General features: G+C 33.2%; 40 protein-coding genes (2 of these 40 only partly in view). 15 read left to right on the top strand and 25 right to left on the bottom strand.

The genetic code is table 11. From position 1 onward, the window contains the following. From OJ995_RS04110 to OJ995_RS04075, 8 genes are all read right to left on the bottom strand, one after another. A protein-coding gene (locus OJ995_RS04110) for a tyrosine-type recombinase/integrase (RefSeq protein ID WP_264368273.1) crosses the window boundary here: on the bottom strand, nt 1-495 show its 5' portion. The gene continues 396 nt to the left of window position 1, outside the view; only the first 495 of its 891 coding nucleotides appear in the window; the start codon lies at nt 493-495; the stop codon falls past the left edge of the window. Between the two features lie 65 nt (nt 496-560). Next, nucleotides 561-755, bottom strand: a complete 195-nt coding sequence (gene rpsU, locus OJ995_RS04105) for a 30S ribosomal protein S21 (protein WP_111567655.1) — start codon at nt 753-755, stop codon at nt 561-563. A 72-nt stretch (nt 756-827) separates the two neighbouring features. Continuing rightward, nucleotides 828-1,997, bottom strand: coding sequence for an acyl-CoA dehydrogenase family protein (locus OJ995_RS04100; RefSeq protein ID WP_264368271.1), 1,170 nt, complete (start codon nt 1,995-1,997; stop codon nt 828-830). 44 nt (nt 1,998-2,041) lie between these two features. Next, a complete protein-coding gene (locus tag OJ995_RS04095) occupies nt 2,042-2,920 on the bottom strand; it encodes a ComEA family DNA-binding protein (RefSeq protein ID WP_264368270.1) in 879 nt (292 codons plus the stop codon). 11 nt (nt 2,921-2,931) lie between these two features. Beyond that, a complete protein-coding gene (locus tag OJ995_RS04090) occupies nt 2,932-3,087 on the bottom strand; it encodes a hypothetical protein (RefSeq protein WP_162845075.1) in 156 nt (51 codons plus the stop codon). A gap of 2 nt (nt 3,088-3,089) precedes the next feature. Further along, nucleotides 3,090-4,667: a sodium-dependent transporter gene (locus tag OJ995_RS04085; RefSeq protein ID WP_264368269.1), complete on the bottom strand. Its 1,578-nt coding sequence runs from the start codon at nt 4,665-4,667 to the stop codon at nt 3,090-3,092. A 78-nt stretch (nt 4,668-4,745) separates the two neighbouring features. Further along, the gene (locus OJ995_RS04080) at nt 4,746-4,967 is read right to left on the bottom strand and encodes a PspC domain-containing protein (protein WP_111567651.1); all 222 of its coding nucleotides are present in this window, start codon (nt 4,965-4,967) and stop codon (nt 4,746-4,748) included. Nucleotides 4,968-4,996: 29 nt separating this feature from the next. Next, nucleotides 4,997-6,265 (bottom strand): DUF2851 family protein, encoded by a 1,269-nt coding sequence (locus OJ995_RS04075; protein ID WP_264368268.1) that lies wholly within the window; start codon nt 6,263-6,265, stop codon nt 4,997-4,999. 66 nt (nt 6,266-6,331) lie between these two features. Here OJ995_RS04075 and OJ995_RS04070 point away from each other — a divergent pair, with 66 nt between their 5' ends. Next, entirely contained in the window at nt 6,332-8,020 is a 1,689-nt protein-coding gene (locus OJ995_RS04070) for a GLPGLI family protein (protein ID WP_264368267.1), read from the top strand. A 33-nt stretch (nt 8,021-8,053) separates the two neighbouring features. On the opposite strand, the gene OJ995_RS04065 is transcribed toward OJ995_RS04070, so the two are convergent. The 6 genes from OJ995_RS04065 to OJ995_RS04040 form a co-directional block, all read right to left on the bottom strand. Continuing rightward, the gene (locus tag OJ995_RS04065) at nt 8,054-9,415 is read right to left on the bottom strand and encodes a pyridoxal-phosphate dependent enzyme (RefSeq protein ID WP_264368266.1); all 1,362 of its coding nucleotides are present in this window, start codon (nt 9,413-9,415) and stop codon (nt 8,054-8,056) included. An 87-nt stretch (nt 9,416-9,502) separates the two neighbouring features. Continuing rightward, nucleotides 9,503-11,398: a putative porin gene (locus tag OJ995_RS04060; RefSeq protein WP_264368265.1), complete on the bottom strand. Its 1,896-nt coding sequence runs from the start codon at nt 11,396-11,398 to the stop codon at nt 9,503-9,505. A gap of 92 nt (nt 11,399-11,490) precedes the next feature. Further along, on the bottom strand, nt 11,491-12,483 hold the full coding sequence (locus OJ995_RS04055) for a hypothetical protein (RefSeq protein ID WP_264368264.1): 993 nt from the start codon (nt 12,481-12,483) through the stop codon (nt 11,491-11,493). 12 nt (nt 12,484-12,495) lie between these two features. Next, nucleotides 12,496-13,320 (bottom strand): hypothetical protein, encoded by an 825-nt coding sequence (locus OJ995_RS04050; RefSeq protein ID WP_264368263.1) that lies wholly within the window; start codon nt 13,318-13,320, stop codon nt 12,496-12,498. A 25-nt stretch (nt 13,321-13,345) separates the two neighbouring features. Next, the gene (locus tag OJ995_RS04045) at nt 13,346-14,833 is read right to left on the bottom strand and encodes a SusD/RagB family nutrient-binding outer membrane lipoprotein (RefSeq protein ID WP_264368262.1); all 1,488 of its coding nucleotides are present in this window, start codon (nt 14,831-14,833) and stop codon (nt 13,346-13,348) included. Between the two features lie 11 nt (nt 14,834-14,844). Then, on the bottom strand, nt 14,845-17,952 hold the full coding sequence (locus OJ995_RS04040) for a SusC/RagA family TonB-linked outer membrane protein (protein WP_264368261.1): 3,108 nt from the start codon (nt 17,950-17,952) through the stop codon (nt 14,845-14,847). Between the two features lie 198 nt (nt 17,953-18,150). Here OJ995_RS04040 and rnhB point away from each other — a divergent pair, with 198 nt between their 5' ends. Continuing rightward, nucleotides 18,151-18,810, top strand: coding sequence for a ribonuclease HII (gene rnhB / locus OJ995_RS04035; protein WP_264368260.1), 660 nt, complete (start codon nt 18,151-18,153; stop codon nt 18,808-18,810). Here rnhB and lipB read toward each other — a convergent pair. Next, entirely contained in the window at nt 18,807-19,502 is a 696-nt protein-coding gene (lipB, locus tag OJ995_RS04030) for a lipoyl(octanoyl) transferase LipB (RefSeq protein ID WP_264368259.1), read from the bottom strand. The two genes, rnhB and lipB, sit on opposite strands and share 4 nt — an antisense overlap. Then, a complete protein-coding gene (locus OJ995_RS04025) occupies nt 19,502-20,332 on the bottom strand; it encodes a hypothetical protein (protein WP_264368258.1) in 831 nt (276 codons plus the stop codon). The genes lipB and OJ995_RS04025 overlap by 1 nt, the downstream gene beginning before the upstream one ends. A 137-nt stretch (nt 20,333-20,469) precedes the next feature. Here OJ995_RS04025 and lysS point away from each other — a divergent pair, with 137 nt between their 5' ends. The 3 genes from lysS to OJ995_RS04010 all read left to right on the top strand — a co-directional run bounded on the left by lysS (nt 20,470) and on the right by OJ995_RS04010 (nt 23,125). After that, nucleotides 20,470-22,167 (top strand): lysine--tRNA ligase, encoded by a 1,698-nt coding sequence (gene lysS, locus OJ995_RS04020; RefSeq protein WP_264368257.1) that lies wholly within the window; start codon nt 20,470-20,472, stop codon nt 22,165-22,167. A 119-nt stretch (nt 22,168-22,286) separates the two neighbouring features. Further along, a complete protein-coding gene (locus tag OJ995_RS04015; RefSeq protein ID WP_264368256.1) occupies nt 22,287-22,718 on the top strand; it encodes a DUF4890 domain-containing protein in 432 nt (143 codons plus the stop codon). An 80-nt stretch (nt 22,719-22,798) separates the two neighbouring features. Continuing rightward, complete coding sequence (locus OJ995_RS04010; RefSeq protein WP_264368255.1) at nt 22,799-23,125, top strand: hypothetical protein; 327 nt, start codon at nt 22,799-22,801, stop codon at nt 23,123-23,125. 30 nt (nt 23,126-23,155) lie between these two features. Here OJ995_RS04010 and hemL read toward each other — a convergent pair whose 3' ends face one another. The 4 genes from hemL to OJ995_RS03990 are packed head-to-tail and all read right to left on the bottom strand — an operon-like array spanning nt 23,156 to nt 28,104. Beyond that, nucleotides 23,156-24,442 carry a glutamate-1-semialdehyde 2,1-aminomutase gene (gene hemL, locus OJ995_RS04005; RefSeq protein ID WP_264368254.1) on the bottom strand — a complete coding sequence of 429 codons (1,287 nt, stop codon included), beginning with the start codon at nt 24,440-24,442 and terminating at the stop codon, nt 23,156-23,158. Further along, entirely contained in the window at nt 24,442-25,323 is an 882-nt protein-coding gene (locus tag OJ995_RS04000; RefSeq protein WP_264368253.1) for a glucosaminidase domain-containing protein, read from the bottom strand. The genes hemL and OJ995_RS04000 overlap by 1 nt, the downstream gene beginning before the upstream one ends. Then, nucleotides 25,310-26,221, bottom strand: a complete 912-nt coding sequence (locus OJ995_RS03995; protein ID WP_264368252.1) for a 1-aminocyclopropane-1-carboxylate deaminase/D-cysteine desulfhydrase — start codon at nt 26,219-26,221, stop codon at nt 25,310-25,312. Before OJ995_RS03995 ends, OJ995_RS04000 begins: the two co-directional genes overlap by 14 nt. Before the next feature lie 53 nt (nt 26,222-26,274). Continuing rightward, nucleotides 26,275-28,104 carry a T9SS type A sorting domain-containing protein gene (locus OJ995_RS03990; protein ID WP_264368251.1) on the bottom strand — a complete coding sequence of 610 codons (1,830 nt, stop codon included), beginning with the start codon at nt 28,102-28,104 and terminating at the stop codon, nt 26,275-26,277. A gap of 441 nt (nt 28,105-28,545) precedes the next feature. On the opposite strand from OJ995_RS03990, the gene OJ995_RS03985 reads away from it, so the two are divergent. From OJ995_RS03985 to OJ995_RS03975, 3 genes are all read left to right on the top strand, one after another. Further along, complete coding sequence (locus OJ995_RS03985; protein ID WP_264368250.1) at nt 28,546-34,737, top strand: beta strand repeat-containing protein; 6,192 nt, start codon at nt 28,546-28,548, stop codon at nt 34,735-34,737. Between the two features lie 252 nt (nt 34,738-34,989). Then, nucleotides 34,990-40,506 carry a DUF8693 domain-containing protein gene (locus OJ995_RS03980; protein WP_264368249.1) on the top strand — a complete coding sequence of 1,839 codons (5,517 nt, stop codon included), beginning with the start codon at nt 34,990-34,992 and terminating at the stop codon, nt 40,504-40,506. A gap of 187 nt (nt 40,507-40,693) precedes the next feature. After that, on the top strand, nt 40,694-42,661 hold the full coding sequence (locus OJ995_RS03975; RefSeq protein WP_264368248.1) for a phage tail-like protein: 1,968 nt from the start codon (nt 40,694-40,696) through the stop codon (nt 42,659-42,661). A gap of 1 nt (nt 42,662) precedes the next feature. On the opposite strand, the gene OJ995_RS03970 is transcribed toward OJ995_RS03975, so the two are convergent. After that, a complete protein-coding gene (locus tag OJ995_RS03970; RefSeq protein ID WP_264368247.1) occupies nt 42,663-42,986 on the bottom strand; it encodes a hypothetical protein in 324 nt (107 codons plus the stop codon). Between the two features lie 28 nt (nt 42,987-43,014). On the opposite strand from OJ995_RS03970, the gene OJ995_RS03965 reads away from it, so the two are divergent. The 7 genes from OJ995_RS03965 to OJ995_RS03935 all read left to right on the top strand — a co-directional run bounded on the left by OJ995_RS03965 (nt 43,015) and on the right by OJ995_RS03935 (nt 52,161). Then, complete coding sequence (locus OJ995_RS03965; protein ID WP_111567629.1) at nt 43,015-43,194, top strand: C1orf53 family protein; 180 nt, start codon at nt 43,015-43,017, stop codon at nt 43,192-43,194. Nucleotides 43,195-43,325: 131 nt separating this feature from the next. Continuing rightward, nucleotides 43,326-45,302, top strand: a complete 1,977-nt coding sequence (gene hutU, locus OJ995_RS03960) for a urocanate hydratase (RefSeq protein WP_264368246.1) — start codon at nt 43,326-43,328, stop codon at nt 45,300-45,302. Between the two features lie 59 nt (nt 45,303-45,361). Further along, nucleotides 45,362-45,880 (top strand): DUF4136 domain-containing protein, encoded by a 519-nt coding sequence (locus OJ995_RS03955; RefSeq protein WP_264368245.1) that lies wholly within the window; start codon nt 45,362-45,364, stop codon nt 45,878-45,880. Between the two features lie 114 nt (nt 45,881-45,994). Then, nucleotides 45,995-48,832, top strand: a complete 2,838-nt coding sequence (locus OJ995_RS03950; protein WP_264368244.1) for an AsmA-like C-terminal region-containing protein — start codon at nt 45,995-45,997, stop codon at nt 48,830-48,832. A gap of 49 nt (nt 48,833-48,881) precedes the next feature. Continuing rightward, complete coding sequence (locus tag OJ995_RS03945) at nt 48,882-49,931, top strand: DUF6340 family protein (protein ID WP_264368243.1); 1,050 nt, start codon at nt 48,882-48,884, stop codon at nt 49,929-49,931. A gap of 96 nt (nt 49,932-50,027) precedes the next feature. Next, nucleotides 50,028-51,785, top strand: a complete 1,758-nt coding sequence (locus tag OJ995_RS03940) for an aromatic amino acid hydroxylase (protein WP_264368445.1) — start codon at nt 50,028-50,030, stop codon at nt 51,783-51,785. Between the two features lie 67 nt (nt 51,786-51,852). Next, on the top strand, nt 51,853-52,161 hold the full coding sequence (locus OJ995_RS03935) for a rhodanese-like domain-containing protein (RefSeq protein WP_264368242.1): 309 nt from the start codon (nt 51,853-51,855) through the stop codon (nt 52,159-52,161). 30 nt (nt 52,162-52,191) lie between these two features. Here the strand turns inward: OJ995_RS03935 and OJ995_RS03930 are convergent, their stop codons facing one another. The 4 genes from OJ995_RS03930 to OJ995_RS03915 form a co-directional block, all read right to left on the bottom strand. Further along, complete coding sequence (locus tag OJ995_RS03930) at nt 52,192-53,859, bottom strand: hypothetical protein (protein ID WP_264368241.1); 1,668 nt, start codon at nt 53,857-53,859, stop codon at nt 52,192-52,194. 6 nt (nt 53,860-53,865) lie between these two features. After that, nucleotides 53,866-54,798 carry an OmpA family protein gene (locus OJ995_RS03925; RefSeq protein ID WP_264368240.1) on the bottom strand — a complete coding sequence of 311 codons (933 nt, stop codon included), beginning with the start codon at nt 54,796-54,798 and terminating at the stop codon, nt 53,866-53,868. A gap of 2 nt (nt 54,799-54,800) precedes the next feature. Continuing rightward, nucleotides 54,801-57,200: an ELWxxDGT repeat protein gene (locus OJ995_RS03920; RefSeq protein ID WP_264368239.1), complete on the bottom strand. Its 2,400-nt coding sequence runs from the start codon at nt 57,198-57,200 to the stop codon at nt 54,801-54,803. Between the two features lie 74 nt (nt 57,201-57,274). Beyond that, a protein-coding gene (locus tag OJ995_RS03915; protein WP_284698663.1) for a response regulator crosses the window boundary here: on the bottom strand, nt 57,275-57,671 show its 3' portion. The gene runs 251 nt beyond the window's last position; the window shows 397 of its 648 coding nt (coding positions 252-648); its start codon lies off the right edge, out of view; it ends in the stop codon at nt 57,275-57,277.

Here is a 57,671-nt window from a genome sequence, read left to right as displayed (position 1 = left end):
AATGTTTTTTTGAATTTCATTTACACTACTCATCTTCAAATTTATCAATTCCGCTCTTCTTATTCCCGTTGTATAAAAAAGTTCTATAATAAACTGATTTCGAATTCCCTCAAAGTCATTTGGATAATCATTTTCAGAAAACACTTCTTGTAATTCTTTTTCTGAAAAAGGAATTTGAACTTTTTTTGCTGTTTTTAATGATTTATGTTTCAATAATGGATTAATCGAAATCTGCTTCACCTTCAACAAAAACTTGTAATACGATTTTAAAGCCGATATTTTACGATTAACCGAAGTGGTTGAAATGTTTTGTTCTACCAAAGTTACAATCCAATTTCTAACATGTGGATAAATAACTTCTTCGAGATTTACAGATTGACCAAGAAGATATTCTTGAAAAGATTTGATATCATCTAAATATGCACGAACCGTTAAAGGAGAATAGTTTTTCTCTTTAACCAAATAATCCTGATATGCTTGTAGATTTGTAGACATAAAAAAACCGCTAACAACAAAGTTACACTTTATTAATTAGCGGTTAGTATAGTTTATTCAAAAAATTAACTCTCTAATGAGTCTCTTAATCCTTGAATGTAAGATGCTTTTTGGATCTTAGCTCTGTTTACAACAGATGGTTTAATGAAAGCTTGACGTGCACGTAACTGACGAACAGTTCCTGTTTTATCAAATTTTCTTTTATAGCGCTTTAATGCTCTATCGATATTTTCTCCGTCTTTAATTGGTATAATTAACATAATATAGACACCTCCTCTCGTTAAGGGTGCAAATGTAGAAAATAATTCTGAATTAAAAATTATAAATCAAAATTATTTAACCGCTGGTTTATAATTCTGATTATCAATTATCATTTTTGATAAAATCTCCTTTAAAATTTCAGAAGTTCCTCCACCAATTGGCCCTAAACGACTATCTCTTAATAAACGCGCCAAAGGATATTCTTCCATATAACCATAACCACCTAGCATTTGTAAACAATCGTAAATTGCTAAATCTGCTACTTTAGTTGATTTTAATTTTGCCATGGTAGCTTCTTTAACTACATATTCTTTTTTATCTAAACGAGCGACAGCAGCATAATTAAACAATTTACAATGTTCCACTTCTGTTGCGTGTTCTACCATGGTATGTCTCAAGGCTTGGAATTTATTAATTGTACTTCCAAAAGCTTCTCTTTGCGACATATATTCTATAGTATACTCAAGTGCATATTCCGCTCTAGCATGTGCATTGATTGCCATAATTAAACGTTCAAAAGCAAAATGTTGCATGATGTATGGAAAACCTTTTCCTTCTTCACCCATTAAGTTTTCTAATGGAATTTCAACATTATCAAATGCAATCTCTGCAGTATCTGAAGCTCTCCAACCTAATTTATCTAATTTTGTAGCCGATATACCTTTTGTAGCCGTATCAACTAAAAATATACTAATTCCTTTATTTCCAAGTTCTGGATTTGTTTTTGCAGCCACCACATAGTAATCTGCATATACACCATTTGTAATAAAAGTTTTAGAACCATTGATAACAAATTTATCTCCTTTTCTTACAGCAGTTGTTCTCATTCCTGCAACATCACTTCCTCCAAAAGGTTCTGTAACACACAAAGCTCCAATTTTTTCACCAGCAATACTTGGTGCTAAATACTCTTGTTTTATTCTTTCATCACCTTCTGCATTTAAGTGCGTCATTGCTAAATAAGCATGTGCCCACATAGCCGCAGCAAAACCAGAAGATTTAACTTTTTGAAGTTCTTCTAAAAACACAACTGTATAAAACAAATCTAAATTCATTCCACCATACGCTTCCGGGTAGTTTAATCCGAAAAAGCCCATATCTCCAAACTTTTTCCAAATGAAGCGTTCAATTGTTCCTGTTTTTTCCCATTTTTCAATGTGAGGAACCACTTCTTTATGTAAAAAATCTCTAAAACTTTGTCTGAATAATTCGTGTTCTTCTGTAAAATATAATGAATTCATAATAAGGTATTATTGTTTTTTGGTGTGTTTTTTAGGGTATTTTTTTAGAATTCCAAATATAAGGCGATTATTTTTATTTTTTCGTTAGGCATTCCCTTAATTTTTGTTAAATCGTCAATATTTTTAATTCCACTATTCATCGTTCTGTAAATCACAATTTCCTTTGCCAAAGCATAATTGAAATAAGGAAATTTTGCTAATTCTTTTTGAGACAAATCATTAATTGCAATTTTCTTAATTCCGATTTGACTTTTTATGGTAAATCTTTTTTCTAAATCTGAAATTGCTTCTGGGCTAATTCCCCACATAAACTGAAATTGTTCCATGCTAACAAAACCGCCTAGCTTTTCTTTTTCTTGCAAAATTTTGTCCGCCAACTTTTCTCCAATTCCGTATACTGCAATTAAATCTTCTCTCGTTGCAACGTTTATGTCTTTTTGAATAATTTTTTCCTTTTCCTTTGGTAAAAACTTATGAAATTTTTCCGAAGTAGCTGTTCCTTTATTTTTTACCCAATCTGGAAATTTGAAGTATGGACTAATCTTCAATAGAAAAGCGTTTGAAACTTTAGTAACTTGTTGAAAATCTTCTACAGAATTCACAAACTTCCCTTGTTTTCGAAACGCATGTAAACGATCAATTTCTTGAATTGTCATTCCTAGCTTATAGCCTTTGTAATCGGTTATATAATTTGGATTAAATGGATAAATCGTATCTTTTTTTGTTGATTGAATACTTTTTAAACTATCAATTTCATTTTGAACCAACAACCAAGCTTTATCCTCAGTAGTATTATTCTTTGTTATAAAGTAATCGCCAAAAAAGATATAAGCTAATTGAACTAAAATAATAATTGCAAACAACAAAAAAATCCCACTTCTGTGTTCTCTAGAAAACAGGAAGTAGGATTTAATCTTATTCATTTATGTAAATATTAATCGTTTTTTCTAACTAATTCTTCATCGTTTTCCTCATAAGAATCTGGTTCTTGTTTTGGAGGTGTACTTAAAACCAAGTAGAAAAAATATCCCGTAACAGCCGTTACTGTTCCAACCGCTGTAAGCATTGTAATTAAAGCTTCTGTTTTCATGATTATATTCTCCCTTCTTTTTTACGTTTTTTATAAGCCACAAATACTAAGTATGAAATTCCTAAGAATACTAAAAGTAATAGCAATCTTGAAGCGTTTACAAATAAAATTGTTTCATTTAATAATTCTAATTCTTTAGGATCTGTAGTAGTTGCGATTTTTTGATAAATATCCTTATTGATGATTTTATCCCACACTCCAGGCAAACTTGAGAAAAAGACAACTCCTAAAAATAAAGGTGTAACATATTTAATAATAAATTTATATACACTAGGAACTTTAATATCTGCACCTGTTGTAATTTCTTTCCAACCTTTATCCATTCCAAAAATCCACGCGAAAAGTATAATTTCAAAGAAAGCAAAAACTACTAATGAGAAAGTTCCAGCCCAGTAATCGTATTCGTCAAAAACTCCGTAATTGAAAAATAATACTGTTGGAAGTCCTAGAATAAATACTAATCCTCCAAATGCCCAAGCTGCATTTTTGTGTTTCCAACCAAATTCATCTTTTAAGAATCCCATAACTGGAGTTCCCATTGCTAAAGAAGAAGTAACTCCAGCGAAAAACAACAAACCAAACCAACAAACACCACATAATATTGCTAAAACTGTTCCCCATTGTTCAAATAAGAATGGTAATGTTTTAAATCCTAACCCTAAACCTCCTGTTTGGGTCATTTCTAAAACTTTATCTACTCCTAAATAACCTACAGAAATTGGGATAATAATTGCAGCTCCTAAAACCACTTCAACAAACTCATTCATCCATCCAGCACTCATAGCATTCAAGGCAATATCGTCATTCTTTTTAACATAAGAAGCATAACACTGAATTGAACCCATACCTACCGAAAGCGTAAAGAAAATTTGACCTGCTGCAGCTAACCATACTTTTGGAGACCATATCGTAGAAAAATCAGGTGTCCACAAGAAATTAAGTCCAACAGAAGCATCATTGATTGCCCCAGCAACTCCAGCCTCAACATTAAAAGCCATAATTGCTAAGAAAACACCAAAAACAATTAATAATGGCATTCCTATTTTAGCGACTTTCTCAACACCACCACTTAACCCTTTAGATAAAATCCAAGTATTTAAAAGCAAACACACTAACCAAAAGAAAATTGTTTCAAATGGCATTTCTAAACCTACATAGCTATTGAAAAATCCAGCTACTTCATCCTGAGATTGTCCTGCAAAAGTTCTTGAGATACTATGCCAAACCCAGCTTAAAGTCCATGATTCTAAATAACAATAGTAAGCAGCAACGGCTAAGTTTGTAAAAATTCCGAAAACACCAATGTATTTCCAAAATTTTCTTTTATCCATACTATCTAATATAAATGGCGTACTGTGATGTCCGTATTTTCCACCGAATCTTCCCATACTCCATTCTACGAATAGCAACGGAATTCCCATTAATAAAAAACACACTAAATAAGGAACAATAAAAGCTCCACCTCCATTTTGAACTGCCTGAACTGGAAACCTTAAAAAGTTACCTAGTCCTACGGCGTTTCCTGCCATGGCTAAAATAAGTCCAACTCGTGATCCCCACGATTCTACTTTTGCAGTCATATAATTTTATTGGTTGTTAATTTTTCAAAGATAAGAAAACTATCTAAAATTCAAATAAAACTTACACTTAATGAAATTTTATAAGTCAAAAACTGAACTTCTTTTTGTTTTTATCATATCTTTTAGCTTTAAAAGGAATGCTAAAGTGAGATACAACCCAAACCCTAAGCCTACAGTTATGAAAGATATGTAAATAAAAAACAAACGCACATTAGTTGCTCGCATCCCCAATCGGTCGGCTAAACGAGTGGCTACGAAAAATCCGTGCTTTTCAAAAAAATGTAACAGGTTCTGAACCATTTTTTATTTTTTATTTTTCAAAAATACGATTATTTTTTAAGTATGAAATGCCCTACAGCACAATCTAAACATTTTTTTAAATCGCAATACTCTTTTTTTAATTGCAATAAAGCTTGTGATTCATATACATTTTCAGATACAATACCAAAAGTCTTAAATTTATCAATAATAACATTTTTCTCTGATGGAATTGAATTGGCTAAATCAATCAAATTTTGGGTAATTTCTTTTTGTCGACTTCTCGCATAAGCAAATTGCAATGGAATAATTGTATTTACTACCAATAAATCAACAAAAGATTTTGAAAGTTTTTTCATCTTTTTCGAACTTTCTCTATCAAAATTGTAATGGGTTTCCCAATATTCGCTAACACCAACATTAAAAACTTGATACAATTCATTTATAGAACTACAATTCATCACCAAAGAAAATAGATTCTTTCGATGAAAATACAAATTAGCCAATTGCGCCAATCGAATCGTAGGAAAATTATCGGGACGATGTTTGAAAAATTCTACAGAGCCAACAACTTTTTCACGCAGTTGATGTTTCTGAACTAAGTAATGATAGGATTTTTGTAATTCTCTAGCATAACTATCTTGAAAATCATGAGAAAGTAAATTCGCTTGACCTAGCAACAAGGATTCTAATGATTCTAGAGAAAAAGATTCTTTACGAACAACCGAAAAAGGAATAGATTTAGCGATTTTATAAAACATTTCGCCATTCGTATTCAATCCAAAATTCTTAACCAAAAGACAAAATAAAACCGCTTCCCAATCGTGATTGGATGTTTCTAGTAATTCAAAAATCAAATTAGCTTTTCTTTCCAAACGTTCGAAAAACAAACGTTCTTGCCAATTCTTGAAAACAAATTGATCTACATTCTGCAGTTCATTTTCACAATAAATCCAAGATTTCTGACTGACTAACGATTGATATTTATGTAAATCAGACAATGCTACATATTCCTTAAGCTCTAATGTTGGAATTTCTGAATTATCTTTTCTGAAAATCGGCACATCGTGTTCCCAAACGACATGCAAAATTACCGAGTCGTAATTGGAATCTTTCTCGTGATTATGCACATACCAATCTGATGACTTGAGATGTATTTCTACATTTCCAGCCCATTTTTGATTTTCGATAATAATTTGCGAATTGAAAAAATCAGGCCCCGCAAGTTGTAAATATTGACCTGAATTGAGAATCTGAATCGATTCACCTTTTGTAGTTTTTAAATTGGCAATATCAAATTTCTTGAATTGCCACAAGTGGTGCAAAAAATCTTCTTTCATTCTGTATGGCGTATATAATTGAAAAACAAAGATAAAAAATTATATTTGCTGAACAACTCCACTTTTATGAAAAAATTTATAACCATCACATTACTAAGTCTTTTTACGTTTGCGCAATCTCAAACTGGCGTAAAACCACCAAAAGGATTTAAAATTAAGTATACCAGAAGTTCAAACGGAAAGCTAATTGAAAATCAAGATGCAATATTTGTTTTCACGAATCCAACAGAGACTTTAGTAACTACTGAAAAAATGAATTCTGGAAAAGCGGAATTTCCTTTCGAACAAACGTTAATCAATCGTTCCGAAAATAAAATTGTTCAAGTTACCCAACTTAAAAAAGACAAATCGGTAACTACTGTTGATAGTCTTTCTTTAGCTAAACAAAACTTCGAGTTTTTATCGGATACCAAAACTATTTTGGGCTACAAATGCCAAAAAGCGAAAACAATCATCAATTCAAACACAATTGAACTTTGGTACACCAACGAATTACAAGTGAAAGGAGCGCCAACTACTTTAGGACAAAACATTGGCTTGGTTTTGGAAATGGTTCGCAATGGAAATTTTGTGATTTCGGCTACTAAAATTGAGAAAATGAAATCGGTTAGTCCGAATATGATTTTACAAAATAACACAACAAATAGTCCAGTTATAGATGGATTGACTTATAAAGATTTGGTTTGGAAAAGCCGCTTTACTACGATTAAAGTGTTTGAAAATGAAATCATTAATTTTTCGGACGCATCAAAATCAAATGATAGCATTTTACGATTTGCAAACGGAACTATTATCTTGAAAAAAATCACTTTTCCGGAAATTAAAAAAGGAGATTTAGTCTTTTTAGATTTAGCAGAACAATCCAATGGTGATGCTTATGACAGAACGGGTTCGGTTTTTATGATTCCGCAAGTTAAAAAGCAATCATTTTTAGATGGTTTGCAAAATGGCGCTAAAACACTACCTATTTATGAAAACGGAAATGGAAAGCAATATCAGGGTGTTGTGGCAACTCCAGAATTTTCTCCAATAATTGAATTGATGCGATTTTTTACGCCTTTTGGAATTAAGCAATACAACTACATTCAATTGAAAGACAAAACTTGGCATGAAATTGTTCCGTACAGAATGGACATTACCGATTTAAAACATAATTTATCAGGAAAAACCGTTTACGTAGGAACTTTTATTGGTAATTACGATAAAGGTGGACACAAAATTTCGATGAATATTACGATAAATCCAAGCGAAAGTTCTTTGGACAAAACTAATGTTTCTATTCCGTTATTTAATACGACAAACGTAATGGAAATGGCGGGACAAGAATATGCTACGATGTTCAATCATGAAAAAGGATTACAAGTTACTTTTACTTTAGACAAAGAAATTAAAAAAGCTCAATTGCGATATATTACGACTGGGCATGGTGGTTGGGAAAACGGAGACGAATTTGTACCAAAAAGAAACACTATATTTTTAAACGGAAAAGAAGTATTTTCGTTTATTCCATGGCGACAAGATTGTGGTGGTTACCGATTGTTTAACCCAGCATCAGGAAATTTTAATGATGGATTGTCTTCATCAGATTTGAGTCGTTCGAATTGGTGTCCTGGAACAGCAACGAATCCGATCTATATTGAATTAGGAAATTTAAAAGCAGGAACATATACGCTACAAGTAAAAATTCCACAAGGCCCAAACGAAGGTGGAAGTTTTAGCTCTTGGAATGTATCAGGAGTTTTACTAGGAGAATAAAAAAAGGACGTTCAATTGAACGTCCTTTTTTTATTATTTTATTGAACCAATAATATCATATTTAGTAATTATGTGATGTTTTCCATTTCCTAAATCGACTAAAACCGCTTGGTTATCTTTAGTGATTAGTTTAGAAACATCTTCTACTGGAGTTCCAATTTTTACGATTGGAAATGGTTTTCCCATAACTTCACGAATTGGTCTTTCTGCTGTGTTTTTATCTGAAATGAAACTTTGGAATAAATCCGATTCATCTACAGAACCTACAAATCCATTTACATCAACTACTGGAATTTGAGAGATTTTATATTTTCTCATTCTTTCGATGGCGTGTGAAACTAATTCTTCTGTACGAACAATTACTAATGGTTTGTCGATATGTTCTTTAATTAAATCTTCTGCTTTTGTGATTTCTTCTTCTAAGAAACCTCTTTCGCGCATCCAATCATCATTAAACATTTTTCCAACATAACGGCTTCCAGAATCGTGAAATAAGACCACAACTACATCTTCTGGACCAAAGTGTTCTTTTAACTGCAATAAGCCCTTTACAGCGGCTCCAGCGGAGTTTCCAACAAAAATTCCTTCTTCTAAAGCTATTTTTCTTGTATAAACGGCTGCATCTTTATCGGTAACTTTTGTAAAACCATCGATTAATGAAAAGTCAACGTTTTTAGGTAAAATATCTTCTCCAATTCCTTCTGTGATGTATGAATAGATTTCGTTCTCATCAAAAATTCCAGTTTCGTGGTATTTTTTGAAAACCGAACCGTAAGTATCGATTCCCCAAATTTTAATGTTTGGATTTTTTTCTTTTAAATATTTAGCTACTCCAGAAATCGTTCCACCAGTTCCAACACCCACTACAAAGTGTGTAATTTTTCCTTCGGTTTGTTCCCAAATTTCTGGACCCGTTTGTTCGTAATGCGCAATAGCATTACTTGGATTATCGTATTGATTTACGTACCAAGAATTTGGAATTTCATCTCCTAATTTTTTCGAAACTGAATAATACGAACGTGGATCTGTCGGTTCAACATCTGTTGGGCAAACGATTACTTTTGCTCCTACCGCACGAAGAATATCTGATTTTTCTTTAGACTGCTTATCTGAAATTACAAAAATACATTTATAACCTTTAACAATTGCAGCTAATGCTAAACCCATACCTGTGTTTCCTGAAGTACCTTCAATGATGGTTCCTCCTGGTTTTAAACGACCGTCTGCTTCTGCATCTTCAATCATTTTTACAGCCATTCTATCTTTTACAGAATTTCCTGGATTGAAAGTTTCAACTTTAGCTAAAACCAAAGCATCAACTTCAGCAGTAACTTTGTTTAATTGTACTAAAGGTGTATTACCAATAGTTTCTAATATATTTTTTGCGTATTTCATTTGTGATATTTCTAATATTTTGCAAAGATAGTGTGAAATTTATAAATAAAAAACCATCATTATTTAAGAAGGTCAATATGCATTTTTCTATTTAAAGAAATTCCATTCTAATCCAAAACGAACCATAAAATCACGATAAGGATAATTTGGAGCAGAATAAAAATTATATCCTGTTATTGAAGAGTTAAAATGCTCCGCTTTTAAATAAATTCGAGTTTGTTTGATTCTTGCATTAACGAAGAAATCGAACATTGGAAAGTTACCAATCTTGGTTTCATTTTGTACATAAAACTCTCCAATTAATGGATTGTAGTCATTTCCGTAATATTTAGTAAAATATTGGAATGTAACTCCTGTTTGTAATAACATTGCTTTTTTGAAAACATGATCAGAAAAATACAACGTACTGCGAGTAGTAAGTTCGGGAACATTTACAATATCAGAAGCTTGATCTACTTTTTGGTACAAAACCGTAACATCTAAACCTAATTTCCAAAACTTAATCTCTTTATTAGCATTTATTGACAAATAATTAATGGTCTTGTCATATTGCATTGGCTTAACGTTTAGTATAGTAATATCATTAGTTGTGTTATCAAAATACAAATGATCATTTAAAACTTTATACTGAACTGAAGCATTTAACCATTTTGTCAAAGCAGAAAAAGAAAACTGATTTAGTTTTTCATTTTTAAAATTGTTAGCCCAATTATAATCAATATATCTGCTTTGATTCAATGTATAATTCAAATTAGGCAAACTATTTAATTTTTGATACTGAAATTCAAACTGATAATCTGAATTAATTGAATATTTTGCTGAAGCTTCTATATTTGATATTGACTGATTTGTTATAGCTTGTGCAACTTGTAATTTCGCAATTAATTTGTTTGCAAAATAAGTATAATTTCCTCCAGCCATATTAATTCTATCCGAAACAGAATTAGGCACAATAATATTTCCTGAATTTCCATAAACTACACTGTTATAATAGTAATTATAATTAGTGTCATCTATAAAGAAATCTAAACTACCTAAATTTTTAGTTTTATAACCTACACTAAATTTGTTATATAAGGTATTAAAACGTGTTTTATTATTTATTGTAGAGGAAAATGAATCACCAAAACGCGCACTTGGAGTAGTCTGCCTAAACTCAAAAAACTTATATTCAGAACTAAATTGATGCGTAAATACTAAACAATTTGGATTGCTTTTATTTAATTTAAAAGAATGATCAATAAAAACACGATTACCCTTTAATAGAGAAGTTGCATCTCTAAAATAAACATCTAAGCGATCACGTTCATTATAAGGATCTTCACTAGACTCAAAAAGTGAAACATCAATAATACCTCCATTCTCTTGATTAGAAATATCTTGAGCAGTAAAATGACTATTTAAGAAATAACGTTTATCTTTAGTAAAATAACTACTAGTAAACCTGAAATTTCCCGTACTTGAAATATTGTTTATGTATTTACCATTAGAACGAAGTCCTTTATAAGCAATTGAAAAATTGAGATTAGGTTTTGTATTAATAGTTAGAAAAGCATCAAGAGATTGCCCTTGCTCCATAACGGTTTTATAATATAACTCAGTAAATGGTGTTGGAACAGAATAATACTTAATATCTCGAGATTCTAGATAATTAAAATGCTTAGCCGTAAAACCAAAAGAAGGGCTTACGCTTTTACGAATTAAACCAAAATTTAAAATATTATAAGTATGCCCTTCATTAGCAAAAGGTAATAACCCAAAAATATCCTTTCTTAAATAGTTGTATTTGTATTCATTCTTTAACGACATCGAAGTATCTGCATAAGTAGTGTCTTTCTCTAAAGAATAAATTTTATATAAGTCAATGGAAGGTTTGACTTCTTTACCCTTAACAAGATCTTTAGACAAATCGTCAGCATCTTGTACTTGAGCAAAAAGAAAGCCAGAAAAAATAAATAAGAAAATTGATAGATAATTCTTCATTACATAAAAATATGAACAAATGTAATGAGAAATTAGGGAATAAAAAAAGGACTACATAAATGTAGTCCTTTTAAAAATATATTAAAAACTAATTATTTAGTTCTTACAGCACCAGCTGGCATAGTTTTCTTTGCCATTTTACCAGTAGCTAATTGGTCATTCATTTCATTATATAATGTAAATGTAGTACCAGCTTTTTCAACATAACCTACGTAAACATCAGAAGCTGTACCTGAAGCAGAACCTTCATCTTCAGAATTCCAAATATTACTTAAGTCAAATGAATAAACCCATACACCTGGCTTACTTACAGTAAATACAGGGCTATAAGCTAACAATCTAGCAGGAGCTGAAGCTGAAGTACTATCGTATAAATCAATATACATATCGTAGTAACCATCAGGACGAGTTCCAGCAATTGTAGCATACTCAGGGTGATCACCAGTTGCACCAGTGAAGATATTTGCAGGTCCAAAAATTAATACGTCAAAATCAACATCAGCTAATGAATGAGCTGCATCATCTGCACCTAAATATTCAATATCTACAATGTTACCATGAGCATTAGTAGTAGAAGCCCAAGTTAAATCAGTTTGAACTTCATCTAAAATTGTATTACCAACAGTAATAGTGATAATATCAGAACCTTCAGCAACCAAACCATTAGAATTACCCATTGGAGTTAATTTTAAAACTAAAGTCTCAGTAGACTCAGCATAATAATCAACAAGTGGAGTAATATCAATAGTTGCAGTACTAGTGAATGCAGGGAAAACAAACTTATGTCCAATCATTCCCATACCATCATCAACAACAGTTTCAGTACCATTGTCAACATTATAGTCTCTGAAAGAACCTGTACCACCAACTAACTCAACTTTATACTCCATAGTTCTAAAATAAGGAGTGTCAGAAGTTAGCTCAAGCGAAACAGTTTCACCCTCAACAACTGAAAAAGAAGTTTGAGATGCAGTAACGATAGGCTTAACTGATCTTTCTTTTGTTGCATCTTCATCTTCGCTACAAGAAGCTAAGAATCCAAAACAAGCAACAGCTAATAAAAATTTAAAATTATTTCTTTTCATCTTCTTATAAAATTAGTTATTACGAGTATAAATGTAATTTTGAGTTTGGTCTCCGGCAGCAAATGTAATATTGTGTTTAACTTCAAACTGAGTAGCAGAAGTTACAATACCATCAACACCATCACCATACGCATCAATACCGTAAATTTGGTTAGAATATTGTCCTAAATTTTGATCTGGAACAGCAATTTCACCACAAATATCAACAAATGTATACCCAGGAGGAGTGAATTGTGTCAATGAATATCTACCAATGTAACGAGTTTTAAATGTATTAATTCCAGTAACTGAAATTACTTCATCAGTTCTGGTTCTAGTACCAGCAGTTGTAGTACAAACCATTGTATAACTACCTTGTAATTGAGACTGACAACCAACAAAAGTAATTTTCAATTGGTCATACTGAGATCCAATAACAGAACCATCAGATGAAGAAGTCAAGTTTAAAATTAACTGAGTTTTTTCAGTTGGATTTAATTGACCTGTATTTACATTAATTGGAAAATTACCAAAAGTACCACCAGCTGGAATTACAATTTTACCTGAAGCATCAGCAAAATCAAACTCTACACCTTCAGTTGCAGTAGAGGCTGGATCAACCTCATAAGTAACTTCAATATCAGTTGTAGGTAATTGACCATTTCCATTTCCGATTAAAGACATAGGAAATTCTCTTAATACAACACCTTCATCAGTAAAATACTCAACTGTTGCTAAAGAAGTTGCAAAACCAACAACTTTAGGACCGTTTGATAACTGATGCTCTGTTCTGATATCATCGTCTGTACAAGCCAAAAAGGCAGAAGCAACGACTAATAATGACATTAACTTTTTCATAATATATAATTTTAATTGTTAATTATTATTTCCAAAAAGGAGCTGTAGTAAACGACTGGTTAACTGATAATGCAGGTACATTAGCAGAATTACTAGCTAACTCAGAAGTTGGGTACATTAAACGCATTGGTTTTTGTCCTGTTGGAGAAGTAGCACCTAATGGCATTGGAATATTATTAATATATCCTGTTCTTGTATATTCAATCCAAGACTCTAAACCATTAATACTACATAATGCAATACTTTTTTGATACATGATAGCTTGAATCTTGTCTGTACTTGCAGCATAACCCTTACCATCAGTTCCGTTAATATTAGCAATATAGTTATCAGCATTAGTAGATGTAACACCTAACATAGCACATGAAGCTTGAATAGCTTGATCAAACAACGCTTGAGGATCACCAGAAATAAAACCTCTATGCGCAGCTTCAGCTTGTAATAATAAACTTTCAGCTAACAACATTACATAACCATCTTGTGAATGCTCAACCATTAAACCAGGACCAAATGAAGAGATAGTAGTAGGAGCTGTAGGAGAACCTTGAACAACACCAACAACATTACCACTTGTAGTAGTAAATAATCTAGATCTTCTTGGGTCAGCAGAGTTATTTAACTCATTAGCAATATAGTCAGAAGCTTTTCTGAAACGGAAAGTATTTCTTTCTACACGACCACCACTTGCATTCAAGTTAAGTTCCCACATCATGTTAATCCAAGGATTTTGTTGAGAATCTTTAGCGTTAGAATAACCAGGATTAATTGTTAAATCAACATTAATAAAGTTTTGATCTAATGCAGCAAATTGATCAGCTAGATAAGTTGCAGTAGCAGCATCAGTTTCAGCTTTAGTAGCTTGACGCAATAAAATTCTTAATTTTAAAGTGTTAGCAAACTTAACCCAAGTTGACATATCTCCACCTAACATAACATCTTCACCACCAACTTGTACAGTTGTAGAAGGTGCATTGTTAATCATATTGATAGCACTATCTAATTGAACGATTAGATCTCTATAAATAGCTTGATCATCGTCATAAGCAGGGAAAGCATTAGCAGTACCTAAGTGAGCTTGAGAATAAGGAATATCACCATAAATATCAACTAAATATTGGAAGTAAAAAGACTTCATAATTTTAGCAATAGCTTTGTGATTATCATAATTAGCTGATGGATAATTAATGATATTTGAATACTCATAAGTACTTCTATAAACAGAAGTCCAGATATCCTCATAAAAATTATTACTCATCGTGATACCGAACTCTTCAGCGTAACCTCCTGTAAAAGAGTTTACGTTTGGTCCCCATTGATTCATAAAAACACTACCAAGCTCATTCATTCTTCTAACTAAAGGAGAGTAAGATGCAGTTTGGACAGCAGCTAATGTTAACTTTGGATTAACATTAGATTCAGTAGCTTGGTTTGGATTTTCATTGATATCTAAATAGTTATCACATGAAAAGAAAGCAAGAGCTACTAAAGGGATTATTAATTTTAATTTTTTCATATTCTAATTTTTTAAAATGAAGCATTAAGTGAGAAACCGAATGTTCTTGTTGCTGGATATTGTCCAGTAACAGCTAAACCTTGATCATTTCCAGAAGATCTTGATTGCTCAGGATCGTGGTAACCTCTATTTTCTTTAGGTAAAACAATGAAAGGGTTTCTTGCATTTACACCGAAACGTAAAGAAGTCAAACCTGTTTTTTCAATAGTTTTTGAAGGTAAAGAATAGCTTAATGATAACTCTCTAACTTTGAATGCAGTAGCATCTAAAACCATATTTTCAGTTACAGCTCTATATTCATTAGAGAAATAGTTTAAGTAGCTAGTATAAGTTGAACCTCCAGTAACTACACTTGTATTTTCTGTATAAACTCCAGGAGCAGTTTCAATTGCAGAATTAGGGAAAATAAATCCACTTCTTCCGTTTTCAGCTGACTCATATAAATGACCTGACCATGATAACCAGTCTTTAGTACCAGCCCAGAATTGGTGACCAGTTCTATAATCCATTACAGCAGCTAAACGAACACCTTTAAATTCAACAGCAGTATTGTAGTTGATGATATAATCAGGAGTTGCTTTACCTAAAATTTTATAATCAGCAGTTCTAATTGGATTACCAGATACTGGATCAATTAATACTCTACCTTGATCATCTCTTTCGTAACCAATACCTTTAATTAACGGAAACTCTTCACCTTCTGTAGCAAAAACACCTACACCAGTTCCAGTAAAGTTTACTAATGGAATTTCAGATGCATCATCAGAAACTTTATCTACTATAGATTTTGAAGTAAAGTAACCAATTCTATTCTCCCATTTTAATCCTAAATTGTTAAAATCAGTTGATTTAATAGCAGTAATACCTAAATCAAATTCAAATCCTGTAGTAGTCATCTCACCAATATTGATAGTTTGTTGAGTTAAACCTGTACCAGCAGAAAGTTGTTGATTTGTAATCAAATCTGTAGTTGATGTTTGGAAATAAGAAAAATCAACTGTAAATCTATCATTCAAGAAACCTAAATTAGTTGTAAGTTCTACAGTTGTCATAAACTCAGGAGACAAAGCAGGGTTAGTTACACTTTGAGAAGGTAAAAATGAGTTCAAATCACCAAATGGGAATCCAGATCCTGGATTATAATTTAATTCTGATTGGTAAGTATTTAATGGCCCTGCGTTACCTACTTTTACAATAGAAGCAGCAACTTTCCAGTAATTAAACGTATTTGATTTTAAACCATCGAATGCTTTTGTAGGAATGAAAGACAAACCAGCAGATGGATAAAAATAATTATTTTTCTCAAATCCTGTAAATCTTGAATCCCAGTCATTACGAGCAGTTAAATTCAAGAATAAGTACTCATCAGATTCACCACCTTTACTTAAACCAAAGTCTAAGTTAGCAAAGAAAGAGAAACGTCTTCTTCTTTCAAAAAAATTAGATCTTCTTGGATCTCCAGTAATATTAGAAATATTGTATAATCCAGGAATAGTTAAGTTATCACCCCCAACAGTTGTTGATTGTTGATAAAAATCTTGAATGTTATTACCTAAGTTAGCTTTCATCGATAATTTATCAGTTAATTTATAATTAAAGTTAACCATAAAATCATGATAGAAAGTTCTAGAGTTAGAATTTGAAGAATCAAAAGAAGATACGATAGTATGATTACCACCACCTACTTGTAATAAGTCAGTATATCCATTTGTATAAGATAAAGCATTAGCTTGTGTAAAAGTCAAACCAGCAACATAATTAAAGTTGATGTTTTTGTTTAACTCATAGTTTAAAGTTGCGATACCTCTAAATTGATCTCTTCTATTGTTATTTCTTACGTTATCTCTTAACCAATAAGGGTTATTGTAGTAAGAAGTCCAGTGACCTTCGTTACCAGAATTTTCAAAACGCTCAACAGGAATGTTAGTAGCAGTTTGTAATAATTCTGTAAATAAGTTTGAAGAAGTAGTTAATGTTTTTTCAGTATTGTAAGTTACATTACCATCAACAGTCCATTTATTAAATTTTTTACCTGCTCTAAACAAGAAAGTATCTCTATTTAATTTATCTCCTTCTACTACGAAATCAGTAGCTTGTCTGTTAGCTGACAAAGTAACATACCCTGTTTCAGCATCACCACCACTAATAGAAATACCATTTTGGAATAAAGTACCTGTTTGGAAGAATTTTTTAATATTATCCTCAATTGGAGAATATGGTGCCATGATATAAGTACCATCAGCTTGAGCTAAACCAACTGGTCTAACAACTCCGTCCATTTCAGCTCCCCAACCACCATTCTCGTAAGAAATGTGTTGACCATTCCATCCTTGTCCATAACGTTGCTGTCTTTGAGCAATGAATGAAACTTCTTCGAAGTCCATAGATGAATTTAAAGAAACTCTTAACTTACCACCTTTGTTTCCTCTTTTAGTATTAACGATAATTACCCCGTTAACCCCTTGCTCACCGTATAAAGCAGCACCTTGAGCACCTTTTAATACGTTTGTAGATTCAATAATCTCTGGAGCTAAAGCTTGTAAAGTTCTTGCATCAGAAATAACGTTATCAATAACAACCAAAGCTTGGTTACTAGCAGAAATAGAACGGTTACCACGTAATACAATTCTCGTAGTAGCGTTTACTCCATTATTAGTAGTATTGATTGTTAAACCAGATACTTTACCAGCTAACGACTGAACAACGTTAGGGTTAGCTGCTTGTCTTAACTCCTCAGAGTTAACAACTTGATTTGATGAAGTAACGGCGTCTTGTTTTTTCTTGATACCTACAGCACCAATTACTTCAACATTTCTACCAACTACTACATCTTCTACTAATTTTACATTGTAAGAATTAGCAGCACCAATAGTTACAGTTGAAGCTTTCATACCAGTGTAAGAAAACACTAAAACTTCACCTTGTTTTGCTTTGATAGTATAGTTACCATCAAAATCAGTTGTAGTACCACGTGTTGTCCCTTGAACAACAACATTAGCACCAGCGATAGGCCCTAGTTCATCTGAAACTACACCTGTAACAGTTTTCTCTTGTGCGAACGAAAACTGCATCGTAAACGCTACTAAAAGCGTAAAAATCCATTTAAACTTCGATCTCATATTAAATTTATTTGAGTTAGTTATTCCGCAAACTTCTTAATTATTTCTTAAATAAACAAATAATACTTCGGAATATTACTAATTTATTTTTGTTAAAGTTTTAGTTTTAAAAAAACATTTTACGGAACATTCTCATACTAAAGATGAAAATATCGCAAAAAGGTTGCGTGGAAAATTATATTTTTGTCAAAAAAAAGAATGTTAAGTAAAAGTTACAGTAATTTAATATTGGAATGTGGCACTGACGAAGCTGGAAGAGGATGCTTGGCGGGTCCTGTAACTGCAGCAGCTGTATTATTACCTGCGGCATTTGAAAACATTCTATTAAATGACTCTAAACAACTTTCAGAAAAAAACAGAGAAAAATTAAAACCGTTCATTGAAGAAACAGCAATTAGTTTTGCAGTTACCCATATTTTCCCAAATGAAATTGACGAGATCAACATCCTTAACGCCTCGATGAAAGCCATGCAAGAATCCATTTTGCAGTTAAATCCAGCTCCAGAATATATAATTGTAGATGGAAATCGTCCTTTAAATGGAAAATTAGGCATGAAACAGAAAATAGGAAGAGCTTTTACAATAGCTGAAATTGAACTTTTAAAATCAATTCCTACAACTAGCATCATTAAAGGCGATGGTAAGTATTTAAGTATTGCTGCTGCATCAGTTTTAGCAAAAACATACCGAGATGAATACATGGATAAAATTCACGAAGAGTTTCCAATGTACAATTGGAAGAAAAACAAAGGTTATCCAACAAAAGACCACCGAGAAGCCATCAAAAAATATGGCCCTTGCAAATATCACCGAATGAGTTTTAAATTATTGCCTGAACAATTAACTTTGGAATTTTAAACAATCTCTGCTTCAAACAAATTTTGAAAATGTTTTAGGATTTTTTCTTTTACTTCTTGTTCGTCTACTTGCCTTCTTAATTCCACATGCATTGAAGTAACCGCTTTTCCTTTTATACCACAAGGGATGATGTTATCGAAATATCCTAAATCGGCATTTACATTTAATGCAAAGCCATGCATAGTTACCCAACGTGAAGCTCTTACTCCCATTGCGCAAATCTTTCTTGCAAAAGGTGTTCCTACATCAAACCAAACTCCGGTTTCGCCTTCGCTACGAGTTCCATGTAAACCATATTCTGCTAGAGTTAGAATGATAGCTTCTTCTAAAAAGCGTAAGTATTTATGAATATCAGTAAAAAAGTTTTCTAAATCTAAAATAGGATAACCCACAATTTGCCCTGGTCCGTGGTAGGTAATATCTCCTCCTCTATTTATTTTGTAAAAAGTGGCTCCTTTTGCTTCCAACTGTTTTTCAGAAAGTAATAAATTTGAAACATCGCCGCTTTTTCCTAAAGTATAAACATGTGGATGTTCTACATATAAAAAATAGTTTGGTGTAGGAATTGAAGTTTCTTCTCTTCTATTTTGAACTTTGATGTCCACAATTTCTTTGAATAATTCTTCTTGATAATCCCAAGTGTCTTTATAATCTTTATTTCCTAAATCTCGTAAAATAACTTTCTTATTCATTATTCCAATTCTACTTCAAAATTCACATCTTTACTTTCCATATAATTTTCCATAGGAAAAACCAAAACAACTGTCTTTCCATCATCTGAAATTTTTGCATTAGGAATAGACACCTTTTTTATTTTTTTGGGAAAACTAACCGTCATTTCGTAAGACGATTCGTTATACATCATTTTAAAAGACTCTGATAATTCGCTTGCTAACTTTTCTACATTTATATCTTCTTCTCCCTCTTTTTTAGAATCTCTATCAAGCTTTTCAAGATCTTTTTTCAAATCGCTTTTAGGAGCTACAGTTACAATCTTTACAAACTTTTTACCATTGTAATCATAACTTGTAACCCCTTCATTTTTGGGAGCATCATTCCCTAATTGGGCTGTTGAAGAGTTCATACCAGCTAAAGAGTTTACTGGCGAAACCAAATCTTGTAATTCTGCTGGATTCATAAAATCGGTAAACAAATGAAACTCCATTTTTTTCTGTGCTTCATTCATGACTAATCTACCTGAATATTTTTCCATTTTTTTTAATCTAGCTTGCTCTTCAATTGGTAACTTAGCAATACTATCTTCCTTTCCAGCTAACATATCTTTGTACGAAAAAACAGAATCGATATCTTTAGAATTATCTTCCATTTTATTGTTTTTTTTACTTTTTCTTTTGCTAGATTTTTCTCCAAACTTATCTCCAGCCATTGTCATCATTTTTGACATATCAATTTTATATAATAATCGACCAGAACCATCTTCATTAAAATTTAAGTTCTCTTGAACAACACAACTGGTTAACACAAAAACCGACAATAAAAGCAAACAACAAAATCTCTTCATTTTTATTTTTATAAATTTTGTCAAAGATACAAAAGATATCAACCATTCGAGTTTAAAAATTCAAGGCATAATTTTCAAATTTTCAAATTGGTACATTTTCAAATTATACCTATCTTTGCACGCTTAAATACAATACTATGCAACTTTCGGAACAAGAAATCATTAGAAGAGACAAACTAAACGCTTTACGCGAACTTGGAATTAACCCTTATCCAGCGGATTTATTTCCGGTGAATCACACTTCAAAGCAAGTGAAGGAAAATTTCGAAGAAGGTAAGAAGGTTATTTTGGCTGGACGTTTGATGAGTGTTCGTGATCAAGGAAAAGCTTCGTTTGCTGAATTACAAGACAGCGAAGGAAGAATTCAGTTGTATTTTAATCGTGATGTACTTTGTGAAGGCGAAGACAAAACGCTTTACAATCAAGTTTTCAAAAAATTAACCGATTTAGGTGATTTTGTTGGAATTGAAGGTGAATTATTCATGACTAAAGTGGGTGCTATGTGCGTTCGCGTGGATGATTTTAAAATGTTGAGCAAAACGTTAAAACCGCTTCCGTTACCAAAAACTGACGAAGAAGGTCATGTGTTTGACGCTTTTACCGATCCTGAATTACGTTACCGTATGCGTTACGTAGATTTAGTGGTAAATCCGCAAGTGAAAGAAGTTTTCATGAAAAGAACTAAATTATTCACTGCTATGCGAACATTTTTCAACGAAGCTGGCTACATGGAAGTAGAAACTCCGGTTTTACAATCGATTCCGGGTGGAGCTGCTGCTAGACCTTTCATCACACATCATAATAGTTTAGATATTCCATTATACATGCGAATTGCTAACGAATTATATCTAAAAAGATTAATCGTTGGTGGATTTGACGGTGTTTACGAATTTTCAAAAAACTTCCGTAACGAAGGAATGGACAGAACACATAATCCAGAATTTACCGCAATGGAAATTTATGTAGCTTACAAAGACTACAACTGGATGATGGAAATGACAGAAAACCTTTTAGAATATTGTGCAAATCAAGTAAACGGAACCACTGAAGCTACTTTTGGCGAACATAAAGTAAACTTCAAAGCACCTTATGCTAGAGTTACAATGACGGATGCTATCAAACAATTCACTGGTTTTGACATTACAGGAAAATCGGAAGACGAATTGCGCGAAGCTGCAAAATCTATGGGAATCGAAGTGAATGACACCATGGGTAAAGGAAAATTAATTGATGAAATTTTTGGTGAGAAATGTGAAGGTAACTTCATTCAACCAACATTCATTACGGATTATCCAAAAGAGATGTCACCATTATGTAAGTCACACCGTGATAATCCTGAATTAACAGAGCGTTTTGAGTTGATGGTTTGTGGAAAAGAAATCGCAAATGCCTATTCAGAATTAAATGATCCAATTGACCAAAGAGAGCGTTTTGAAAACCAAATGGCTTTAGCAGCAAAAGGTGATGACGAAGCAAACGGAATTATCGACGAAGACTTTTTAAGAGCTTTAGAATATGGAATGCCTCCAACTTCAGGATTAGGAATTGGTATGGATAGACTGATTATGTTCTTAACGAACAATCAATCGATTCAAGAAGTGTTGTTCTTCCCACAAATGCGACCAGAGAAAAAAGGTCCAGAATTAACAGAAGACGAAAAACACATTATTGAAATTTTAAAAGCTAACGAAGGAATTTCAATTGGTGATTTAAAAATAAAAGCTGATTTAAGCGGTAAAAAATGGGATGCTGCCAGCAAAGGCATCAGCAAACATGGTTTAATGAAGATTACAGTTGACGGCGATAATAAAATTGCTGAATACTTAGGAAAATAAACTCCCCAGAGATTAAAATCAAAAGCGAAACTTTTAAAAAGTTTCGCTTTTTTTTATTTAAGATTAAACCTTTTTATTTTTCCAGTGTCTTATCATCAAACAATTAAAAAAACGAAAAAATGAGAAAATTAATTTTAGCAATGGTTTTAGTGATGTCTACACTAACATTCGCACAAGACAGAAAACAAGGAAGAGAAAAATTAACTCCAGAACAACAAACAGAGCTTCAAGTTAAAAAAATGACACTGGATTTAGATTTAGACTCAAAACAACAAGCTGAATTAAAAACAATTCTTTTAGAACAAGCAAAAAAAAGAGAGTCTAAAATGGCTGAAATGAAAGCCAAAAAAGAAAAAGGCGAAAAACCAACTGCGGACGAAAGATTTGAAATGAAAAACGAAATGTTAGACAATCAAATTGAGATGAAAGCCAAAATGAAAAAAATCTTAAAACCAGAACAATACAAAAAATGGGAAGAGATACATAATGATAAAATTGAAAAAGGTAAAGAAAGAATGCAAAAAAGAGGAAAACAGCATCGATCTAATTAATTATTTTGATTAATATTTTGTTTTAATCTCAAATTTAATTTAGATTTGACAAACCAAAAAAAATCAAATTTATTTTAATTATGAAAAAAATAATCTTTTCTCTACTATTATTCTTTGCATTTAGTACTGTCTCTTTTGCTCAAGAAAAAAAATCTGGAGAACCAAAAATGTTAGCTAAGTTGGAATTAAATGAGTTCACAAAAGAAATTCCTTTGGAAACCAACCTAGAGAACGGATTATATAACTTGTTAGTATACAAACATGAAATGCTTGCAAAAGCTACTTCTGATAAAGAAAAAGCTGAAGTTTATGAAATTATAAAAAATAAATTGAGTGCTTCACTTTCAACTGATCAATTGAAAAAACTGATGAATAATAAAAATCTTTACGAAAATATAATCCAATAAAAAATGTCCCGAATAATCGGGACATTTTTATTATAATTCTTTTGCTACTTCTTTAATTTTAGCAATGGTAAAATCTAAATCTTCATACGTTAACGCATCGGTTATAAACCAAGTTTCATAAGCAGAAGGCGCAATATAAATTCCCCTGTTCAACAAACCATGGAAGAACTTCTTAAAAGTATCATTATCTCCGTTTTTAGCCGTTGCAAAATCATAAACAGGATTAGCATCAAAATGAACTGAAATCATCGAACCTACTCTATTAATAGTAAAAACAACACCTTCTTCAATTAGGACATTTCGGATTCCGTTTTCTAAATACGCTGTTTTTTCATCTAAACGTTTAAAAATATCCCCATCAGCATTCAAAGCTTTCAACATTTCTAATCCAGCTGCCATAGCTAACGGATTTCCAGATAATGTTCCCGCTTGATAAACTGGTCCTAACGGCGCTAAGTAATTCATAATTTCTTCTCTTGCTGCAAATGCCCCAACAGGTAATCCACCACCAATTACTTTACCAAAACAAACAATATCCGCTTGAACTCCGTATAATTCTTGCGCACCACCTTTTGCTAAGCGAAATCCTGTCATTACTTCATCAAAAATAAGCAAAGCTCCGTTTTCAGAACAAACTACGCGCAAAGCTTCTAAAAATCCTTTTACTGGAGGAATACATCCCATATTTCCAGCAACTGGTTCTATAATAATCGCAGCAATTTCATTTTTATTAGCTTCGAATAATGCTCTTACGTTATCAATATCGTTATAAGCTGCTAATAATGTGTCTTTTGCCGTACCTTCTGTTACACCAGGAGAATTTGGCACACCAAAGGTACTCAAACCACTTCCTGCAGCAATTAAGAACGAATCGGAGTGTCCGTGATAGCATCCAGAAAATTTAATAATTTTATCACGCTTTGTATAACCACGAGCCAAGCGAATCGCACTCATGCAAGCCTCAGTTCCTGAATTTACAAAACGAATCTTATCGATATTTGGAACCATAGAAACTGCTAATTGAGCAATCTGAGTTTCTAATTCTGTTGGCATTCCAAAAGAAGTCCCTTTTTTTGCTTTTTCAATAATAGCATTTACAACAGGCTCATAAGCATGTCCTAATATCATAGGACCCCATGAATTTATATAGTCTATTAATCGATTTCCATCTTCATCATACAAATAAGCTCCTTTTGCTTCTTTCGCAAAAATAGGAGTACCTCCTACTCCTTTAAATGCACGTACTGGAGAGTTTACCCCTCCAGGAATTACTTTGTTAGCTTCTACAAATAGTTCGCTACTTCTTTTATATAACATTATTTTATTTTGATTTGTTGCCCAATAGAAATGGCATTGTCAGACATGTTGTTTAATTTCTTTAAATCATCCACCGAAAGATTGAATTTTTTAGATAAGGAATAAAGTGTATCACCCTGCTGAATAGTATAATAATCACCACCCTGAGCTAAAATGACTTCTTTTTTTTCTGGTTTAAAATCTCTATTTAATACTTCGTTATCATATTTATACAATTCAAAGCGTTCTATTAATCCAATTAATTTATCTGGATATTTCACATCGGTTGCATAACCAGCAGCTTTTAATCCCTTTGCCCAAGATTCATAATCTCCTTTATCTAACTTGAATAAACTAGAGTATCGTGGTCTTGATGTTAAAAATAGCGAATGGTCTCGATAAGATTCCGAAGGTAGTTGGTATTTTCTAAAGCATTCTTGGGCAGCATCGTCATCATGCTTCACACTCTCACCTGTCCACTCTTTATGGCACTTAATTCCGAAATGATTGTTTGCACTTAATGCTAATTTCCCTTTTCCTGCACCAGATTCTAAAATACCTTGAGCCAAAATAATACTAGCAGGAATTCCATGAGTCTTCATATTATTCATAGCCACATCTTTATAGCTATCTACATAAGATTGTATTTCTTCAGCATAGGTTTTTATATTAGAAGTCGCTACTAATTCTACTGGCGTGTCAGAATTACTAGGTTTTGTTGTAGTTGTAGAAGTAGTTACAACCGCTTTGGTAATTGGTTTTACAGTAGGCTTTGCCTGTACAACCGGTTTCTTTTTAACTGTAACTTTAGGTTTTGATGTTGTTCTAACCACTGGACGTGAACTAGTACAGCTCACTACTAAAAGCGCTAATAAAAAAAGGGCTAACTTAGTTTTTATCATATTGTAATATTTCTTTATTCTTTTTTTGTAAAGCAAAATTCATGCCTTTAATTCCTTGTAAACCACCAGTATGAATCATTAAGATTTTTGAATTTTTAGAAAAATATCCGTTATGAATTAAATTCCAAATTCCAAAAACCATCTTACCCGTATACACAGGATCTAACGGGATAGCGGTTTGACTGTAAAACGAATTTAAAAACTGTATAAATTCGTCATTTACCTTGCCATATCCTCCAAAATGATAGGCGTCATTTACACTCCAATTAGTTTTCACTACAAAATTACGAATTACATCAGATAAAAAAGCACCTTTTAAGGAAGAAAATCCAATTAATTGCTGTTTTTCATTAGAAGAATTAATTAAACCCGAGAAGGTTCCTCCTGTTCCAACTGCACAAGCAATGTGAGTAAAATATGCTTTATCTTCAGATGTTAAAATTTCCTCACAGCCTTTTATAGCTAACTTATTAGTACCGCCTTCTGGAACTAAATAGAAATTTCCAAACTTTTCATTCAAATGTGATATAAAATCAGCATCTTCCTTATCTCGATACATTTCGCGTGAAACAAAATAAAACTGCATCCCCAATTTTTGCGCTTGAACTAAAGTAGGATTTTCAGCTATTTTACTTTCAATTTCTTCTCCTCGTATTACTCCAATAGTCTTGAAACCGAATTCAGCTCCAGCTCCTGCAACAGCCAAAATATGATTAGAAAAAGCGCCTCCAAAAGTCAACAAAGTGGTATCACCTAACTTTTTTGCTTCGGCAATATTATACTTGAGTTTTCTAAATTTATTGCCCGAAATAATTGGATGTAACAAATCCTCTCTTTTTATAAAGAGTTGGATACCATTAGGAAAATCTAGTTCTATTTGTTGATTAAAGGATTCCATAAAAAAAAGCAGCTAATAAAAGCTGCTTTCAAATATACTATAATTAAGAAGTATTATCTTCTAGATACAATTACTTTTTTGCTCATATCTATATTGTCTTTAGTTTTAGCTTTGACAACATAAACACCATCACTTAAACCTGATGTAGAAAATTCATATGAAGCTCCTCTTCCAAGATTACTTTTTTCAATTACAACCTTACCCGTTACATCATACATCATTAATGAAGTAATATCTTTATTTAATGTATTGTAGATAGTTAACATTGAATTTTGATTGTTTTGATAAACAGTGAAAGACTCTGCAACTTCATCTGGATTATTTAAAACGACATCAGTATTTTTGAACGTAACTTCAAAACGTGTTGTGTTATTACCTGCAGGTAATGTCATATCAAAAACGTTATTTTTAATATCGTAATAAATACCTGTTAATTTATCGTGTAAATATACATTTTGATTTACATCAAAATCAACAACATCTTTTACTTGTAACTTAAAATTAGTTTGAGCTGTACATCTAAAACCTACCGGAATTCTTTTATCAATATCAAATTTCACAGCTGTTGCCACATACTCGTGAGGCATATCACTTAAAATATAATAAAACTCCGCCGCTTCACCAGAAGGAGAACGACCGTCAGCACCATAATCAAAACCATCAGTTGCTGAATCTAAAAAGGCTATAGTTGTTGGACGAACTCCGCTATTATTATACATAGCATGAATTCTAATATAAGGAGAAGTTCCTTTTCTAATTTGTGTATAATCAATACCTGCAACATTTGGAATTTCTGGGAAAAATTCAGAATTATCTGCAGCTGGATTAGCTGAAGCTGTTCTTGCAAATTGAGACTGATTTACCACTCCTTCTTTTACAAAAACACGGAAATTATTTTTCATTGTTACATTTCCTGAAGCAGTTCCCATCACCATAAATCCTTGACCTACTGGAGAGAATCTTCTTTGGTATACTGTTCCAGAACCTACCGGAACTCCTTGAGATCCGTATCCATCATAAGACCAAAAAGCAGCTGGCGTGTAAATTCCAGTAACTGGATTATAAACACCATAACCTCCTTGATATTGATTTAACGTATGTGTATTAACTGCAACTTGTTCCCAATAATAGGCTTGACCATTAATTAAAGCTGCATTAGCTGGATCTAACAAATAAGCATTTATATCTATAGCACTTGGATAAGGATTTCCTACTAAGGTAAAATTACCTGCAGAAACAGCTACACCCATATTACCATCATTTGGCTTACCTCTAAAATCATAACGCTGTCTATTTCCCGAGTTGTTTTGAACATTTTCAATCGCTTGAGCAATAGTTGCATCAGTACCAGAAGTTCCTTTCATTGTAAAACCTTCTCCTGCATTAATTCCAGTTGCGCTACCCACGTAAGCCCATTGTGCATATGCATTTGACGTTACGAAACGCCATATCCAATAAGGCGCAATTGCTAATGGACTAGCTGTACCATTATAATTGTTAGTAGCTAAAATTGTTGCTGGAACACTTGTAGTAACACCTGTAGGGCGATTCAACATTGTAATACCAAAAGACTCATTACCTACTAAAGCAGAAGCATTACCAACTGGAGAACACCAATAATTATACTGAAAATTATTTACAGTACCCTCCTGAAAAACAGAAAGTTTACCAGCTCCTGTATTAGCACCAGAACCCGTAGTTCCCTGCAATAATTGCGAATTGTTTCTCAGAAACAAATTTCCATTGTTCTGTAAATTAACATCTTGCCTAACAAACATGAACTGATCGTTAACAAAAACATAGCTGTTTGGACTAACATACATTTGAGAAAAAGCTGTTAATGAACCGAAAAAGCCAAGGGCTGAAAGTATAATTTTCTTCATAATACTGGAGTTTAGAATATTACCCTACAAAGATAAGGATTAATTAATTAAAATTCACAAAAAATAACTAGCTATTTAACGATAAAAAAAGCAGTTCAACCGATTTATTGGTGTATAAAAAGCAAAATCACATTAATTTCATAAAAAATTTAACATTATGCATAAAATATTTATCAAAAACTTAAACAAAAAACAAACAGCAAAAAAACTGTATTTCATCGATTTTTTTAAACACTTTATCGATTTTTTTACCGAAAAACAACAAAACAACAAGCTTTTCACAAAACCTTTAAAAATTGTTATATGCAAAAAGATATTTTTTTATTATATTTGTTATTACGTAGTTCAAAAAAGTCATTTTAATCAGATACGAATAAAACATTTTTTTGGATTTCAAAAAAAGCAAAATTTAACAAAAAGAATACAAACAACCCCTAATTTATGAAACAGAATTACAATCTATTAACCCGTTCTTTTGCAATACATCATGCATGGAACACTTTTTCTCAGAAAAGTAAAACCTCTAGTTTACTAGTTCTACTTTTTATGCTTTTGGGATTTTCTGATGCTTTTGGGCAATTCCCAGGAAATGTAGACGGCCCTTCTGGACCAACAAATTTTGTTGTTCCTGCCAATGTTACTCACATTAATGCAGCTGTATGGGGTGCAGGTGGTGGTGGTGGTGGATCATCTGTAAATGGCGATGGAGGAAATGGCGGCGGCGGCGGTGGCGCTGCTTCTGCTCAGATAGCGGTATCCACAGGGAATACTTTTGTTTTCACAGCTGGTACAGCTGGAGCTGCCGGGGCAGCAGCTGGCGGAAATGGTGGTAACGGTACTGCATCAACTATTACATCAGCAACTCCTTTAACTAATCTTTCAGGAACTGGAGGAACAGGAGGAAGAGGAAACAGAGCAGCTTTAAACACACCTATTAATAGTGGTTTTGGTACAGGAACTGGAGGAACAAATAGTAACGGAAACAATGGGACTCTAGCAGCAAACGGTGGAAATTCAGGTAATGGAGGTAATTCAGGAACTGCATTTGGTATTTTTGGAACAGGAGCAATTGGTGTTCAAAATGCAGTTGGTAATCCAGGAGGACAACCAGGAGCTGGAGGAAGTGGAGGAGAAAGAAACGGTGGAACAAATTCAGCTGGAGGAGCTGGAGCACCTGGTAGAGTTATGTTTGATTACATAACTGTAACTTCAGTAGCACCAAGTCCAGTTTGTATTGGAAGTACAATCACCATAACTGGAACTAACTTTTCAACACTAGGCATTACTACAGTTACTGTAAACGGAACAGCATGTACAAGCATAACAGTAGTTAATGCTACTACAATAACTGCAGTAATTGCCGCAGGAACAACTTCAGGCGTAGTTGATATAAACAATAATGGAAGAAGAAATAATGGTATTAGCATAGCAGTAAATCCATTACCAGCAGCAATAGCAGGTGGTTCAGCAACTGTTTGTACAGGGGCTTCAACTCCAGCATTTACAAGTGCAACAGCTGGCGGAACATGGTCTGTAATAGCGGGAACTGGAACAGCAAGCATAAGTGCTGGCGGAGTTTTAACAGGAACAACCGCAGGAACTGTTACTGTAAGATATACATTACCAACTGGATGTTTTGTGACTTCTGGAACTATAACTATTGCACAAACCCCTGGCGCTATAGCCGGTGGTTCTGCAACAGTATGTAATGGAGCTTCAACTCCTGCCTTTACAAACCCTAATGCAGGCGGGACTTGGTCTGTAGTCAATGGAACTGGTTCTGCAACAATTACAGCGGGAGGTGTTTTAACAGGAACTTCTGCTGGAACTGTAACCGTAAATTATACGCTTGGCTCTTGTGCACCAGCTACATTTAGTGTAACTGTAAACCCAGCTCCAAATACAACAATTGGTGGTGGTGCAGCAACAGTTTGTACAGGTGGAACTACACCTGCTTTCACTAACTCAGTAGGTGGAGGAACATGGTCAATTATAAATGGAACAGGTTCAGCTACAATTTCAGCTGGCGGAGTAGTTACAGGTGTTACAACAGGTACAGCCACAGTTGTTTATTCAATTGGAACATGTACAGCATCAACACCTATTACAGTAATTACTATTCCTGCAACAGTTGTAGGCCCAACACCTGCAAATGCAGCAATTAATGTTTGTTATGCTGGTGCGGGAGCTGTAAATAGTATTTCATGGACAGCATCGGCTAGTGCCACATCTTATGATGTGTATTTTGGAGCAGGTAGCTTACCAGGAACCGTTACTGCAACAGTAGCAACAAACTCATATACTACAGGAGTATTAGCCGCAAGTACCACGTATTACTGGAGAGTAGTAGCAAAAAATAGCTGTGGTGACGCAGTAACTTCTGCTACTTTTACTTTTACAACAGCAGCTTTATCTTGTGACCCTATAGTGTATTGTACACCTATAGGTGTAAATAACACTTATCCAATTTCTAACGTAACTTTTGCAGGGATTAACAATACAACATCTGCAGTAGGAGGTGTTGCTGGTCCTGACTATGAAGATTTTTCTTCTATAACTGGAAACGTTACAGCAGGAAACACATACAATATATCAGTTACATCAACAGGTTTAAGTCCTAACTTATTCTATCAATATGTATATTTTGACTGGAACAACAATGGTAATTTTACCGATGATGGTGGTGCATATCAAATTGGTAATTTCACCACTAATACAGCTACTTCAAATTTAAACATTTTAATACCTGTTACTGCTTATGTAGGAACTATTAGAATGCGTGTTGGAAATAGTTTTAATGCGATTTATGACCCATGTATTACAGCTGGAGGTAATTTTCAATTTGAAGATTATAGTTTGAATATAGCATCTGCACCTCCTTGTGCAGAACCAACAGCACAACCAACTGCTCTAGTTTTAACAGCTGGAACACCTTCAGGAACTGCATTAAATGGTAGTTTTACTGCTGCAGCTCCAGCACCACAAAACTATCTTGTTGTTATGAATACTACAGGAACTGCACCAACTGGACTAATAATGGATGGTACTACTTATACAATAGGATCAAGTATTGGTGTTGGAAATACAGTAGTTGACACAGATTCAAATACTACATTTATTGCAACAGGTTTAAATCCTTCAACTACATATTACTTCTATATTTATTCAATGAATGCATTATGTACCGGAGGTCCTTTATACAATACAAACCCAACAGTTTTAATCGGAAATGCAACAACAGGAGCGGGAGCGCCTACATATTGTACTCCATCAACTACATTAACATATAACGATGATAGATACATCAGTAGAGTTGCATTTATTGGTACATTAATTGAAACAAACAATATTAGCACATTTGACAACGCAACTCCAGGATATCAAAATTTCACAGGTTTAGCACTAAAAGCTCAACAAGCTCAAGGTGAAGGTGTTAACATGATTGTAGAATCAATTGGTGGTCGTACAAGATTACATGCTTGGGTTGATTGGAATAAAAACGGAACTTTTGAAGCTTCTGAGATGGTTTATGGACCACCAGCTGCAGGAATTTCTAGTACTTTTGGATTTGTAATACCTTCTGGAACAGTTCCTGGAGATTACAGAGTTCGTGTAAGAACATATAATAGCTTTTATGGTTTCCCAGGAGTAACAGAAGATTTTGGCTTAAACTTTGATGCATGTGAAATATTTGACACCAGAATGATTGGAGGAAATACAGCTAGAGAATATGGTGAGGCAGAAGATTACTTATTTACTGTAATTCAAAAATGTGATGCCAATATAACCTCTGTTGTAGATGGTGACGTTTGTAACTCTGGCGTAGTAGATTTAATTGCTAATGGTACAGCTGGAACAACAGAAATCAGATGGTATGCTGCTTTAACAGGAGGCGCTCTTTTAGGAACATCTACAAGTGGCGGTACTTGGGAAACTCCATCAATTGCAACTACAACAACCTACTATTGTACAGCTTGGAATGGCACATGTGAGTCATTTGTAAGAACTCCAGTAGTAGCAAGAGTAAACCCTACTCCTACTTTAACTTTTACACAATCTGCACCAGACGTATGTGGAGAAGATGCAATTGTAGCTTTAACTGCGGGTGGAGACAAAGAGTTAACTAACTTATTATTTGAAAGATTTGAAGGTGGAGGATTAGGTGCATTTACAAACGTAAATTCTGACCCATCACCTGCTGGAGTAAAAGCGGATACACAATGGATGGTTAGAGCAAGTACATTTGTACCTACTGCTGGTGATTCATGGAAACCTGCTATATCAAGTGGTTTAGCACCAAATAGTTTTGCCTTAGCAACATCTGACTCTGGAACACCTCCAGATGTATTAGTAGAAAATTCTCTTGTATCAGGTGTTTTAAATTCAACTAATTACTTGAACTTAACGATGACGATGAAATTCTACTATTCAAGATATTTCCCTGATGGTAATACACCAGCAGATGAATATGTTAGAATTCAAATTTCAACTAATGGCGGTACCACTTGGACAACTCTTCAAGAGTTCACAGCCGATACTGGAATTGGAACTAAATTTGCTGATTTAAGCTACAACTTAAATGCTTACATCAACCAAGCAAACTTAAGAGTACGTGTCTTACATCATTCATTAGGAAGTGTTACTGGATGGTTACCTGATGGTGTTGCTGTTGATGATATTAAAATCTTTGGAGAAGTACCTTTAAATACTGCTTTTGTATGGAGTGGCGCTTCATTACCAGACGTGTATACAGATGCTGGAGCTACAATTCCTTATGTATCAGGAACACCTGTAGTTAATGTATATGTTAAACCTACATTAGCGCAATTAGAAATGGGTAGTTATACTTTCACCGCTACTGCTGTTTTATCAAACGGTTGTACTGCAAGTCAAGATATTACCATTTTAAATAAATCTAAAATTTGGAAAGGAACAAATAGTAATGATTGGTCAGATGCAAACAACTGGGAACCAGTTGGTGTACCAGATGCTAATAGCTGTGTAATTGTACCTAGTATTTTATCTTCAGGTGGAAATAAATCTGAAATCATAGGTCCAGGATTCAATGGTTTTGGTAAAACATTAGAAGTAAAAGATGATGGTATTTTAGAAGTGAATTCAATAAATACTTTAACAATTACTGATTATGTAAAAGTTGCTCCAGCTGGGACTTTCTTAATTGAAGATAGTTCAAGTTTAATTCAAATAAACAATGTTGCTAATACTGGAAACATTAGAATGCAACGTAATACAAATATCAGAAAATTAGATTATGTATATTGGTCATCACCAGTAGCAGGATTTAGCTCAAGTGCTATTTCTCCATTAACACCAGCGAGTTTCATTTATAAATGGGCTCCAACAACTACAACTGGATACGCAAGTAACTTTGGTAATTGGATTGCTGGAAGTGAAGGTATGACAACGGGTAGAGGTTATATCGTTAGAGGACCTGATAACTTTACAACAACAAAACAAATTTATCAAGCTAACTTTATTGGAGTTCCAAATAATGGTATAATTACAACACCTATAAGTAGAAGTACTTATGCTGGAGCTAACTATACTGGACCTACATCTACTTTAGTTACAGCAAATGACGATAACTGGAATTTAATTGGTAACCCATTCCCTTCAGCAGTAAGCGCAGATGCATTCTTAGCAGCTAACTCTACTAAAATTTCAGGGTTTGTTAAGATTTGGACTCATGGAACTTTACCATTAACTACTATTGCAGATCCATTCTATCAAGATTTTGTTATGAATTATACAGTTGCTGATTACATTACTCATAATGCATTAGGAGGAACACAACCAGGATTTGATGGATTCATACCTGCGGGACAAGGGTTCTTCGTATTAATGCAAGATGCGGCTGCTACTCCAAACACAGTAGAATTCAATAACACTATGAGAAGCAGAACATATAGAAATGATCAATTCTTTAGAAATGGAAGTAACGAAAAGCATAGAATTTGGCTACAATTAGTTTCTCCTCAAGGTGCTGAAAGCAAATCTTTAGTAGGTTATGCAACAGATGCTACTAATGGTGTTGATCATCTATTTGATGCAATAAATGTTGGTGCTAAAACTAATTTTGAAATTTATTCAGTTGCAGAAAATAATGGTTTATCAATTCAAGGAAGATCGTTACCATTCGACAACAACGATAGAATAAACTTAGGAGTTACAATTCCTCAAAATGGTAACTATACATTAGCAATTGCTGCAGTAGACGGATTATTTGATTCAACTGCTCAAAACATTTATTTAGAAGATACAGTATTAGGTATTACTCATGATTTAAGAGTAGCACCATATACTTTTACTGGAACAGTTGGAAGTAACGAAACTCGTTTTGTATTGAAGTTTAACAATAGTACTTTAAGTAATGAAGATTTTACTTCAAATGCTGTAACTGTTTACACAAACGAGAGTATCAATGTTAATTCAACAAATCAAACTATTAAATCAGTACGTGTATATGATTTATTAGGAAGAGTTTTAGGAACATTTAATAATGTAAACAATAACACATTTACTACTAGAAATGTAGTTAAAACACAAAGTCCATTATTAGTTGAAGTAATACTAGAAAATGGTGCAACTAAAACTTATAAAGTGATTTTCTAAAAAATTAAATTTAAAATAATTACACACAAGGACTAACTTAATCGTTAGTCCTTGTTTTTTTATGGTAATATCATCAAAACATTAACAAAAAAACATTTCTAATAATTTTAGACTAACTAACACTTAAGAGTTATCAACAAAATAACCATTTTTTAACAAAATATTCATTTTAAGTTGCACAGTAAACAAAAAAAATTAAATTTGTGCTAAAATCAACACAATCAACTATAAACTACAATTTTTTAACTTAAAATGAAAACTCTTTCCCCTTATTGGAAAAACTTTTTGGTTTTTCTTTTTTTTGTTTTTACAACTACATCGTTTGCGCAAGGAACGTCATGCGCCAGTGCTGAAAGCTTGACTATTAATGGCACTTGTGACGCAGCATCTATAACCGACAGCACACAAGATACACCAACCGCAACTGGTTGTAGCATAGGTACTTTTCGAAGAGAAGGATGGTACACTTTTACCGTACCTGCTGGTCCAAATTTGAGCATTACTATAACTGCTAATGCCTCAAATAGAGATTTATTTTTACAATTAATATCATCTACTTCCTCTTGTTCAGGTTTAGCTCAGATAAATTGTGCAAATACAAACACTACAGCTGGAGCACAAACTGAAACTATTACAACAACATTATCTCCTGGTATTTATTATATTAAAGTAATAAACAATGGAAACAATAATGATATGAACTTAACAAGTATTTGTATCACTACTCCATGTACAGGAACACCAAATGCAGGAACAACATCCGTTTCTCCTACTTCAGGCGTTGCAGGTTCTAGCTATACTGTATCGAATACCGGGTATTCAACAGGGATAGGATATACTTACCAATGGCAATATAGTACAAATGGTGGTGGAACTTGGACAAATCAGGGAACAGCTACAAGTACTTATTCAAATTATACTGCTACAGCACCTGCTTCCGGAACTGTAATATGGCAATTAGTAGTAACTTGTACAAATAGCTCACAAAGTGCTACATCAACTTCCGATACTTTCACAACTACTGCAGCATACTGTATTCCTACAAATACTTACTCAACATCCTACTATATTAGTGGAGTTACAACCACTGGAGGAATTGCGAACATTTCTAATACACCAACTGGATTTTCTGCTTACACGAATTATTCGGCTCAATTTGTAAGTCAAATTGCAGGCTCCAGTTTTTCAATAACAGCTACTCACCCATCAAGTACTTATGGTTATAATGTATGGGTAGACTGGAATAACGATGCTGATTTTAATGACGCTGGTGAAAATGTAATTTCAACAGGTTACCTTTCTACTCCAGCAAACTTAGGCTCTATTACAATTCCTCTTGCACAACCAGCTGGAAGTTATAGAATGCGTATAAGAAATGCTTATTTAAGCAACCCTGCTCCTGCTTGTGGAGATTTTGATTACGGTGAAGCTGAAGATTACACTATTCAAGTTGTATTACCTCCAGCATGCTCTGGAACACCTACTGCAGGAACTACAAGTGTTTCACCTGTATCAGGAAATCCTGGCTCTTCTTATACTGTTTCAGCAACAGGCTATACTTTAGCGACTGGATTAACTTTTCAATGGCAATATAGTACAAATGGTGGAAGCACTTGGACAAACCAAGGTGCAGCTACAGGTACTTATTCAAACTACACAGCAACAGCTCCTGTATTAGGAACAACAGTGTTATGGCAGTTAATTGTAACATGTACAAGTAATGGGCAAAGCGCTACTTCAAATTCAGCTTCTTTTACTTCAGTTTCAACACAAAATATACCAACTACGGGTAATAACTCTGTTACTTGTGGAACTAATATTCTTTTATATGACAATGGTGGTAGTACAGGTGACTACGCAAGTAGTTCAACAGGTTACACCGTTCTAGATGCCGGTCTTGGAGCTACAATAAATATTTCAGGAAATTATGTAACAGAGAGCGGATTAGATTACATCAGAATTTATGACGGAACTGGAACTGGAGGAACTTTATTGGCCTCTTATTCTGGTACAGGATCAATAAATTACACTGGTACAGTTGGACAAACTTTAACTGTGCAATTTTATTCTGATGGTTCAGTAACATATTCTGGATTTAGTCTTTCTGTTACTTATAGCGGAGTTTGTTTCCCAGCTTGTTCAGGAACTCCATCAGCAGGAACAGTTTCTGTTTCTCCTAACAATGGTGGACCAGGTTCAACATATACGGTAGCTGCAACCGGAATGACATTAGCAACCGGAATGACTTATCAATGGCAATCAAATACTAACGGTGCTGGATGGGTAAATGTTGGTGCTTCAACCAGCTCTTATTCTAATTATTCTGCAACTGCTCCTGTAACTGTTGGAACAACTGTTGCTTGGCAATTGGTAGTTACTTGTACAAACAGTAGTCAATCTGCAACTTCTACAAATAGCACATTTACTGTAGTAAGCATTTTAAACATACCAACTTCAGGCAATAATACTGTAACTTGTGGAACTAATATTACACTTTATGACAATGGTGGTTCTACTGGAAATTATGCGAATAATTCATCTGGTTATACAATTTTAGAAGCTGGACTTGGAGCTATTATTAATATATCAGGTAATTATACAACTGAAAGTAGTATAGATTACATTAGAATTTATAGCGGAATTGGAACTGGCGGTACACTATTAGCATCTTACTCTGGTACAGGCACAATAAATTATACGGGGACAGCAGGTCAAACTTTGACCGTTCAATTTTATTCTGACAGTTCTGTAACCTATTCTGGATTCAGTCTTTCTGTTTCTTATAGTGGTGTTTGCTTCCCTGCTTGTGCTGGTTTACCAGTGGGAGGAACTGTTATCACCAATCCAAATACTGGGTGGCCAGGTTCTCCTTATGTAGTTTCTGCTACCGGATATACCCAAGCTTTAAACTTAACATACCAATGGCAATATAGTACTGATGCTGGCGCAACTTGGACAAATGCAGGAGCTGCAACTAGTTCTTATGTAAATTATAATGCGACTGCACCAGCAAGCGGATTAGTTCATTGGCAGTTAGTCGTTACATGTACCAATAGTGGTTTAAGCGCCAATTCAAATACAGCAATATTTACAACTATGACTGTTAGTGATGTAGCAACAGGTTGTCCTAATGTTGTTTCTGGTGGTTTAGGTTTAAATGGATTAGATCCTGCAGCTATAAACTGTACAGCAGCTTCTACTTGTGTAGATCTTGAAGCAACCTATTTGGATTTAGGAGAAACAACAAATTATATTGTTGAACCAATTGCTTATAACCCACCTTTTGCTTTTAACGGACTTGCAAATCCAGTGAGTGTTAATACTGATGACGTTTATTCACCTCTTATTAATTTGCCATTTGATTTTTGTTTCTACGGTAACACTTACAATCAATGTACAATTGGTTCTAACGGTATTTTATCATTCAATACTTCTTTAGCTGGAACATCAAGCGGATATAGCTTTAGTAACAATATCCCTATTAGTGGAGATGCAAGATTGAAAGAAAATTCAATTTTCGGAGTATTTCATGATATCGACCCAGGTGTAGGCGGTGAAGTTGGCTGGCAATTAATTACATTACCAACAGGTTGTAGAGCATTAGTTGCTTCTTGGTATAACGTACCAATGTTTTCTGACAATTCAATACTATATACCGGAATGATGGTATTATACGAAAACTCAAATGTTATTGAAATTTACATCAAAGAAAAAAATATTGACAATAACAATGTTTCTCCGTGGAATGGTGGGAATGCAGTAGTAGGTATTCAAAACGCTACAGGCACACTTGCATCGGTTCCTCCTGCAAGAAATGGTCTTGACACCAATTGGACAACTACGAATGAAGCTTGGCGTTTTGTTCCTAGTGGAAATTCAATCGCTTCAATTAAATGGTATGAAGGAGCTGGTACAACAGGACCAGTAGTAGGAACAACACCTACATTGAGTGTATGTCCAACTTCTACAACAGTATATACAGCAGAAATAACTTACACATTATGTGATGGAAGAACTATAAAAGAAGTTGACCAAACTACTGTAACTATAAATGGATCTAAAGTATGGAATGGTTCAGTTAGTACTAACTGGAACGTAGCTAATAACTGGACTCCATCAGGAGTTCCAACTGCCTTAGATTGTGTTGTTATTCCAGATACTGCAAACGATCCTATTATTTCAGGAACTAACTTTAACGGATTAGGCTTAAACTTAACTATCAACAATAATGCAAACCTAACTGTTACGACAAACAATGATTTGACAATTACAAATTGGGTTAACATATATTCAACTGGAGACTTAATTTTACAAAATAGTGCTAGTTTAATTCAAACAAACAATGATGTTAATCAAGGCACAATGCACATGACAAGAACAGCAAATATTCGCAAATTAGATTATGTATATTGGTCTTCTCCTGTCACTTCATTTGCTAGTTCTGCTATTTCTCCAGGAACACCAACTTGGGCTATTTACAAATGGAATCCAACAATCCCAACTAATACAAATGGATTTGGAAATTGGGTGAGCGGAAATGAAACTATGGCTTTAGGAAAAGGATATATTGTTAGAGGCCCTGATAGTTTCACATCTACTGTAGCTCCTTTCAATGCTGTGTTTGCAGGAACACCAAACAATGGAACTATCACCACTCCAATTTTCAGAGGAACGTGGAATGGAGGAACATACTCTACTGGCGTTTCAACAACATTAGGAACAAACGATGATGACAATTGGAATTTAATTGGAAATCCTTATCCTTCTTCAGTGAGAGCTATTGATTTCTTAACACTAAATACAAATATCGATGGGTTTATAAAAGTATGGACGCATGGTACTTTACCAAGTTCAGCTATTGCGGATCCATTCTACAATAATTATGTATACAATTATACTCCAGGTGATTATATTACTTACAATAGTTCAGGAACTTCTTCAGGTCCAGGAGTATTTAATGGAAATATTGCTGCTGGTCAAGGATTCTTTGTATTGATGAGACACACATCTGCTTCTGCTGCTGAAAATGTAACATTTAATAATTCAATGAGAAGTAGTACATACGATAACAGTCAATTCTTCAGAACTTCTAATGAAAACGGAAGAATTTGGCTAGATTTAATTGCTTCAAATGGCTCTAATATAAGAAACCTAGTTGCTTATGCTGATGGCGCGACTAATGACAGAGATCGTTTATTTGATGCCATTACTGATGAAAAGTTAAACTTAAATTTATATTCATTAATTGGAGAAAAACCAATGACTATTCAAGGAAGAACTTTACCATTTGATCAAGAAGACAGAGTGCCTATGGGAATAAAAGTTCCTCAAAGTGGAAATTACACTATAGGAATTGGAACTGTTGATGGTTTCTTCTCAGATGCAAGTCAAGACATTTATCTAGAAGATTTACAAAATAATATTATTCATGATTTAAGACAATCACCTTATAATTTTACTTCCACAGAAGGTAATTTCCCTAACCGTTTTGTATTACGCTATACAAATGAAACTCTTGGAAATGATGATATTATTACTGACGATGCTAACTTATGGGTAATTTCATCTGAAGTTCTTTCAGTAAAATCAACTAAAAACGAAATTAAATCTGTGCGTGTTTTTGATGTTTTAGGAAGACATTTAGCGTATTATCCAAATGTTAATGGATATGAAGTACCTTTAAATACCATTCAAAAAAACAATGCAGGTTTGATTATTCAAGTAACATTATCAAACGGAACTGTTATTAGTAAAAAAGCGATTTACTAAACAAATAAAAACTACAATAAATAAGCCTCAACATGATGTTGAGGCTTTTTCTTTTTCATACAATATTATTTGTATAATTAAAAAAAATAACATTTATTTTAATTTTTGTTATAATATTTTGAACTTACTTATTAAAATCATACTTTTGCACCCGTTTTAAAAACCCCTAAATTTGAAAACTTATTATATGAAAAAAGTATTATTTATCATTACTACATTACTTATTGGTGCAAACATGACAGCACAAGTGGGTGTTGGCACAACTTCACCTGCTGGAGCACTTGACATAACATCAACAAATGATGGTTTATTAATTCCGAGAATAGTTTTAACCGCTACTAACGTGGCAACTGTAACAACTCCAACAGAATCTGAATTAGTTTATAACACAGCTACTTCTGCTGCGGGACCTAACCAAGTTACTCCTGGTTTTTATTATTGGAACGGAACATTATGGGTTAGAGTTGGAGCTGGCAGTTCTAATGATTGGGCTTTAACTGGAAATTCAGGAACTACACCTGGAACAAATTACATAGGAACTAGTGATGCTCAAGATTTAAGAATTAAAACTGGTGGAAACGATCGTCTAAACATTTCAAATACTAATGGACAGTTACAATCTTATTTTGCTGGAACAAATACAGAGCCTGCTTTCTCTTGGAATGCAGACCCAAACACAGGAGTATTTCGCTCTGCTGCAGATAATTTAGGATTAACAACTAATGGAGTTGAAGGATTAAGAGTTAGAGAAAATAGTAATGTTAGTATTGGAGCAACCTACGCCTCAACAAATGCAGCACCAACAAACGGATTAAGAGTAGAAGGAAATACCGTAATTGGAAAAGCATCTGGAGAAGATTCTAGAGATAGTTTTTCATCACATACTTCTGCATCTTCATTTCAAACAGTAAATGGTTATCCAAATAACACTAAGAAAAGAGCAATTTCTGGTTATGCTGACGATAGTGGTATTGGTGTTTTTGGAGTTTCAAACAAAACTGGATATGGAGTAGTTGGTCTAACTCAATCAGGCACAATTTCAAGCTTTGTTCAAACTGGAGAAGGTGTATTAGGTCAAGCCGATGGAGCTACTGATGCTTCAATTACAAAAATTCCAATCGGTGTACATGGTATTATTGATGAAACAGTTTCTGGTAAAATAGTTGCTACACCTGTTTTAGGAGAAAATAATAATATTACAATTGGTACAGGATTAGGTGGAGGTGCCTATAATTCTTCAGCACCTGCAATTGCAGGAGTATATGGTAATATTGGAACAAGAGCTACTTCTGTTTCTACTAATACATATCAGTTTGGTGTTATTGGAGATATATTATTATTAAACGGGGGTGCTGGCCAACCAGATGCAACCGGAGGAGTATTAGGAACTAGTGCAAGTGGTGATTTTGGTATTTTAGGATATAAATCAAAAAACGGTACAAATTATAGTGTATATGCAGGAACAACAAACAATGATTATGGAAATGGAACTGGTAGACTTTCTAATTCAAATATAGCTAACAACAAAATTGGTCTAGGAATTAATGGTGGTTTTATGGGTGGTTACGTTAAAGGAAATCAATTTGGATTAATGACACAAGGTGATGAATTTGGAATGTATGTTCAAGGAAATACAATCACAAACGAACCAATTGTACAATTAACAGAAACAAATAATTCACAAAGAACAATCTCATATACCGCAACTTCTACTGAAGTAGATGTAACAACAAGAGGTGTAGGAAAACTTTCTAATGGAGAAAGCTACATTACATTCAAAGAAGCATTCAAAAATTTAGTTTCTAACAATGAAGCAATTAATATTACCATTACTCCTACTGGAGAAACTAATGGTGTTTATATTAGTAAAGTTACAAATGATGGTTTCTATGTAAAAGAAAACACAAACGGAAGAAGCAATGCATCTTTTAATTGGACGGCAATTGGAACTAGAAAAGGTTATGAAAATGGGGTAGTAATTTCAGATACTGTTTTATCTAATAATTTTGACAAAAACATGAATGGAGTTATGAATAATGATGGTGGTAAAGAAGAAGGAACTCCTATCTATTTTGATGGAAATAATGTTCGCTTTGAGAGAATACCAGAAGGAATTATTCAATACAATACAAAAGAAGCACCTAAAAAGAAATAATTTAGAACTTCAAAAAATTCCAAAAAGACCTCCTCTTTAAATAGTCGAGGTCTTTTTCATTTGTATAGGCTTCCCGTTCAAAAGAAATATTATAATAAGCCTCTCTCCTATCTTTATATTGAATTAACCTTACCAAATATTCAACAAAATACCAAACAAAAAAGAAAACAATCAAAAGTTCTAATTGTTGTTTGATATGAATTCTCTCATGATTCAATAATACAGCATGTGATTTATCTTTTTTATCAGATAAAAACACAAATGGAAAAAAGGTAAAACCTCTAAACCCTTTCGGAATTAAATATTTAAAAACTATTACAATCATTTCATGCAAAGTTGCTAAATTTGTCGATATGAATAACGATTTAAATCCGAATAATTTAAAGGAAGGTGAAGATTTCTATTACACACCCGAAGGATACAAGTGTTTCACAGAAAAATACCATCTAAAAAGAGGCTATTGTTGTAAAAGTGGATGCAGACATTGCCCTTATGGTTTTGATAAAAAAACCGGAACCACCAAGAAAAAATAAAATGGACATACAATTATTCAAATACCGAATCAAAATTCACAAGTCCTATCACAGGTCTGACATTCGTTATCCCTAGTTTTCTAAATTATGACTTTAAGAAAAAACAATGTAAACGAATTAACACAACAAAAATGACATTTCAAGAACAAATACTACAAGGCATTCCATCGGTTTTACCAAATCCAAAACCGTATGAAACTGAAATAAATCACGCTCCTAAAAGAAAAGAAATTCTTTCTGAAGAAGAAAAAAAATTAGCTTTAAAAAATGCACTTCGCTATTTTGAATCAAAACATCATGCCGAATTAATTCCAGAATTTAAAGCTGAATTAGAAACTTACGGAAGAATATACATGTATCGTTTGCGTCCAGACTACAAAATGTATGCTAGACCAATTTCAGAATATCCTGGAAAATGCGAACAAGCAAAAGCGATTATGTTGATGATTCAAAACAACTTGGATTATGCCGTAGCACAACATCCGCATGAGTTAATTACCTATGGTGGAAACGGAGCTGTTTTCTCCAATTGGGCTCAATATTTATTGACCATGAAATATTTGGCAGAAATGACTGAAGAGCAAACTTTAGCCATGTATTCGGGTCATCCAATGGGATTATTTCCATCGCATAAAGACGCACCAAGAGTTGTGGTTACTAACGGAATGGTTATCCCAAATTATTCTAAGCCAGACGATTGGGAGAAAATGAATGCGTTAGGTGTTTCGCAATACGGACAAATGACGGCTGGAAGTTATATGTACATTGGCCCACAAGGAATTGTACACGGAACAACAATCACCGTTTTAAACGGATTTAGAAAAATTAAAAAATCTCCAAAAGGCGGATTATTCGTAACTTCTGGTCTAGGAGGAATGAGTGGCGCTCAACCAAAAGCAGGAAATATTGCAGGTTGCGTGACCGTTTGTGCCGAAGTAAATCCAAAAATCACACACATTCGTCATTCACAAGGTTGGATTAACGAAATTGTAGAAGACATTACATTATTGGTTGCAAGAGTTAGAAAAGCACTAGAAAATCAAGAAGTAGTTTCGATTGCTTACTTAGGAAACGTTGTAGATGTTTGGGAACGTTTTGATCAAGAAAATTTACATATTGATTTAGGTTCTGATCAAACTTCTTTACACAATCCTTGGGCTGGTGGCTACTACCCTACTGGTTTTTCATTTGAAGAATCGAATGAGATGATGGCTAATAATCCTGAGAAATTCAAAGAAGAAGTTCAAAAAACCTTACGTCGTCATGCAGCAGCGATAAACAAGCACACTGCAAAAGGAACCTATTTCTTTGATTATGGAAATGCCTTTTTGTTAGAAGCTTCTCGTGCTGGAGCAGATATTATGGCAGAAAACCATATCGATTTCAAATATCCAAGTTACGTACAGGACATTATGGGGCCAATGTGTTTCGATTATGGTTTTGGACCATTCCGTTGGGTTTGTGCTTCAGGAAATCCAGAAGATTTAGCTAAAACAGATAAAATTGCTTGTGATGTTTTAGAAGAAATGATGAAAAACTCGCCGTCAGCAATCCAACAACAAATGGCCGATAACATTCAGTGGATTAAAGGTGCTCAAGAAAATAAATTAGTAGTGGGTTCCCAAGCTCGTATTTTATATGCTGATGCCGAAGGACGAATTAAAATCGCGGAAGCTTTCAATCAAGCAATTGCACGTGGAGAAATTGGTTACGTAATTTTAGGAAGAGATCATCACGACGTTTCAGGAACAGATTCACCTTATCGCGAAACTTCAAATATTTATGATGGTTCTCGTTTTACAGCTGATATGGCTATCCAAAACGTAATTGGAGATAGCTTCCGAGGCGCAACTTGGGTTTCTATTCACAATGGCGGTGGCGTTGGCTGGGGCGAAGTAATTAACGGTGGTTTTGGTATGGTTCTTGATGGTAGCAAAGAAGCATCAAGACGCTTAGAATCAATGCTTTTCTGGGATGTAAACAACGGGATTTCAAGAAGAAGCTGGGCAAGAAACGAAGGAGCTATTTTTGCAATAAAAAGAGCCATGGAGACGCAACCTTTATTGAAAGTTACCATCCCTAATATAGTAGACGATTCATTATTGTAGTTTAAAGTTAATGAGAATCAACTTTAAACTTGAAACTCGAAACTTTTAAACTTATTTATATGAAAACATTAAAATTACTTTCGATATTTTTAATAGCTACTTTAGCTTCATGCAGTTCTATTAATGTCAATGCTGATTATGACAAAAATGCTTCATTTAGCAATTACAAAACGTATGCCTATATGAAAAACAACCTCGACAATATTGCTATTTCAGATTTTGATAAAAAAAGAATCTTAAATGCAATTGACGAAGTTATGGCAACTAAAGGCTTTACTAAGTCAGAAAGTCCAGATATTATTGTAAATATCTTCACCAAAGAGCGTGAACGAGTAGATATTTATCAAAATTATAGTTTTGGCTGGGGCTGGGGACCTTATTGGGGAATGGGAATGAATCGCCCAGCAGTTACAACCACTCCTGAAGGAACACTATTTCTAGACTTTGTTGATGCTAAAACAAAAGAATTAGTTTGGCAAGGACAAGGCACCGGATATCTAACTAAAAACAGAGAAAAGAAAGATGCCTTGATAAAAGAGTTTGTAAATAAAATATTAGCACAATATCCTCCAAAATAATCTTTTAAAAAAATATTAGAGTCAACTTTTAGTTGGCTCTTTTTATTTTTCACATTTTTAAAATACAAAGTAAAAATTTGTAGTAATTTCGTGCCAAATAATCATTTGATAAAAATGGCGCAATCAAAAAAATCAATACTTGTTAAAATTCTAAAAGTAACAGGAATAACTTTTGTTATTTCATTATTATTAATCATATTATTACCCATAGTTTTTGCTGACACTATTACCGAAAAAGTAAAAGTATTAGCAAATAAAAACTTAGAAGGAGAGTTAAATTTCAACGAATCGGAATTGTCTTTTTTTAAACATTTTCCTTCTCTAACCTTAACTTTACATGAACTAAATCTAAATGGTTCTCAACCTTATAAAAACAAATCATTAGTTTCTGCTAAGGAAATAAGTTTCGGTATCGATGTTTGGTCAGTAGTTTTTGGAAACCAAACCGAAATTGAAGAAATTTATTTAGAAAAGGCTAAAATAAATATTTTAGTTAATCAAAAAGGGGAAGCTAATTACAACATATACAAATCCGATTCAAAAGACACTACAACTTCTTCTGAAAGTGCTTCTTTAAAATTAGAAAACATTCAAATTAACAATAGTCAATTAGTTTACAACGACAAATCAACCAAAATTATTATAGAAGCTAAAGGTTTCAATTACAAAGGAAAAGGCGATTTATTAGAATCTAATTTCAGCTTAAAAACTTCGGCAAAAATTGATAGCTTGAGTTTTACTTATGATAAAAATGAGTACTTAAAAAACAAGAAATTAAAAGCAGATTTAATCACAAAAATCAATACCAATTCACTTTCATTTGTATTTGAGAAAAATGATTTAGTCATCAACAAATTGCCAGTAGAATTTACAGGCTTCTTTGATTTCTTGAAAAATGGTTACCAAATGGATTTCAAATTGAAAACCGAAAACAGTGATTTAGATGATTTATTTACAGCTTTACCTGCCGAATATGTTTCTTGGATGAATGAAACGAAGATGAAAGGTAAAACAACCGCTTTCTTAACGTTGAAAGGAAAATACATCGCTTCGGAAAATTTGAGTCCAGAAGTGAATTTCAATATTAAAGTTAGAGATGGCTATGTAAAACATGAAAAAGCGCCCTATCCGGTAGAGAATATTTTCTTGAATTTCGATACAAAATTACCAAATTTAGACATCAACCAACTTAAAGTGCGATTAGACTCTTTGTACTTTGATGTTAACAAGAATAATTTAAGTGCGATTTTAATTTCGGATGGTTTTGGAAAAAAGATAACCATCGATTCAAAAGTAAAATCGAAATTAGATTTGGCTTTTTTGAGTAATGCGCTTCAAGTTCCGAATTTCAAATTGGCTGGAAATTTAGATGCCGAAATTGTTTCCAAAGGAATTTACAGCAAAGAAGATAAAAAATTCCCTATTACAAAAGGAAATTTTGAAATCAAAAACGGATTAATCCAAACCGCTTATTATCCGAAACCGATTCAGAATATTAATTTAAAAGCTAATTTGAATAGTCCAACGGGTAATTTCAAAGATGCTTCTTTTATACTTTCTCCAGCGAATTTTACATTTGAAGGCGAACCTTTTAATTTAAATGCTTCTTTTAAAAATTTTGATGATATTAATTATGATGTTAAAGCAAAAGGAACTCTAAACGTTGCTCGAATTTACAAAGTTTTCTCGCAAAAAGGATTGGATGTAGATGGTTTCATCAAAGCTGATTTGAGTTTGGCAGGAAAACAAAGCGATGCTTCCAACGGAAGAATTGGCAACTTAAAAAATAGCGGAACTCTTGAAGTAAAAAACATCAAAACCACAAGTGATTATTTAGCAAAACCTTTCTTAATTGAAAACGGATTGTTCACGTTCAATCAAGACAAGATGAATTTTTCTAATTTCAATGGAAAATATGGAACGTCAGATATTTCAATGAATGGAAATTTAGAAAACGTAATCAATTTTGTACTTTCAGAAAATCAAATTTTAAAAGGAAGCTTCAATCTTACATCGAATTTCTTAAATATAAACGAATTTATTCCAACAATAACTTATGAAACTGATGAAGAAGCTGAAAAAACAGAAGTTTCAGGAGTAGTTGAAATTCCAACCAACTTAAATGTTTCTATCCAAACTAATGCTGCAAAAACGCAATACGAAGACGTTACGATTGAAAATTTAAGAGGAAATGTACTTATTCAAAACGGAACCTTACATCTTTCAAAAGGAACGCTTGGCATCATTGGAGCTACTGCAAAAATGGATGCATTTTATAAAAACGAAGGCACACAAAAAGCCTATTTTGATTATAAAATTAATGCTTCCGAATTTGATATTAAACGCGCTTACAACGAAATTAAAATGTTCCGAGAAATCGTAACCGCTGCAGAAAGTGCGGAAGGAATAGTAGGTTTAAATTATTCGATAAAAGGCGTTTTAAACAATCAAATGGAACCTGTAATGCCGTCATTAGAAGGAAGCGGAACACTTTCTGTAAAAAAAGTTAAAATGAAAGGTTTCAAATTATTGAATGTAGTTTCGGCAAAAACCGAAAATCCTGATATTAAAGATCCAGATATCTCTAAAGTAGATATAAAAACTACTATCAAGAACAACATCGTAACTATTGAGCGTTTCAAATTCAAAGTAGCTGGTTTTAGATTGCGTTTTGAAGGGCAAACAAGTTTAGACGGAAAATTAAACTTAAAAATGCGAATTGGATTACCACCTTTAGGTATTTTAGGAATTCCAATTAAAGTTTTGGGAACACAAGAAAATCCGGATATCAAATTAGGTAGAAAATCAGAAAATTTAGAAGAAACAGAATATGTTGATGGTGTAACTCCTATTAATACAACAGTTCCTGCTACTACAACTCCTACTCCAACAATTCAGAATGATAGTGTTCCAAAAATTGAACCAGCTGTTCCAGTAGAAAAAGTGGAGTAAATATATTGAAGTGTCATTTTTATTTCTATTTTTAACCAAAATTGAAATTATGAATAAAAATTATCTCAAAATACTAGTTGTTTCAATTCTATTAACACTATTTGTATCGTGCAGTTCTACTAATGGATTAACACTTCCAGTTACAGAACCAGCACCAGTTTTATTAAACAAACAGACTTCTAAAATTGGAATCGTAAACAGAAGTTTACCTGATAAAAAATATGAAGTTTTTGATGCGGTTGATAAAATTTTGTCTGCTGAAGGAAAAAACTTAGATAAATTAGGAAGCTATACGGCTATTGAAAATTTAAAAAGCGAACTTCTGAAAAACAATAAGATTCAAAATGTTATTCTTATTGATACTTTAGAATCAAAAAAATACGGAATAGACCAGTTTACTAGCGAATTGACTTGGGAAAAAGTGAACGAAATTTGCAAAGCCAATAACTTAGATGCTATTTACGAACTTTCCTATTTTGACACCGATTCTAAAATAAGTTATAGAACCATTAAAAGCGAAGCTAAAAACGCATTTGGGCTTACAATTCCAGTAATTGAACACGAAGCTACTGTTACTACTTTAATCAAATCAGGTTGGAGAATATATGACAATAATGATAAAGCAATTGTTGATGTATATACTACAAACAACTCTGTACAATTAAACGGAAGAGGAATCAATCCTATGAAAGCATTTGAAACGATTAAATCGCGAAAAGACGTTGTTCTTTCTGTTGCTAAAGATATTGGTACCAATTATGCTTCTCAAATTATGCCTTATCGCATAAGAGTAAATAGAGATTACTATGTAAAAGGAACTCCAAATTTTGAAATTGCAAAGCGAAGAGCTCAAGCAGGTCAATGGGATAGCGCTGCTGAATTATGGCTTTTAGAAACAAAAAACCGAGATCCGAAAATTGCCGGAAGAGCTTGCTACAACATGGGAATCATCAATGAAATTAATGGTAATCTTGATGCTGCGATAGAATGGACAACTAAATCTTACACCGATTATGGTGATAAAATTGCATTACGCTACATCAATATCCTTAAAAACCGAAAAGCAAAAAACGAACAACTAATCAGAGAAACGAATTAGTATTGTTTAAATAAAAAACAAACTATCAAATTCTTAAAAAACTTTCCTGCTTTCTGAAAAATTCGTAATTTTACCTCAAACATGACAAGTAAAATTATGGAAACGCATTTTGAAAGCAATCCGCTGATTGACAGATTACCTAAGCATTTAAAACAATTCATTAAACCTCAAGTTTATGATGATTACACTCCAATAAACCAAGCGGTTTGGCGTTATGTAATGCGCAAAAATGTGTCTTATCTTTCAAAAGTAGCGCATAATTCTTATTTAGAAGGTTTAGAAAAAACGGGTTTAGAAATTGATAACATTCCAAATATGTATGGAATGAATCGTATTTTAAAAGAAATTGGTTGGGCTGCAGTTGCCGTTGACGGATTTATTCCACCAAACGCTTTTATGGAATTTCAAGCGTATAATGTATTAGTTATTGCTTGCGATATTCGTCAGTTAGAACATATTGAATATACTCCCGCTCCCGATATTATTCACGAAGGTGCTGGCCACGCTCCTATTATTGCCAATCCAGAATATGCTGAATATTTAAGACGTTTTGGCGAAATTGGTTGTAAAGCAATTTCCTCTTCTCGTGATTATGAATTATACGAAGCCATTCGTTTGCTTTCTATTTTGAAAGAAGCAGAAGATACTCCTGAATCTGAAATCAAAAAAGCAGAAGAGCAAGTTGATTTCTTACAGAATAATATGGGCGAATTATCAGAAATGTCGCGCATTAGAAATTTACATTGGTGGACAGTTGAATATGGCTTGATTGGAACGGTTGAAAACCCAAAAATCTATGGTGCAGGACTACTTTCTTCAATTGGAGAAAGTGCTTGGTGTATGACCGATAACGTGAAAAAAATCCCTTATGATATTTCAGCGGCAGACCAAAGTTTTGACATTACAAAACCTCAACCACAATTATATGTTACTCCTGATTTTGCTAAATTAAGTTCAGTTTTAGAAGAATTTGCTAATACTATGGCTTTGAGAACAGGAGGATTATCTGGAGTTCAAAAATTAATCAGTTCAAAATCATTAGGAACAATTGAATTGAGTACTGGAATTCAAATTTCAGGAGTTTTTACCAATGTAATTGAAAATGAAGGAAAACCTGTATATGTTCAAACAACAGGAAAAACGGCGCTTTCTTACAGAGAAAAAGAATTAGTAGGTCACGGAACAGAATATCATGCAGAAGGTTTTGGTTCACCAATAGGAAAACTGAAAGGAATCAACTTAGCCATTGAAGAAATGAGTCCAAGAGATTTGCGTGCATATGATATTTACGAAGGCGAACAAATTACTTTAGAATTTGAAGGAAATATCACGGTTAAAGGAGATATCATAACAGGTTCTCGTAATTTACAAGGTGAAATTTTATTGATTAAATTCAAAAACTGTACGGTTACTCATAACGATACTGTTCTTTTCCAACCAGAATGGGGAATTTACGATATGGCTGTGGGTAAAAAAGTAATTTCTGCTTTTTCAGGACCTGCAGATGTGAATAGTTTTGATATGATTAATCACGTACCTTCATCGCAAACCATCAAACAGAAAAAATCTGTTGAAAGAGAAGAATTAGAAAAACTTTATGCAAGTGTTCGTAATATAAGAGAAGGAAAACCTTCGACTACCACTTTAAAAGAAGCATTTGCTTCCGTTTCTGCAGGACATCCTAACGATTGGTTGTTATCAGTTGAAATTGCTGAATTAGCTAAAAAAGAAGGAAATTCAGATTTAGTAGATAAAGCATTAAATCATTTAGAAAAAGTAAAAAGTAATCGCCCAGAAGTTGCACATTTGATTGACAACGGATTGGAATTAATTTTTGAAAAAGCAAATGCTTAACCAAAGTAACTTTTGTTACTGAAAAGATGTACAATCGCCTTTACCTTTGTCAAAAAAAGAAACAATTATGGGAATTTTAGATTTTTTAGGATTAGGAAACAAAACCAATGAGGTACAAGATTACGTTCAAAAAGGCGCTATTATTTTAGATGTTAGAACGCCAGAAGAATTTAGAGACGGACACATCAAAGGTTCAAAAAATATTGCCTTACAAGTTTTAAATGGAAACATTGAAACCATCAAAAAATGGAACAAACCTATTATCGCTTGTTGCCGTTCCGGAATGAGAAGCGGTCAAGCGACTTCCATTTTACAACAACACGGAATTGATTGCATCAATGGTGGTGGTTGGCAAAGTTTAGAAAGTAAATTATAAAAGAAAGTCCCGATTAAATCGGGACTTTCTTTATTCTATTTTTTTAAAATTCATTCCGTCATGATATTTTTTATTATAACGAAAATGAAACATTTCTAGTTTACGCATTGTTAATTTAGCACTTTCAAACCTTCTTTTTTCAATTTCTGAGAGTGGTTTATAACCATTCCAAATATCTACACCTTGATTAAAAAATACATCATTATATCCTTTTAATCTCCAACTTACTGCAGCCAAATAGTTATAAGCAGACCAAGCATAATTTAAATCAACAGCTTTTTTAAAATAAATGAAGCAATTTATTTCTGGTTCATTTGTTTCTCCCGCAGCAACCATTAAACCGTAGGCATTTAACGCAGATGGTTCATTTTCTTGTACTGCTTGATAAATCAAATCTTTAGCTTTACTACTGCTGTGAGGACTGTAACTAAAACCCTTTGGACTATATTTACCACAAGAGAAGCATTCATAAGATCCTTTACACTCTTTTGAAGCATTAAATTTCCCTATTTCATTTCCATCGATAAACTTAAAAACATCAAATAATTCTAACACTTCAATAAAAGAAAGCCCTTTTATTCTTGCGATATAAACAAAATCTTGATACTCAAATTTTTTAAACTCTTTTGATTTCTTTTTTAAAAAATCAAGCATGACTTGATTTCTATAGACATAATTATTAAAACTTTCATTTTGTTCGTAATATGCTTGTGTTGGACAATTTAATTGTTTTAAAAAATAACTCTCAGCAATATCCTCTTTTTTATCTTTTAAAGCTTGTTTAGCGATAACAACATACGGTGAATTATCAAAATTTATTTTGCCAATTCCTATTTTAAAAGCTTCAGAATAGTCTTTTTCCAAACTCAAAAAATAATTCCTAACTTCAACTTTTCTTTTTAAGAATTCTTTAGGATTATTACAGTAATTTAATTCTGAAAATGTTGGATCATCATTTATTGGTTTAACAAAAACACTATGTTCATAACGCATGCCATTAAAAAAAATAGGCATCACCTCGATGAGTAAAAACCTGTTAAGCTCCTCTTTTTTATCAGGATACATTTTTTTTAATTTTTCAATTGAACTAAAAGCTGTCAATGGAAATTCCTTAAAAGTATAAACATAATAAAGCAATTCACCATAATCAGTTGTATTGATTTCATTATTGAATTTTTCAACATAACCCGCTAATTCAAAGGCTTTAGCTCTAAGAATCCTTTTTCCGTTTGAATTATTATCAGAATCATTAACAAACGAGAAAGAACCTAATAAATTGACTAATGCATCACCTTCTTCAACACCAAAGCCCATAATTTCGGGGATATTTTGTCTAATATATTCATTTTCTCTTTTATCATCTTCAATCCTGATTCTCTTCCATTCTTCTCTCTTTAATCTATCTCGTTCTTCTCTATCTCTTGCTTCTGCAGCTAGCTTTACACGATATGCAATATCATCTTTTTGTTTTTGACTCATCATGTAAGGAAAACTTTTACCTGGTGCATAACTACCCGTTGATCCTTGCTTACTATTAATATTAGCTCTATGTGATGCATTATTAATATTAATACGATCTTGGCGCATTTGCTCCAATTTATAAGTATTAGAAGAATGATAAGCATCTCCATATTGGGCAAAAACACCTTTAAAAGAGAGCATTAAAATCAAAAATGAAATAAATTTACAATAATTCATAACCGTTTATTTTACAATAATAAACTCGACACGTCTATTTTTTTGTCTTCCTTCAAAAGTATCGTTTGAATCTACAGGTTTTTCTTCACCAAATCCTATTGCGGTCATTCTAGTTTCTTCAATTCCATTGGTGACTAAATAACTCATAACTGATTTCGCTCTAGCGTCTGATAATTTTTGATTTGCGGCATCGCTTCCAACATTATCGGTATGACCTGAAATATCAATTTTCTTATCTTTATTGCGTTTTAAATAACCTACCAATTCATTTAATTCTGAAAAAGAAGATTCTAAAATCACAGCACTGTTAGTATCAAAAAGTACATTTCTCAATACCACAGGTTGGTCTTCCACAATTTTTAATTTTACTTCTTGACATTCGTAGAATTTAATTCTATCTAAACCAAAATCATTTCCGTCCCAATCAGGATTTTGACTCACAATTCTAATTTCAATTTCTTCTGTTCCTTCTGAGTTCCAAAGGACAAAAAACTGTTCCCATTTGTTTAATTTTTTTGGACATTTAAAAGGCACATCTAACAATTTTCCATTAATAGAAAATTGTAATACAGCCGGTGGTCCTGTCTTCACATTTAAAGTACTAGTCCAACAAGAGAAAAAATAAGTGGTATTCTTTTTAACTGAAATCTTTTGAGACCAAACCGTCATATTTTCTCCGTTTGCACCATCAACCGTCATGAAGTTTCCTTCTCCTTTTCCTTTAAAATAAATGGGCGAAAACTTATAAGCATCATCGGTAATTCTGTAATTACCTGCTCCCGCCAACTCTTCTTCATTGTAATCGGAATCAAAAGGTGTGCTTCCTTCTTCAAAATCTCCGTTCTTTACTAAGTTTTGTTCACTTGTAATTAATCCCTCAGGACATTGTGAAAATGCTGCCGATGTGGCCAATATCATCAAATAAATTACTTTTCTCATGCTTATTGAATTATGATTTTTTTAGTATTAACTTGATTTCCTTTTTGAATTTGAAGTAAGTAAACTCCTTTTTCAAGATTGGTATTTTGATTCACCTCATCAATAGAAAATTCTTTGATGGATTGGCCTAACAAATTATAAATTATAGCTCTACTTCCGATAAAACTATCTGGAACTTGAATCGTGAAATTACCATTTGATGGATTTGGATAAACCATAAAATCATTCGCGTTTTCAAATTGATTACTCGATAATAATTCTTCATTTACCACGATGAAAGGTGAAAAACTTGAAACATTGTTAGTTTGCAAAGTATAAGGTCCGCTACCAGAAAGGGCACTTGTAAACATGTCCCAACCAGAACCATTGTAGTGACCAATTTTCGCTGTATTTCTATTAAAGTTTGCTAATTCTTGAGAAGCATTCCATCTAAAAGTTAAAGCCACATCGCTTCCTCCTGGAGTTGTTTCGCCTATATGCCAAGTTGTATTTACCGCTTTTTCAGTTATTGCAGTTCCTTGCGTTTCTCCAACATAATTTGAAGCAACTCCATTTTCAACTCTTACACTAAATGTATCTGAAGTGCCATTATTTAAAATTCCAGTTTCATGAAATGAAGTTCCAGTTCCTATTGGTAACAAAACCGTTCCTCTTGAAGCATTCATTTTTTCAATAGTAACTTTTCCAGTTCCATTAGTAACAACATGACTTGTACTTGAACCCACTAATGATGAATTAGCTCCTTTTAAATTTAAATTATTTGTATTTAAAGTTATTTTAGCATTGTTGTTCATTAATGCATAGCCATACAAATCTAAATTTCCTGTTACTAAATTTACATTCCCATTTATCATGGCATTTTTAGCATAAGCATTAGCATTCACATTTACATTTTGACCTACTGGAATAGTAACTTCATCTGTTATTCCTGGCTTTAACATGCTATTCCAATTGTTCTTATTATTCCAATCGTTATTTACACTTCCGTTAAAAGTAAAATCCCCTGTGTATTGATATAAATAGTGTGAATTATTATTATTCCCTTTTCCAAAAAAATACAGTTTATCATTTAACTCAAAAAACGCATTTGGATTACTACTAAAAGGCGTTCCAGATATAACTGTTGGTTCTAAATCCAACGCTAATTCGGTGTTTACTGTTAATCCATCACTTCTCCAAACTTCTGCATTTGCAGGCGTTCCAATATTCGCCGATCTAAACCACAATGCCCCTTTATAAGTTGTTAAATTTTGTGCATAACTCAGATTAGAAAAAACTTGAGAACTTCCTTCAACAGTCCCATTAGATTTATATAATTGTTGCGTTGCATTACTCCCTGTAAAATTTACAAACCATATATTTTCTGAATCCGTTGTTGAGTAACCTGCATCGCTAATTCCGTTGGTAACATTTGGAATAACTTCAATTGTTCCTGCAATTGTTCCATCGGTTCTCCAAAGCGCATTGTTTGTTCCGTTATTTGCAATGAAATAACAATATTGACCAGCAATTTTCAAATGTAATCCCATTGCTTGGGTGGTTAATGAATTCCCGCTTGGATTAATGTTTTTCAACATAAAAGTTCCAGCTGCAGTTCCATCACTAACATATGGTTCGTAGCCATCAACCGTGTTATGAGCAAAGAAAATTACTTTATCGCCTAACTTTGCCATATCTTGATTTACAATATAGAAAGGTTCTGCTACAGGAATTTGTTCTGTACCAACCGTTGTGCCATTTGTTTTCCACAATTTACTTTCAAAACCTACACTTTGCGCAATAAACAAAGTAGTACTTGGTATTTTACAAAATCCTGACGTTTGACTACTTCCAGTTCCAACTTTTACATCTTTCAACATCATTGTTCCAGCAGCTGTACCATCTGTTTTCCATAATTCTTTTCCATTAGTACTATCATAAGCTGAAAAGTAAAGTATGTTTCCATCAACTGAATAATTTTTTTTATGTGTAGAAACACTATAATAAACACCTACATTTGTTGACCCAGGCGCAGTTTCAAAAGCATAAACTAAAGTTGTTCCTGCTACTGTTCCATCTGACTTCCATATTTTATCTGTTGAAGCTATAGATGGAGTAAATGTTATATCACTAGTAATGACATAAACAAAATCTTGTGCAGGAATTATCGTTGAAATATTAGTAGTTCCTCCTAAAGTAGAAATTCCAATTGTACCTGCGGTTGTTCCATCAGTAACGCAAAGCATATTGCTTCCTGTACCAGCGTAAAATATTTTACCATTCCATTTAGCATAATTCAAATCGGCTTTATCTGAATTACCAGTTGGCTTTAGTGAAGATGTAACATCTTTTATCACAAGTGGATTTTGTGCATTTATTATTACCCCTGATAATAATAAAAATAAAGTGTAGAATTTTTTCATGATTCGTGATTTTTAATACAACAAAGTTGCTTCAAAATCCATCACAAAGAAATAAGCCGTTTGACGTATTTTAATTAAATGAGTTTATTCTGTTTTGCTTTTTGTAGCATTTCAATTCGATTGTGTGCTTGTAGTTTTCGGTAGATATTTTCGATATGTTTTTTTACTGTAGAAGTTGACAAAAATAAATTATCAGCAATATCCTTGTTTTTCAACCCTTTACTTAAATGCTCTAAAACTTCAATTTCGCGAGTAGAAAGTTCTACCAACTCTGTTTGACTTTCAGTTTCAAAAGCAATTGGATTTTTCAATAATTTTAAAGTCTTCATAGCAATTGAAGGCGACATAGCTGCGCCACCCGCTAAGGTTTCTATAATAGCTTCATAGATTTTTTCTGCTTTGGTTTCTTTTAATAAATAACCATCTGCTCCAGCTTTTATGGCATTAAACACATTATCATCGTTATCAAAA

It is taken from the genome of Flavobacterium lacisediminis, assembly GCF_025909975.1.
Classification (GTDB): domain Bacteria; phylum Bacteroidota; class Bacteroidia; order Flavobacteriales; family Flavobacteriaceae; genus Flavobacterium; species Flavobacterium lacisediminis.
This window is presented reverse-complemented; position numbering and strand designations above follow the sequence as displayed.

Bases quoted from the DNA above. Each gene is read 5' to 3' on its own strand.
- rpsU (WP_111567655.1), bottom strand. From the start codon at position 755: ATGTTAATTATACCAATTAAAGACGGAGAAAATATCGATAGAGCATTA.
- OJ995_RS04100 (WP_264368271.1), bottom strand. From the start codon at position 1,997: ATGAATTCATTATATTTTACAGAAGAACACGAATTATTCAGACAAAGT.
- OJ995_RS04095 (WP_264368270.1), bottom strand. From the start codon at position 2,920: ATGAATAAGATTAAATCCTACTTCCTGTTTTCTAGAGAACACAGAAGT.
- OJ995_RS04090 (WP_162845075.1), bottom strand. From the start codon at position 3,087: ATGAAAACAGAAGCTTTAATTACAATGCTTACAGCGGTTGGAACAGTA.
- OJ995_RS04085 (WP_264368269.1), bottom strand. From the start codon at position 4,667: ATGACTGCAAAAGTAGAATCGTGGGGATCACGAGTTGGACTTATTTTA.
- OJ995_RS04080 (WP_111567651.1), bottom strand. From the start codon at position 4,967: ATGGTTCAGAACCTGTTACATTTTTTTGAAAAGCACGGATTTTTCGTA.
- OJ995_RS04075 (WP_264368268.1), bottom strand. From the start codon at position 6,265: ATGAAAGAAGATTTTTTGCACCACTTGTGGCAATTCAAGAAATTTGAT.
- OJ995_RS04070 (WP_264368267.1), top strand. From the start codon at position 6,332: ATGAAAAAATTTATAACCATCACATTACTAAGTCTTTTTACGTTTGCG.
- OJ995_RS04065 (WP_264368266.1), bottom strand. From the start codon at position 9,415: ATGAAATACGCAAAAAATATATTAGAAACTATTGGTAATACACCTTTA.
- OJ995_RS04060 (WP_264368265.1), bottom strand. From the start codon at position 11,398: ATGAAGAATTATCTATCAATTTTCTTATTTATTTTTTCTGGCTTTCTT.
- OJ995_RS04055 (WP_264368264.1), bottom strand. From the start codon at position 12,483: ATGAAAAGAAATAATTTTAAATTTTTATTAGCTGTTGCTTGTTTTGGA.
- OJ995_RS04050 (WP_264368263.1), bottom strand. From the start codon at position 13,320: ATGAAAAAGTTAATGTCATTATTAGTCGTTGCTTCTGCCTTTTTGGCT.
- OJ995_RS04045 (WP_264368262.1), bottom strand. From the start codon at position 14,833: ATGAAAAAATTAAAATTAATAATCCCTTTAGTAGCTCTTGCTTTCTTT.
- OJ995_RS04040 (WP_264368261.1), bottom strand. From the start codon at position 17,952: ATGAGATCGAAGTTTAAATGGATTTTTACGCTTTTAGTAGCGTTTACG.
- rnhB (WP_264368260.1), top strand. From the start codon at position 18,151: ATGTTAAGTAAAAGTTACAGTAATTTAATATTGGAATGTGGCACTGAC.
- lipB (WP_264368259.1), bottom strand. From the start codon at position 19,502: ATGAATAAGAAAGTTATTTTACGAGATTTAGGAAATAAAGATTATAAA.
- OJ995_RS04025 (WP_264368258.1), bottom strand. From the start codon at position 20,332: ATGAAGAGATTTTGTTGTTTGCTTTTATTGTCGGTTTTTGTGTTAACC.
- lysS (WP_264368257.1), top strand. From the start codon at position 20,470: ATGCAACTTTCGGAACAAGAAATCATTAGAAGAGACAAACTAAACGCT.
- OJ995_RS04015 (WP_264368256.1), top strand. From the start codon at position 22,287: ATGAGAAAATTAATTTTAGCAATGGTTTTAGTGATGTCTACACTAACA.
- OJ995_RS04010 (WP_264368255.1), top strand. From the start codon at position 22,799: ATGAAAAAAATAATCTTTTCTCTACTATTATTCTTTGCATTTAGTACT.
- hemL (WP_264368254.1), bottom strand. From the start codon at position 24,442: ATGTTATATAAAAGAAGTAGCGAACTATTTGTAGAAGCTAACAAAGTA.
- OJ995_RS04000 (WP_264368253.1), bottom strand. From the start codon at position 25,323: ATGATAAAAACTAAGTTAGCCCTTTTTTTATTAGCGCTTTTAGTAGTG.
- OJ995_RS03995 (WP_264368252.1), bottom strand. From the start codon at position 26,221: ATGGAATCCTTTAATCAACAAATAGAACTAGATTTTCCTAATGGTATC.
- OJ995_RS03990 (WP_264368251.1), bottom strand. From the start codon at position 28,104: ATGAAGAAAATTATACTTTCAGCCCTTGGCTTTTTCGGTTCATTAACA.
- OJ995_RS03985 (WP_264368250.1), top strand. From the start codon at position 28,546: ATGAAACAGAATTACAATCTATTAACCCGTTCTTTTGCAATACATCAT.
- OJ995_RS03980 (WP_264368249.1), top strand. From the start codon at position 34,990: ATGAAAACTCTTTCCCCTTATTGGAAAAACTTTTTGGTTTTTCTTTTT.
- OJ995_RS03975 (WP_264368248.1), top strand. From the start codon at position 40,694: ATGAAAAAAGTATTATTTATCATTACTACATTACTTATTGGTGCAAAC.
- OJ995_RS03970 (WP_264368247.1), bottom strand. From the start codon at position 42,986: ATGATTGTAATAGTTTTTAAATATTTAATTCCGAAAGGGTTTAGAGGT.
- OJ995_RS03965 (WP_111567629.1), top strand. From the start codon at position 43,015: ATGAATAACGATTTAAATCCGAATAATTTAAAGGAAGGTGAAGATTTC.
- hutU (WP_264368246.1), top strand. From the start codon at position 43,326: ATGACATTTCAAGAACAAATACTACAAGGCATTCCATCGGTTTTACCA.
- OJ995_RS03955 (WP_264368245.1), top strand. From the start codon at position 45,362: ATGAAAACATTAAAATTACTTTCGATATTTTTAATAGCTACTTTAGCT.
- OJ995_RS03950 (WP_264368244.1), top strand. From the start codon at position 45,995: ATGGCGCAATCAAAAAAATCAATACTTGTTAAAATTCTAAAAGTAACA.
- OJ995_RS03945 (WP_264368243.1), top strand. From the start codon at position 48,882: ATGAATAAAAATTATCTCAAAATACTAGTTGTTTCAATTCTATTAACA.
- OJ995_RS03940 (WP_264368445.1), top strand. From the start codon at position 50,028: ATGGAAACGCATTTTGAAAGCAATCCGCTGATTGACAGATTACCTAAG.
- OJ995_RS03935 (WP_264368242.1), top strand. From the start codon at position 51,853: ATGGGAATTTTAGATTTTTTAGGATTAGGAAACAAAACCAATGAGGTA.
- OJ995_RS03930 (WP_264368241.1), bottom strand. From the start codon at position 53,859: ATGAATTATTGTAAATTTATTTCATTTTTGATTTTAATGCTCTCTTTT.
- OJ995_RS03925 (WP_264368240.1), bottom strand. From the start codon at position 54,798: ATGAGAAAAGTAATTTATTTGATGATATTGGCCACATCGGCAGCATTT.
- OJ995_RS03920 (WP_264368239.1), bottom strand. From the start codon at position 57,200: ATGAAAAAATTCTACACTTTATTTTTATTATTATCAGGGGTAATAATA.